Raw genomic sequence first — 47,057 nt, forward strand, 5'->3', positions numbered from 1 at the left:
ACCTTCGCCTTGAACTCCGCAGAATAGCGCTTTCGTTTCGTCATCTCAGGTCAGTCCTTCGTCAATCGCTAAAGCTTAGCAACTGGTCCGAATTCCTGCGACCACCTCTTTAGCAACTGATCCGAAATTTCGCGACCGCTTCTGGGTTTGATCGGGCAGCCTTTTAACAACTGCCCGATCACATTCAGTATTACCAGCTGTGGCTTAGCGTGGCCGTAAACTCGCGGCCTTCGTTATAGAAGTCGGAGCCGAAGCCGCCATAGGCGACGTATTTTTCGTCCAGCAGGTTGGTGACATTCAGCGCCAGCTTGGTCTGGTCGTTGATCTGATAGGAATAGGAGGCGTCGACCAGCGTATGGGCGCCCGTCGATTCCGTATTGGCATCGTCATAATAGTAGGACCCGATATAACGCAGACCCAGACCAACGGTCTGATCGCCACGGTTGCCCTCGCCCTCAAACAGGTAGTGCACCCATAGCGATGCAAGATGTTCGGGCACAAAGGACAGATTATTGCCCTCGGTGCTGTCATCGTCATCCTCGATGATCTTGCTGTCCATATAGGAATAGGCGGCGGTCAGGCTGACGTTCGGCGTCAATTCGGCCTTGGCTTCCAGATCCAGTCCGCGAACGCGGACTTCACCGATGGTCGATTCAACATAGGTGACCGGATCGGTCTGGGTGATGTTGTTCTTGGTCAGGTCATAGATGGCGGCGCTGAAGGTCGCACGCGATGCAAGTGGTGCGTATTTCACGCCCAGCTCGTATTGTTCGCCACGTTCAGGCTCCAACCCGACGCTGGCGGGCACCACCGATTGGGCATAGCTGCCATAGACCGAAAGCTCGTTCGTGGCTTTATAGGTCAGGCCTGCGCGCGCGGTGGTTTCGCTGATATCGGCGCGGCTGGTCGTCCCGTACAGATTGTCTACAACCTTCGTGTCCAGCCAGTCATGGCGCACACCAGCCGAGGCGACATATTTGCCCGCAAAGGTCAGTTCCTGTTCAGCATAGATGGCATGGCCGCGCTGTTCGGTCAGCGTATCCGAATAGGTGGCGACGCTGTCGGGCGCACCGGTATAGACGGGGTTTGTCCAGTCGATGCTGGTGGCGCTGTCAAAGCCAAGAACCTCGTCCGCGGTCGATTTGCTGTATTCGACACCGACAACCGAACGGCTGTCGATTTTGTCGAAATAGCCGTCATATTGCAGATGCGCGTCGCCGATGACGCTTTGACCCGAACTGTCCTGCGTAAAGGCCGAACGCCCCGCAATCGTGCCGGTCGTCGGCGTCGAGGACACATAGACGTAGCCGAAGGTCTGTTCGATATCGCTATAGCGCAGGCTGCTGTTCAGGCTTAGACCGCCGCCGAAATCATGATCCAGCATCACCGTGGTCGAGGTGCGGTCGGTGGTCAGATAATTGAAATCCGGTTCGCCAAAATATTCGCTGCGGTCGAAATCCCCACCTTCGGGGAAGCCGCCGCTGCCGGGGGTCGAGTCGATGTCAAGAACATCGACCACCACGCTGACACTGGTCGCGTCCGAGGGACGCCATGTCAGGCCGCCCATAAAGAATTTTTCGTCGTCGCGGGATTCGTCGTATTCCAGTTCGCCTTTGCTGACCTTGGCGGTGACGCGATAGGACAGCGTGTCATCTTTGGTCAGATTGTCGCCGAAATCGACGCCGACCTCGGCGCGATCAAACGAACCGGCGGTGACATAGCTTTCAGCAAAACGTTCGGATTTCGGCAGCTTGGTGCGGTAATTGACCGAACCGCCCGGATCGGACACGCCATAAGCAGTGGAATTGGCACCTTTCAGCACCTCGACCTGATCGAATGCATAGGTTTCTTCGCGGACGCCGCCGAAGGGCGTACCAAGCGACAGGCCGTCACGATAGGCATAGGCGTCAAAGCCGCGGATCATGTAATAATCATAACGGTTGTCCGCGCCGTATTGGTCGGTGAACACAGCCGCACTGTATTGCAGAACCTCTTCGACACTGGAGGCACCGCGTTCCTGGATTTCCGCCTCGGTGATCACGGAAACCGAAGCCGAGCTGTCAAGGAACGGCGTTTCCAGCCTGCCTGCACCGCCGGATTGCAGGGTGACAAACGAACCGTCAGCCGTGCCGTCGCCATCGCCTTGCAGGACAATGGTGTCCAGCACGATGACGTCATCATTGGTCGCCTGCGCCCTTGCGCCGGTCGCGCCGACCGTCACAATCGCACTGCATCCCAACAGCGCTGCGATCAGCGCCCTTCCCCGTACCCCTGCACGGTGTCCGTTATGTGTCATGATCGACATATCCCAATTCCGCAAATTGTGTTTTTTCTCTGGCTACCGGTTCGGGATTGGCAATAAACAGACCCGCCGGTTCGCTGCGGGGACGCTTCTACGCCGCAGGGCAGCAATCGTCTTGCCAATTCCGATGTTTTTTGTCAGAAACTGCACAACTGTCGCCAAAATGCGACGCCTGCGGTTTCGGTTCTGAAAATCGCTGTATTTAGATGTGATTTATCAGCGAGGTATCGCGAATGTCCACCAAAGCCGGTTTCTGTATGACATCGCTGGCCACCAGCGCGATGCTTGTCCTTACCCTGCCCGCCCGGGCACAGGATGCGGATTTCCCTGTTACCATCACCCATGCGCTTGGCACCACGACCATTCCTGTCAAACCCGAACGCGTGGCCACCGTGGCCTGGGCCAACCACGAAGTGCCGCTGGCGCTTGGTGTCATTCCCGTGGGCTTTCCGGGTGCCAGTTTCGGCGATGATGACGATGACCGGATATTGCCTTGGGTCACTGCGCGCATCGCCGAACTGGGCGCAACGCCGCCACCGCTGTTCGATGAAGGCGAAGGTATCGACTTCGAGGCCGTCGCAGCCTCGGCCCCTGATGTCATTCTGGCGGCCTATTCGGGGCTAAGCCAGTCCGATTACGACACGCTGTCGCTGATCGCCCCCGTCGTCGCCTACCCCGAGGCGGAATGGACGACAGGATGGCGCGACATGATCCGCTTTGACAGTGCAGGCATGGGGATGGCCGCCGAAGGCGATGCCCTGATTGCCCAGGCCGAGGATTTGATCGCCAAGGCAGTGGCCGAACACCCGCAAATTAAGGGCAAGACTGCCATGTTCGTAACCCATCTGGACCCGACAGACCTGAGCGTTGTGAACTTCTATACCGCCAATGACTCCCGCGTGCGGTTCTTCGAGGATCTTGGATTAACCTCCCCTGAAAGTGTTCTGCAGGCATCCCGGGCGGGGCAATTTTCGGGCTCGGTCAGTGCCGAGCGTATCGATATGTTCGATGACGTCGATATCATCGTGACCTATGGCGGGCAGAACCTGCTGGATCTGATGCGCTCCGATCCGCTGCTGTCGCGCATGCCTGCGGTGGCCAATGATGCGGTTGTTATGCTGGGCGATGGTCCGCAAGCTGCCGCCGCCAATCCGACGCCCTTGGCCATCCCCTATGTCCTGCCCGGTTACGTCGCACAACTGGCGGAAGCGGCGCAAAACGCAGAATGACAAGCCGTATGGTCTGGCTGGGCGCCATGCTTTTGGTGCTGGTGGTGCTTTGTGCCCTGTCGGTGGCCATCGGGACGCGTGATGTCGCATTGGCCGATATGATGGCCGCATTGCAGGGTCAAACCGACAACATCAGTCAGGCAGCCATCGCAGCGCGCATCCCGCGCACGGCGTTGGCGGTGCTGGCAGGGGGCGCGCTGGGGCTGGCAGGCGCAATCATGCAAGGCGTGACACGCAACCCGCTGGCTGATCCGGGCATTCTGGGCGTCAATATGGGGGCATCGCTGGCGGTGGTGATCGGCATCGCATGGTTCGGTATGTCCACCTTGGGCGCCTATGTCTGGACGGCAATTCTGGGTGCAGGCGTCGCGGCAGTGCTGGTCTATGCCGTCGGATCGCTTGGTCGGGGCGGTGCAACGCCATTGAAGCTGGCGCTGGCGGGGGCAGCAACATCTGTTGCCCTGTCATCCATGATCATTGCCATTGTCCTGCCCCGCAACGATATCGCTGGCGGTATCCGGTCGTGGCAAATCGGCGGCGTCGGCGGGGCGACATTTGCGGGGATTTCGCAGGTATTGCCCTTTCTGGTCATCGGATTTGTGCTGGCCATCCCGACAGCGCGCCGGCTGAACATGCTGGCCCTTGGCGATGATCTGGCACGCGGACTGGGCGAAAACACCGCCGTAGCCCGCGCGATGGCGGCGCTTTCGGCCATTTTGCTGTGCGGCGCAACGACAGCTATCTGCGGGCCAATCGGTTTTGTCGGCCTTGTCGTGCCACATCTTTGCCGGCTGTTGACGGGGGTGGACCACCGCTGGCTGCTGCCCTTGTCGGCGCTAAGCGGGGCATGTCTGCTGCTGATGGCCGATACGCTAGGACGCATCCTTGTCCGGCCCGCCGAATTGCAGGTAGGCATCGTCACCGCCCTGATCGGCGCACCCTTCTTTATCTGGATCGTTAGACGCCAGCGCATTCGGAGCCTGTGACCATGGACAGCACCATCGCCAAGCTGCGCCTGTCGCAGCAACGCCGCCAGATGCAATACCGGACCATCATCACGGCCCTTCTGGCCAGCCTGACAGTGGTCTTTGCCCTCAGCCTGATGCTGGGACAGTCGTTTACCCCGCCAATGGATGTCCTGCACGTCCTACTGGGCCATGAGGTGCCGGACGCATCCTTTACCGTCGGTCATCTGCGGCTGCCGCGCGCGGTGCTGGCGGTTCTTGCGGGCTTCAGCTTCGGGCTGGGCGGAGCGGCGTTTCAGATCATGCTACGCAACCCGCTGGCAAGCCCGGATATCATCGGCATCAATGCAGGTGCCAGCGCAGCGGCGGTCTTTGCCATTGTCGTGCTGTCCATGAACGGCCCCATGGTCGCGATCAGCGCGATTGTCGCCGGACTTGCGATTGCCGCGCTGATTTTCGGCCTGTCTTTCAGCAACGGCATCGCGGGGGCACGGCTGATCCTTGTCGGCATCGGTGTTTCATCCATGCTGGACAGCGCAATCGCCTATTTTCTGGCGCAGGCACCGGCGTGGGATCTGCAACAGGCCATGCGCTGGCTGACCGGCAGCCTGAATGGCGCAACGATGCAGCAAGCGACATGGCTGGCCATGGCGCTGGTTGTGTTCGGCGGCATCCTGATGACCCGCCTGCGCGATCTGGATATGTTGCGTTTGGGCGACGACACCGCCGCAGCGCTTGGCACCGATGTGGCGCGCACAAGACTGGTCGTGACCATGTCCGCTGTCGGGATCATCGCGGTGGCAACGGCTGTGACCGGCCCCATCGCTTTTGTGGCTTTTTTATCCGGCCCCATCGCGGCGCGCATTGTCGGCGCGCGCGGATCGGTGCTGATCCCCGCCGCGCTGGTTGGCGCGCTGCTGGTTCTGGCAGGCGATTACGCGGGTCAGTTCCTGCTGCCCGGCCGATACCCCGTTGGCGTTGTCACGGGCGCCATCGGCGCACCATATCTGATTTTCCTGATCATCCGCGCCAATAAGAACGGAGCGACCTGATGCCCCACCATACCCTTGCCGCCCACGACCTCTCGGCCGGTTATGGCGACCGCCTGATCATTAAGGGACTGGATCTGGCCATCCCACAAGGCCAGATTACGGCCATCGTTGGGGCAAATGCGTGCGGGAAATCGACCCTGCTGCGAACCATGTCACGCCTGCTGAAACCCGAGGCGGGACACGTCCTGCTGGACGGCAAATCCATTCACGCCATGCCGCCACGTTATCTGGCGCAAACCTTGGGCCTGTTGCCGCAAACACCGATCGCCCCCGAAGGCATCACAGTGGCCGATCTGGTGGGGCGCGGCCGTCATCCCCATCACGGCTTGATGTCGCGATGGACCAAGGCCGATGATCGCGCTGTGGCTTTGGCGCTGGAAACCACGGGCACGCAGGATCTGGCCGACCGCGCGGTGGACGAACTGTCGGGTGGTCAGCGCCAGCGTGTCTGGATCGCAATGGCGCTGGCACAGGAAACCGATCTACTACTGCTGGATGAACCCACGACCTATCTGGACATCTGCCACCAGATCGAGGTTCTGGACCTGCTGGTCGACCTGAACCGCGCCCGCGGCACCACAATTGTAATGGTTCTGCACGACCTGAACCTTGCCGCACGCTATGCCGATCAACTGGTCGCCATGTGCAAAGGCGCGATCCACGCCTTTGGCAGCCCCGATCAGGTGTTGACCCAAAGCATGGTTCGAACAGTCTTCGGGCTTGAATGTGTCGTGATGCCCGACACCGTGTCCGGACGACCCCTGATGTTGCCACTGGGCCGCCATGGGCTGTGCGACCGGACTGCGGCGAAATCTGCCTGACAGGTCTATCGGCAACAGCCTCTCAACCAGACTTTACTTGTATGGAAGTATACCATATAGTCGCGGCAGGAGAGTTCGATGCCGCATACAACGATGTTATCACGCCCCGCATCCACAGCCCAGCAGGTCCACGACTGGCTGTACCAGCGTATTATCCGCGGTGAATTACCGCCTGGCACGCGTATTTCCGAAACCGAAATCGGCGACCGCATCGGCCTGTCGCGCCAACCCGTCCGGGAAGCGTTTATCCGTCTGGCAGGCGAAGGTCTGGCCGAAATCCGGCCCCAGCGCGGAACCTATATCGGCAAAATCTCGGTCATGTCGGTCCTGTCAGCGCGCCTGATCCGCGAGGCTGTCGAGAGCGATCTGTGCCGTATGGTCGCCGGATTGCGCCCCGATCTGTCCCAGATGGAGGCCGAGCTGGTTATCCAGCAACAGGCCGATCAGGATAAGGACGTGGCCGAATTCATCGCCTCGGACGACCGTTTTCACCATGCGATCGCAACTGCTGCGGGACAACCGGCGGTCTGGCAGGATCTGGAACGGCTGAAATCCCAGATGAACCGCCTGCGTCATATGTCGATGCGGGTTTTCGACCGCAGCCAGACCATCGCCCAGCATCGCGCCATTCTTGAGGCTTTGCAGGCCGGAAATGCCGATGCCGCCGATGCGGGCATCAGGTTGCACCTGCGTCAGATGCTGACCGAACTGCCTGAAATGGCCGCAGCCCAGCCCGATTACTTTACCGAATAAGACGCTCCGCCCCATTTGCGGCCAACCCGCAATAGGGGCGGCCTTCTTTCTTGCACAAGGACACCGACCGATATGGCCCGTATCATTTCCATCGGAGAGGCGATGGTCGAACTTTCCGCCACTGAACAGCCCGATCTGTGGCGTCTTGGCGTGGCGGGCGACACCCTGAACACCGCATGGTATTTGCGCCGCCTGATGTCGCGCAACTGGCAGATCGACTATCTGACCCGCGTAGGAACGGGCGAGTTTTCCCAGAAAATGGTCGACTTCCTGACAGCCGAAGGGATCGGCACAGACCACATCCTGCGCGACCCCGAACGTGAAATCGGCCTTTATGCAATCAGCCTGAAAGACGGCGAACGCAGCTTTTCCTATTGGCGCAGTGCCTCGGCGGCGCGCAAGCTGGCCGATGATGCGGGTGCGCTGGATGCGGCTTTGCAAGATTGCAAACTGGCCTATCTGTCCGGCATCACGCTGGCCATTCTGTCACCCGAAGCCCGCGAGACCCTGATGGCCGCGCTGGATACTGCCCGCGCCGCTGGCACCACCGTGGTCTTCGACCCGAACCTGCGTCCGCGTTTATGGGATGATCAGGCCACCATGTGCCGCGTGATCGAGGAAGCCGCAGCCCACGCCGACCTGATGATGCCCAGTTACGATGACGAGGCTGTGCATTTCGGCGATACCGACGCGCAGGCCACCATCGCCCGCTATCTGAAGGCCGGTGCTGGTCATGTCGTTGTGAAAAACGGCGGTGGTCCGATGGCCTTTGACGGTGCGCTTGGCAAGGGCGACCTGCCTGACCTGCGGCCCGAAACGCCGGTCGATACGACTTCGGCGGGGGACAGCTTCAATGCAGGCTATCTGGCCGCTTGGCTGATGGGGGCTGATTGTCACGCTGCCATTATGGCCGGTCATGCCCTCAGCCGTCAGGTGATCATGCATCGCGGTGCCTTGGTTCCTGCTGCAATCCACGCCTTGGATTGATCTGTAAGGGTAAAGGGGCCCCTGCCCCTTTACCCTAGATCACCGCACCGATCTGCCACGGCAGGAATTCATTATCGCCAAGGCCCAAAGCCTCACTTTTACTGTGTTGACCTGATGCCACGGCCAGTATCATGTCTACGATCTGCCCTGCTTTTTCCGTCAGCGAGACGCCCGTCAGGACATCGCCACAGTTCAGATCCATATCGTCCCGCATTGCCGAAAAAAGTGCATCATTCGTGGCCAGTTTGATAGTTGGCGCAGGTTTGGAGCCGAATGCGGAACCGCGCCCTGTTGTAAAGACAATCAGCTGCGCGCCCCCCGCGATCTGGCCCGTCACCGAAACCGGATCATATCCGGGGGTATCCATAAAATTCAGCCCTGCGGCGGTGATCGTCTGGCCATATTCCAGCACGGCGTTCAGTGGGGTACCGCCTGCCTTCGCCACCGCCCCCAGCGATTTTTCCAGAATGGTCGTTAGCCCGCCCGCCTTGTTTCCCGGACTTGGATTGTTATCCAGCGACGCGCCATTGCGGGCCGCATAATCCTGCCACCAATCCAGTCTTTCCAGAAGCTTACCGGCAATATCGGGGGATGCGGCGCGGTCCAGCAACAAACGCTCGGCCCCGAAAATTTCAGGCGTTTCCGACAGGACGACCGATGCACCTTGGGCGGCCAGCATATCGCAAGCCACACCAAGCGCGGGGTTTGCCGTTATACCCGAAAACCCGTCCGAGCCACCGCATTGCAATCCGATCCTCAGATGGGCCACGCCGGCAGTTGCGCGACGTTCGGCATCAACTTGCGGCAACAATTGACGTACTCGGCCCTTGATGGCGTTAATGGTGCGACGGGTGCCGCCGTTTTCCTGAATGCTCAGCCCGTGGAACCGCGCTGCCTGACCCAGATCGCGCTTCATGCGGGAAATCTGCATCACCTCGCACCCCAGACCGACAAAAAGGGCGGCCCCGACATTGGGATGACCTGCATGGCCTGTCAGAACCCGCTGCAATGCATCCCAACCAGGACCGTGGTCCGCCATACCGCAACCGGACCCATGTGCGAATGCGACAACCCCATCCACGTTAGGGTAATCTGCTAACGCACCTTCGATACGCAATTCTTCAGCCGCGCGGCGGATAACTGTGGCCGAACAATTCACGGTCGAAACCAGCGCGATGAAATTACGCGTGCCGACCCGACCATCCGCCCTGTGATAGCCGTAGAATGTCATTTCAGGTGCTTCGTACCGCGCCAGCACGGCCTTAGCCGCGGCCAGCCCCGATCCTGACCGGTAATTGCGATCATGTTTGCCAAAAGCGCAGTTATGGCTGTGGACATGATCGCCCGCAGTGATATCAGCGGTCGCATAGCCGATAATCTGGCCGTATTTCAGGATCGCCTGCCCGAACGCAATATCCGCGCGGGCAATTTTATGTCCTGCCGGTGCAATCCCTTTTTTCGTCAGGATCGCAACGTTATCCGCAGGGTCCAGAACCAGCGGATCAGACATGTTCCACGGCTGCCGCCGCGCCCTGATCCATCAGTCCGGTAAGCGCCTTGGCCAGATCGTTGGCAAAACCTGCGTCCTGACGCAAAGCTGCCGGAAACACCTGCTGCAGCGCCAAAAAGCCCGCGACTGTTTCGGCCGGATCATCGCGCCATAAATCGGCCAGAGTGTCGGCCAATGGATCCTTCACCTCGATCATTTGTCCCGCCAGATCACGCCCCGAAACATAGCGCATCCACGCAGCCACAGCCAACGTCAGGCCGGACATCGCACGGCCCGCTGCTTGCCCTTCGGCGATGGTGCCAAGGATACGCTGCGGCAGTTTCTGGCTGCCGTCCATGGCAATCTGCCATGTGCGGTGCTGGATGGAAGGGTTGGCATAACGGTCGTGCAACGCATCGGCATAGGCAACCAGATCGACCCCTTCGGGCGGGGTCAGGGCTGGAATAATCTCGGACCGCCACAGATCTTTGACGAAAGCCGGAAATACAGGATCGGCCATGGTGGCGGCAATGGTGTCGTGTCCCGCCAGATACCCCAGATAGGCCAGCGTCGAATGGGTGCCATTCAGCATCCGCAGCTTCATATGTTCGAAGGGGGTCACATTCTGGACCAGTTGCACGCCAACTGCGCCCAGATCGGGGCGGTCGCCGTTGACAAAGTCATCCTCGACCACCCATTGGCGGAAGGGTTCATGCATCACAGGGGCTTCGTCGCGCACACCCGTCAGTTCGGCCACGCGGTCGATGTCCTGCGCGCTGGTCGCAGGCACGATGCGGTCCACCATGGTCGAGGGGAAGCGCACTTCCGACTTGATCCATGCGGCCAGATCGAGATCGATCAGTTCCGCCAGTTCCAGCACAACGCCGCGTAGCACGCGACCGTTTTCCGGCAGGTTATCACAGCACAGCACCGTAAAGGGCGCGGTGCCTGCTGCACGGCGGGCGGCCAGGGCGCGGACAATAAATCCGGGGGCAGATTGCGGCAGAAGGTTGGTCAGGTCATGGTCAATATCAGGGTGGTTCCGGTTCAGCCGACCGGTCGAAGGTTCGTGGCAATAGCCCTTTTCCGTCACTGTCAGGCTGACGATACGGATGGCAGGATCGGCCATCGCATCCAGCACCGCCTGCGGGTCTTCCGGTGCCACCAGCACATCACGCAGCACGGTGACCACCTGCGGGCGTTCGCCTGTCGGGGCCAGTTCCACCGCCGTATAGGCCCAGCCTTGCGGGCGCAGTTTGTCACGCGTTCCGGGTGATTTCAACGACACGCCGATCACGCCCCAATCCCCGCCCGAAGCTGCCATCGCCTCGGCCACGTAGATCGCGCCATGGGCGCGGAAAAAGGCACCAAGGCCAAGGTGCACGATGCCCGCGAGGGCATCGGACGGGGTGCGGTGCAGCTTATCTTGCAAGCCAGCCTCCATCGACGTTCAGGACAGTACCATTGATATAATCGGATGCGGGGGCTGCCAGAAATACCGCCGTCTGGCCAATATCATCCGCCTTGCCCCAGCGCCCTGCGGGGATACGCTCAAGGATGGCGCGGGACCGGTCGGGGTCGGCGCGCAATGCCTCGGTGTTGTTGGTTTCGATGTAACCCGGCGCGATAGCGTTGACGTTCAGCCCCTTGGCCGCCCATTCATTCGCCATCAGCTTGGTCAAGCCCGCTACGCCATGTTTGCTGGCGGTATAGGACGGCACACGGATACCACCCTGAAACGACAGCAGGCTGGCGATATTCACGATCTTGCCCGCGCCGCGCGGCAAGGCCGCACGTGCAAACGCCTGACAGGTGAAGAACAGCGCCTTGGCATTGACGTCCATGACATCATCCCAATCGGCCTCGGAAAAATCGACGGCATCATCGCGCCGGATAATGCCCGCGTTGTTCACAAGGATGTCGATGCGTTCACCGGCGAAAACATCGCGCGCGGCCATCGGATCGGCGAAATCCAGACGCATCTGGCGACCCGATCCCATCAGGGCCAAAGTCTCATCGCAATCCCGGCGACCACTGGCAATCACATCGGCACCGGCCTGCGCCATGGCAACGGCAATCGCCTGACCGATACCGGTATTCGCGCCGGTCACCAGCGCGGTGCGGCCTTCAAGGGAAAAGGGGTTCAACGCATATCCTCCGGCTGGACGAAATCCATATCGGTATAGTCGACGTTGTCGCCCGCCATTGCCCAGATGAAGGTGTAGCTGCCGATACCGGCCCCCGAATGGATCGACCACGGCGGCGACAGGACACCCTGTTCGTTGGCCACAAACAGATGGCGTGTTTCTTGCGGTTCCCCCATCAGATGCAGCACGCGCGATTCAGGGGCCATGCCGTGATACAGATAGGCCTCCATCCGGCGGTCATGGACATGGCTGGGAATGGTGTTCCAGACGGACCCTTCTTCCAGCGTCGTATAGCCCAGAACCAGCTGGCAGCTTTCCATGACCAGCGGGTGGATGAACTGGCGGATGGTGCGCTTATTGCTGGTTTCAGCCGCGCCCATCTGAACCTCGTTCGCCTGATCGACCGTGACCAGACGGCAAGGCAACGCGCGATGCGCCGGCGCCGAGGTGATATAGAACCGCCCCTGCCCCGCAAAACTGACCGGACCCGAGCCCATGCCCAGATAAAGCACATCGCCCTGTTTCATGTCCCACGACTGGTCGCCTGCCTTGACCGTGCCGTCACCGCCAATATTGACGATGCCCATTTCGCGGCGCTCCAGAAAATCGGCGGTCTTGGTTTCCGCGATCTTGTCCAGCACCAGCGTCTGGCCCGCAGGCACAGCGGCGCCCATGACGAAACGGTCATAATGGGTATAAACCAGATTGATCTGGCCGTCCTGAAACATCCCTTCGGCCAGAAAATTCCGGCGCAGGGTATCGGTATCCATCGCCTTGGCGTGGTCGGGATGGATGGCGTGGCGGGTCTCGACTTGGGTCATGGGTTCCTCCTCCGGAAAACGTCAGGTCGCTGGCGGGTGCGTCAAAGTTTATATGCGCGCTTGGCCAGCCCATAGGTCAGGTCATGGGCGACCTCGGCGGCCTCATCGCCGGCCAGACGGCCGGTGGCCACAAGGGTCGCCAGATAGGAACAATCGACCCGCCGCGCTACGTCATGGCGTGCGGGGATCGAACAGAAGGCCCGCGTGTCATCGTTGAACCCGACGGTGTTGTAAAAGCCCGCCGTTTCGGTGGTCGTTTCGCGGAAACGGCGCATGCCTTCGGCGCTGTCGTTGAACCACCATGCCGGACCAAGGCGCAGACAGGGCCAGACACCCGCCAAGGGGGCCAGTTCGCGGGCGTAGGCGGTTTCATCCAGCGTAAAGACGATCACCGTCAGATCGGGGTTCATCCCCACCGCATTCAGCAAGGGGCGCAGGGCGGTGACGTAATCGGTGCGGCCCGGAATATCGAAGCCCTTGTCGCGCCCGTAAACCGACATCACCTGATCGGAGTGGTTGCGGCGCGATCCGGGGTGGATCTGCATGACCAAACCGTCCTCAAGGCTCATTCTTGCCATTTCGGTCAGCATATGACCGCGGAAGGCGTCTGCCTCTTCGGCGGTGCAGGTGCCGGACAGGGCCTTGGCAAACAGGGCTGCGGCATCGGCTTGCGGCAGATCCTCGGTGCGGGCGCTGGCATGGCCATGATCGCTGGATGTGGCACCATGTTCGATAAAGAACGCCCGCCGTGCCCGATGTGCGTCCAGATAGCCACCCCATGTCGTGGTGTCGAAACCGGTCTGCTGCCCCATCAGGGCGACATTACCTGCAAAACCCTCGACCTCGGGATCGATGACGCCATCGGGGCGATAGGCGGTCAGCACCCGCCCCTGCCAGCCGCTGTCGCGGATCATCGCATGCCAACGCAGATCATCGGTGGCCGCTTCGGTGGTGGCAATCGCCTCGATATTGAAACGCTCGAACAGGGCGCGCGGGCGGAATTCGGGTTTGGCCAGACATTCGGCGATATGGTCGTAATACCAATCCGCCGTATCCGCCGACAGCCTGCGATCAATACCGAAGACATGCTGGAAACTGTGATCCAGCCACAGCCGCGACGGCGTGCCGCGCAGCAGGTGGTAATGGGATGCAAACAGGTTCCAGATCTTGCGGCCATCGGTTTCGGTCATCCCGCCATCGGCGCGCGGAACCCCCAGATCGGACAGCGGCACGCCCTGCGAACACAGCATCCGGAAGACGTAATGGTCGGGCGTCACAAACAGCTGTGCAGGGTCGGGAAACGGCTGGTTTTCCGCAAACCAGCGCGGGTCTGTATGCCCGTGCGGACTAAGGATCGGCAGCGACTTGACCTGATCATACAGATCGCGCGCCATATCGCGCAGATGCGGTTCGACGGGGAATAACCTGTCTTCGACCAGAAGCGCCACGTAATACTCCTTCAGGCTTGCTTGCCATTTTGTCGGCCAACTAATATGCTAGTTTACAACAAGCGTCAACCAAAGGCAGCAGCGTGTTACCCCAACAGCCAAACGACCTGCCGATACTGGACGACGCACGCGTCAAATCGGTGACCGACCAAATCTTTGACGTGCTTTATGAACGCGTTGTGAACCTGACATTACCCCCCGGCGAAAAACTGTCCGAGGCCGAGGTCGCAGCCCGCATGGGCGCGTCGCGCCAACCGGTGCGGGATGCCTTTTACCGGTTGTCACAGCTGGGTTTTATCCAGATCAGACCACAGCGGGCGACCACCGTCAGCCCCATCTCGACCGAGGCGGTGTTACAGGCCTATTTTATCCGCAGCGCGCTTGAGGAACAGACGATGCGCGTTGCGGCAACCACCCTGACACCGGACAACATCGCGGCCTTGGACGCCCTGATCGACAAACAGGAAGCGGCGATCAAATCAAGCAGCTATGCCGAATTCCACGCATTGGACGACCAGTTCCACCGCCAGATCTGTATAGACGCGGGGCTGGAATTTGTCTGGACGCTGGTCAAGGACAACAAGGGCCATATGGACCGCGCCCGTTACCTTAGCCTGTCTTTTGGCGCGACCAGCGCCTTTACGGAACATCGCGCCATCATGGACGCCCTGCGCGCCCGCGACCCTGAAGCTGCGGCGCAGGCACTTCGCGGGCATCTGGGTCATATCCGCCAGATCCTTGACCGCCTTGTCATCGACCGCCCCGAGGCGTTCGCCTAAGCAGTCTGCGAAAACCGATAGGCCATATGGTGGTGATAGGTGTCGTCGCGGCGCAGGATAACATCGGGAAAATCAGGCCGACCGACGGCACCGGGCCATGCCTGCGTTTCCAGCGCCAGCCCCGCACGCGGCCCATAGATGCGACCCCCTAGCCCGCGCAAACCGGAAAAATGTGCGCCATTGTAAACCTGCAATCCTACGGCATCGGTTTCGACCACCATTGACAACCCGTTTTCGCCATGTAAACGGGCGACCTGCCGGATGGTTTTCGCGTCCTGCAGACAGAAATTGTGATCCACCGCCAGATCCCCCAAAATGCGGGACTGGCGAAAATCGAAAGCCGTTTCCGACACCGTTGCAGGATGGCCAAGCGGGATCAGATCATCGTCTACAGGCAGATAGCGCGCCGCATTGACCTTTAACCGGTGGCGGCTGATATCGCCCTGCCCGTCCAGATCGAAATAGCCGTGATGGACAATATTACAGGGCGTCGCCCGATCCGTCGTGGCGCTGATATCAATAACCAAGCCGTCATCCTGCAACGCAATCCGTGCGCTTATGCTGATCTCTCCGGGAAAGCCCATATGACCGTCAGGCAATGTCAGGCCAAGGGTTACATGGTCAGTCTGACAATCCTGAACCTGCCAGATGTGCACAGCCGTTCCGTCATGCCCGCCATGCAATGTATGACGACCACGAAAATTGGCATCCAGATCGTGGCGTTGCCCATCCATACAAATACTTGCGCCAGCGATGCGATTGGCGCAGCGTCCCACCAGCGCGCCGATATACATTCCCTCATCCAGATAATTGCTGATGTCGGGGCAGCCCAGCACCAAAGGGTGATCGACACCCGTCATACGCAGATCCTGCACAATCGCGCCAAGTGTCAGCACACGGGCCGTCATCCGGCCATTGGCCAGATCGATGGCTTGGACATCCCGCCCGTCAGGTAACCGCATTGTCGTCATCATGCCCCCATCTTCGCACCTGCAGGTTGCCCCATAGCATGACGATGTAAAAGAGGCCGTTATTCTTGATCCAGCCGCTGCGCGACCTGCCGGATAATATCGGCCACCCCCCGCATCCGCGCGGCCATAGGCCGGTCCTTGCGCCATACCAGCCACAGCTGGTGATGACGCTGTCGGGCCAGTTTGGCGATACGCAGGCGGGCACGATCCGGATGCGCCTCGATCCCGCTGCGGGGCAGCAGGGTATAGCCGATCTGACGGGCCACAGGTGATGGTATCTGCCCGATCTGATTGACAAAAGCCCTGATATGCAAACCGTCAGAACCGATAAATTCATCCGGAAAATTCAGGGCAAACAGATCGTCGGCATAGGCGAAACCGTCTGGATGGGCGATGAACCCCGCCTTTTGCAGGTCGTCGAAAGATACCGTTTCAGGCCATGTATCGGGGACGACCAGACATAATTCCTCTTGCCCCAGATGTTCTGACGTCAGGCGCGGATGCGCGGGGTCGTGGCGCAGGATGCCCAGATCGAACTGCCCCTGTTTCAGCCCCTCAAGGACGGTAGCCTGCGGTGCAGCCTCCAGATGGATCAACAGCGATGGGGCGTGTTGCATCAAGGGCAGCAGCAGCGGCGATAACGGCAAGGCAAAACTGCCCGAGCAGGCAATCCGCACCTCGCCCCGATCCGGATCATCCACTTGCAGCGACTGGCGAAGCTGGCGTTCCTGTTCGCGGCGTTCATATCCCAGTTTCAATACAGCCTCGCCTTGGGCTGTCAGGGTAAACGACTTGCCCTGCTGGATAATCAGCGGGTGACCGATTTGCGCCTCTAGCTTGCGCAGATGTTGCGATACGCCGGGCTGGGTCATGCCCATCTGCTGCGCGGCACGGGTAAAATGGCCAACATCACAGAGGGTAATAAATGTTTCCAACCACCCTGCGTTCAACACAAATAATAACCTTTAATTATCAAAAATATTGCGGATGATAATTTCACAACAGGTGGGTGAATGTCTAGCTTGGTGTCAGTCAAGATTGAAAAGGACACAACATGACACCGACTCCACGCAGCTTTTCCCATATCGGACTTTCAGTTCCGGATCTGGAAGCGGCCGTCAAATTCTATTCTGAAGTGATGGGTTTTTATACCATCATGGGTCCGACCGAAGTGACGGAAGATGACAGCGACATCGGCCAGATGTGCACCGATGTGTTCGGCCCTGGCTGGAACAGCCTGCGTATCGCGCATCTGGCATCGGCTGATCGCATCGGGTTCGAGCTGTTCGAATTCGACGGCAATCAGGCACCAGAGAATAATCTGGACTTCCGCCGCCACGGCACTTTCCATTTTGCCATTCAGGACCCCGATCTGGAAGGCCTGCTGACCCGTATCGTCGAAGCCGGTGGCAAACAACGCATGCCCGTGCGTGAATATTTCCCCGACGAAAAGCCCTATCGCATGGTCTATGTCGAAGACCCCTTTGGCATCGTCTTCGAAATCTACAGCCACAGCTATGAACTGACCTATTCCGCCGGCGCCTATTCCTGATCCGCGCATAAGCAAAGGGCGGCCCTTTCGGACCGCCCTTCCAGAGAGACTCAGATACCCGAGGGTTGGGATCAGAAGCCGTAGACCACTGCCAGACCGAGCGAGTTGTCGGTGCGGATGGTGCGGTTTTCCTGGTATTCCGTGGTGTAGCTTGCACGGGTTGCCAGCTGCTCGGACAGGCGGAAGTTCACACCGAATTCGTTGGTGATCACGTCGTCAGCATCGCTCGAACCCAGATAGTCGGTGTCGTTCGTGATGAAGACGTTTTCGTTGAAGCGGTGGTACAGACGCGAGGACGCGATGTAACCGACTTCGGTGTCCGACGAGTCGGAAACGGTGTTGCCGTTTTCGTCAAAGCCAGCGTACTGGGCACCGGTCTGCGAGTAACGCACACCAACGCCAGCCTGAACGCGCCAGGTGGTTTCGGGGGTGTTCAGGATGCGGTAACCAGGACCAAAGCCCAAGAATGCATCGCGGCGCAGGTCGCTGAATTCAGCGTTGAAATCTTCGTCAGTCTGCGCGCTGCTGTCACGCACGCCGTCGACCAGACCGTTCTGGCTGATACGACCCAAAGCGAATGCATACAGGCTGTCGTTGAAGTAGTACTGCGCGTCATAGATCGCGTTGACATCTTCTTGGTCTTTGTCGCCGTTGTCGTTTTCGCCGAACTCAACCGACAGACCAACGCTTTGTGCGAACTGGCCCTGATTGTAGTTGACGCGGCCAGCAACAGCCAGATCTTGGGTATCGCTGTTACCAGTCGCACCCGAATAGCTCAGCGACATCGTACCGAACAGACCCTGACGACGGTCAGCAGGACCGAAACGGTCAGCGTCGACTGCGCGGTCAAAGCTATCGCTTACGTTATCTTCGATGTCGGTGATGCCGTCATCAATTGCCGAAACGCCGGATGCATCAGCACCGGTGGCGATTTGGGTCTGCGCGAATGCCGGAGCCGACAATGCGGTCAGGATAGCGGCGGTGCCGGTCAGCAACGTAACTTTTTTCATTTCATGTCCTCATGACCTAAGTGTAAGCGATCCGTCCCTGTTAAGGTCCGAAGCATCTCTGCTGGGATATCAAGTAACCAACTCCCCCCCTGGTTCACAGACCCGGAAATGTTTCCCGTCAGTCTCGGAAAAGTGAGAAATTGAGACCTCGACGTTTATCGGCAATAAATCGCCGAATAATCGCTGAAATATAAGGTGATGCAACCAAAGCGTGACTTATGCAAACCCCTGATGCGTTGAAGATTAACAAGGGTTAGGCAGTTAAATAGACTTACCTTACGTTACATTCGGATTGAAACATCTGTGTTACTGCCCGCAAAGTAAGCAGTATTAAAACCACTGTAGCCGATCACAATTGTTGCACAGATGACACGGACCCTACGTGATTTAACAGATATGTCACGACTTCAGCCAGTCACCATAGAATGCATTTCTGACATATTGGTCAATAAAAACGAGCATATTTTCACGAAAAAAGCCCGGACCATTCGGTCCGGGCTTTTTCTGATGCGGATTTCTATTGATTAGGATCCGAAGGAATCAGGCTGCAATTCGCGGGCCATGTGATCCAGAACCGCGTTTACAAACTTGGCTTCCTTACCTTCGGCAAAGAATGCCTGTGTAAGACGCACATATTCGGTAATGACGACTTTGAAAGGTGCGCGGTTCAGCACCAGCTCGGCACCGGCCGCGCGGAAGACTGCGCGCAGCACCGGATCGATCCGGTCAATTGGCCATTTGGCAACCAGACCGCGATCTGTTGCTTGGTCGATGCGCGACTGCCACATTACGGTGTGATCCACGATCCGTTCGAACAACTCCTCATCGGCTTCGGCGGTCGGGCCATCGCGGTCTTCGAAATCGATACGGTATTTGCGGAATTCATGCATCACGCGATCGGATGGCTGGCCTGCGGCCTCCATCTGGAACAGCGCCTGCACGGCATAAAGGCGTGCGGCACTGCTTAGCGTCCGGCGGTCGGGGCGTTTGGCGCCCTCGTGTTCGATATCGCTCATGCTTTGCCTTGCCCTTCCAACTCGCCCGCCAGGCGGATCACATCATGCGGGACGGCGGCGTCTTTGCGCGCGCCTGCCCATTTACGGGACAGCGCGATCAGATGCAGCGCCGCTGCGGCCGCGCCGCCCCCTTTGTTCTGTCCGTCCGGATCGGCACGAACCTGTGCCTGTTCGGGGTTTTCCACCGTCAGAATGCCATTCCCCACACAGACGCCCTGCAACCCCAGCAAGGTCAGCCCACGGGAACTGTCATTACAAACGGTATCGTAATGCGTCGTTTCCCCGCGAATGACACAGCCAAGCGCGACGAAGCCGTCGAAATGACCGCTGCGATGCGCCATGCCGACCGCAGTCGGAATTTCCAGCGCGCCAGGAACCTCGATCACGTCCAGCGTGGCACCGGCCTGCGCGGCAATCGCATGTGCGCCCGCCAGCATCCCGTCTGTGATGTCCTTATAATAGGGCGACACAACCGCCAGAAGGCGGACGGGCTTGTCAAAATGCGGCAGTGCCAATTCGTGGTGTTGCGTGTTCGAGGCCATTGCTTAATCCTTGGGGATAGGGCGGGTGGAATGGATGGAAAGGCCGTAGGCGTCAAGCCCAACCACCTTAACAGGTGCCGAATTGGTCAAAAGGATCAGCTGCGACAGCCCAAGTGCAGACAATATCTGCGCGCCAAGGCCGTATTGGCGCAGGGTATGGGGGCCAGCCTCGGTTGCATCGACGATTGCATGGGTCAGATCGCGGATCAGAACGACCGCGCCACGCCCCTCATCCGCAATGGCTTTCATTGCGGCAGATAATCCACCCGAACTTTCGCGCCCCACCCCAAGAACATCATGCAGCGGGTCCAGCGCATGCATCCGCACCAGCACCGGTTCGTCGCCCGTCACATCGCCCTTGGTCAGCACGATGTGTTCGGTGCCTTGGGTTTGATCTGCAAAAATCCGCATCATCCAGTCGCCGCCGAACGCCGAGGTCACGGCCCGTTGGCTGCGTTCCACAATCAGGTTGTCGTGGCGGCGGCGATAACGGATCAGGTCACTGATTGTGCCGATCTTCAGCCCGTGGCGTCTGGCAAAATCGACCAGATCGGGCAGACGCGCCATGCTGCCGTCATCATTCATAATCTCGCAGATGACGCCTGAAGGGTTCAGGCCTGCCAGACGCGAAATATCGACCGCCGCCTCGGTGTGACCCGCACGGACCAGCACACCGCCATCACGTGCGCGCAAAGGAAAGACATGGCCCGGGGTGGCAATGTCTGCCGCGGCCTTGGACGGGTCGATGGCAACGCTGACCGTGCGGGCGCGGTCATGGGCGCTGATGCCGGTGGTGACGCCTTCGCGTGCTTCAATCGAAGCCGTGAAAGCGGTTTCGTGACGGCTGGAGTTTTTGGGGCTCATCAATGTCAGACCCAAAGCGTCGATCCGTTCCGCGGTCAGGGACAAACAGATCAACCCGCGCCCGTGGGTGGCCATGAAGTTGATCGCATCGGGTGTCGCCATCTGCGCGGGGATGACCAGATCGCCCTCGTTCTCGCGTTCCTCATGGTCGACCAGAATGAACATGCGGCCATTGCGGGCCTCTTCAATGATCTCTTCTGTGGGGGCGATCACTGCCGACAGAGTGCTCTCTACCGGGCCGGGTTGTTCGAATTGCATCTGGCTGTCCTTTGATGACCCTGTTGTCGGGCTTGTGTTATCCGGCTTCGGCAAGACGCGCGACATAGCGGGCCAGCGTGTCGATTTCCAGATTCACGGCATCCCCTTCGGCGGCATGCCCCCAAGTGGTGACCTGCTGGGTGTGCGGGATCAGGTTGATGCCGAAACGGTTGCCGTTCACCTCGTTCACGGTCAGCGACGTGCCATTCAGCGCGACCGAGCCTTTGGGCGCCACGAAACGCGCCAGTTCGGGCGGTGCCTCGAATGTCAGGCGCAGGCTGTCGCCGTCATCCACCGCCGATACGATACGCGCCACGCCATCGACATGGCCGCTGACGATATGCCCGCCCAGTTCGTCACCGACACGCAGCGCGCGTTCAAGGTTCAGACGCTTGCCGACCTGCCAGCCATTGCTGCCGATATTGGTCTTAGACAAGGTCTCGGCCGAGATATCGACGTCATACCAGTCGTCGCCCTTGGCCACGACGGTCAGGCAGACCCCGTCCGACGCAATCGACGCACCCATTTCGACCCCCGCCATGTCATAGCTGCAGCCGATCCGCGCGCGCATGTCGCCGCGCATTTCGACCGTGCGGACGACACCGATATCCGTGATGATCCCCGTAAACATTGCCAATCCCTTTTCGTCTTTGAATTTGACCTAGGCCATCCCCCCTGCCCGATCAAGGACCAAGCAGGTGATGCGATACGGTTACCATTTGCATGATCCGCACAAAATCGCTGGATCGAAGGGCCGGTTCGTGGCATGCCCTATCGTAACGTGTCGGTGAAGATGCGCATATTTTGTAAGTTGCCTATGTATGATTTCGCACCAACCAGTCAGACGCACCCGCGACGGCCTGCAGAAGCCGGACTGGTGAAAGGCCGGACTGTCATGACAACAATGGAACCCGAACCCCGTGTTTTCCTGATGCTGCAGGGTCCACATGGTCCGTTCTTCGACCGCCTTGGCAGGCTGTTACGTTCTGCCGGGGCCGAGGTCTGGCGTTGCGGCTTCAATGCGGGCGATGAATTCTTCTGGAAAGACAAGGCACGCTTTATCCGCCACGAGGGTAATCTGACAGATTGGCCGGACCATCTGGCAGAGGTGATCCGGCAAAAAGGCGTGACCGATATTGTCCTTTACGGCGATGTTCGCGCCATCCACGACAATGCCAGATCCCAAGCCGTAAAATCAGGCATCCGTTTCCACGTGTTCGAAGAAGGCTATCTGCGCCCCTACTGGATCACCTATGAACGGCATGGATCCAACGGCAATTCGGCCCTTCTGGGGATATCACTGGACCAGATGCGCGCCGTTCTTCAGGACCAGATCAACGAGGTCAGGCGCCCCCCCGCCCATTGGGGCGATATGCGACAGCATAAGTTCTATGGTGCCTTCTATCATTTCCTGATTCTTGTCGCCAACAAACGCTATCGCGCCTATCACGGGCATCGTGCCATTTCGGTCGTTCAGGAATTCCGTCTGAACCTGCGGCGCTTTATCCTGACACCCGCCTATAATGTCCGGCGCACCCTGCAGTGGCGCAAGCTGCGCCTGTCGGGCTGGCCCTATACGCTGGTGCCGATGCAGCTGGAACATGATTCCAATTTTCTGGGTCATTCGCCGTTTACCAAAAATGCACAATTCATCCAGCAAGTTGTCGCTGCATTCGCAAGATCCGCCCCGCGCCATCACCATCTGGTTTTCAAGGCGCATCCGCTGGAAGACGGGCGGGCCGGCAATCGCACCGCAATCCATGCGGCTGCCGAAGCGGCGGGTATTCTGGATCGGGTGCATTACATCCGCGGGGGCAAGCTGGCTGAAATCCTGTCCCATGCCCGTGCGGTTGTGACAGTCAATTCGACCGCCGCGCAGCAGGCGCTGTGGCGCGGCATTCCGGTCAAGACCCTTGGCCGTGCCGTTTATGAAAAACCCGGCCTTGTGTCCGAACAGACACTGGACGACTTCCTGCAGGCACCCGATGCACCTGATCCGCAGGCCTATCGCATCTTTCGCGATTACCTTCTGCAAACCAGTCAGGTGCCGGGCGGTTTTTACGCCAGCAGGTCGCGTGCACACGCGCTGCGGCAGGTGGCGGACATGCTGCTGTCGCCCGAAGACCCCTATGAGGCTTTGGCTATGGGGCGGATTCTGCCCCGGCAACAGCTTGCCGACCGTGACGGCTAGTGCCCTAATGGTAAGATTTTGTGGCTTGCCGACCCCGGCAACGCTAGAATAGCGACAAACCGGCCGGTTAAGGCCGGAGCTGGATAACAGGAGTATACGAGGTGACAGGTTTGTTTCGGTTTACAGCACCGGTAAGGCTGCTGCTTATTGCATCCATAACCCTTGTTTCTGCCTGCGCCCTTCCGCGCACAGGTCCGAACAAGAACGAGATTTTCAACGGCGCCATCGAACGTGGCGGCAATACGCAGGTGATCTATGTCAATGATCACGTCACGCGCGCGGCCAATTTCGTGCCATCCTACGGTTTTTCGAACAATTTCCGGAATGCAGGTCAGGTCGGCGCCGATGATATCCGCGCAGGTGATGTTCTGGGCCTGTCAATCTGGGAAAACGTGGACGATGGTCTGTTGGCGTCCTTGGGCAGCAGTTCCACCACGCTGACCGAAATTCAGGTCGATAGCGAAGGCTATATCTTCGTTCCTTATGCCGGCCGTGTTCGCGCTGCGGGCAGCACGCCGGACCAGCTGCGCCAGACCATTACCCAGCGTCTGTCGGCCCAGACCCCCGACCCGCAGGTGACTGTCCAGCGCATGGCCGGTAACGGCGCCACCGTTTCGGTTGTCGGTCGTGTCAGTGCGCAAGGCGTTTACCCGATCGAACGTCCGACCCGCACCCTTTCGGCCATGCTGGCCCGCGCCGGTGGTGTGTCGGTCGACCCCGAGGTTGCAGTCGTCACTGTCAAACGCGGTGCGGACAGCGGCAAGGTCGCATTGACGGATCTTTATGCCAACCCGACGAATGACATCGCTGTCCGTCCGGGCGATCTGATCGTGGTCGAAGAAGACCAGCGCAACTTCACCGCCCTTGGCGCCCTTGGCGGCCAGACCCGCGTGCCTTTGGGCAACGAGGTGATCAACGCAGCCGAAGCCATTGCCATGGTTGGCGGTCTGAATTCCAGCCTTGCCGACCCTACGGGCGTTTTCGTTCTGCGGGACGAACCGGAATCTGTTGCCAGCCGTGTGTTGGGCAAGCCTGTCGTCGGTTCGCAGCGTTTTGCCTATGTGCTGGATCTGACGCGTCCGAACGGCCTGTTCCTTGCCCGCGATTTCGTCATCCGTGATGGCGACACGGTCTATGTGACCGAAGCACCCTATGTTCAGTGGCAAAAAGGCCTGTCCGCTATCACCGGAAGTGCAGCGACTGCGGATAGCCTGACATCGATTGGCGACTGATCCTTCGATGACATCGGATAACACTCAAGCCGCCGGATCACTCCGGCGGCTTTGCGTTTTCAACCTTGGTTTTTTCAACCGGCCCAGACTGTCGCGCATTCTGACGCTGACAGGGTGGCAGCCGACCATCGGACTGCCGCGTGACGGTGACGCCGTGGGTATCTGGGGGGCCAGCCCGACTGCATGGCGCGGCAAGGCGATGGCCCGCAGACGCGGCAACCCGCTGGTCACGGTCGAGGATGCCTTCTTGCGCTCGGTTCTGCCCGGTCGCAGCAAGGCAAAACTGGCGCGGCGCGGCCCCATCGGTTTATTGATCGACCCTGTTGGACTGCACTTCGATCCCTCGGCCCCGTCGCTGTTGGAAAGGTTGATAGAACAGCCGCAATCCGGTGATATGGCGGATCAGGCGCTGGCGCGGCTGCGGGCGTTGGACCTGTCGAAATATAATATGCACCACCCTGATCTGGCACCGCCTCCTGCGGGCTATGTTCTGGTAATCGACCAGACGCGCGGGGATGCGTCCTTGCAGGGTGCAGGTCGCGATCTGTTCCTGCAAATGCTGATGGCTGCGCGGGATGAACATCCCGGCAAGTGCATTGTGATCCGGACCCATCCTGAAACCGCCGCCGGCCTGCGCCAAGGCCATCTGGATGCCACCGACCTGCGCGATCAAGACATTCTTTGTGATGGGCCGCTATCCCCTTGGCGTTTGGTCGAAAATGCCGATGCCGTCTATGCCGTCAGTTCCCAGCTTGGGTATGAGGCATTGCTTGCAGGCCATCGTCCACGCCTGTTCGGCCAGCCCTTCTATGCCGGTTGGGGACTTAGCGATGACCAGACGCCCCTGCCGCAGGGTCGACGCGGCATGGCCACGCGCAATGCGCTGTTTGCGGCCAGCCATCTGCACGGCCCGACATGGTATGATCCCTGCCGCGACCGGCTGACCGATTTTCACGGGGCGTTGGACCAGTTAGAGGCTGAAACCCGTGCCTTCCGTCAGGACCGCCACGGCCATCTGGCCTTCGGGATGCGGCTGTGGAAACGCCGGTTCATGTCGCGGGAATTTAGTGACGCTGTGCCGCTGCGCTTTGCGGCCACCCCTTCGGATCAGGTGACAATGGCTTGGGCGGGGTCAGCGGCACAGGTTCCGCAGGCCATCAGGGTCGAGGACGGCTTCCTGCGGTCACGTGGCTTGGGTGCCGCCCTGACGCCGCCCTTGTCGATTGTGGGGGATGATCTGGGGATCTATTTCGATCCCAAAGCACCGTCGCGGCTGGAGGCGCTGATTGCCGCCGGTCCCCCGCCAGGCGGGCAAGAACGCGCGGAACGCCTGATCGACGCGCTGGTGGCAGCGCGTCTGTCGAAATACAATCTGGGCACCACGGGCAATTTGTTCCGCCCTGACGGCAGGCGGCGCATTCTGGTGCCGGGACAGGTGGAAAACGATGCCTCGATCCTGAAAGGCGGGGGGAATATCCGCACGAACCTTGCCCTGCTAGAATATGTGCGGGCCGAAAATTCCGATGCACAAATCATCTTCAAACCGCATCCCGATGTCGAAGCTGGCCTGCGACCGGGAAAGATCGACGCACACCTTGCCGACCATATCGCCACCGGCAGCGACCCCGTCACCCTGATCGAGGCCGTGGATGAGGTCTGGACCATCACCTCGACCATGGGATTCGAGGCGCTTTTGCGCGGCGTCCCCGTTACCACATTGGGTGCACCCTTCTATGCTGGATGGGGGCTGACGCGTGACTTGGGACCCATACCCGACCGCAGGCAAGCGCGCCCCGATCTGGCGGCATTGGTGCATGCCTGTCTGATCGCCTATCCGCGCTATCGCGATCCGGTCAGCCACCTGCCCTGCCCGCCCGAAGTTGCCTTGGACCGCCTGCGTAACGGGTTGACGGCCCAGCCTCCGTCATTGCGGCTGCTGGCTAAAATGCAGGGTGCCTTGGCGGGACATGCGTGGATCTGGCGGCGCTAGGCCGCACGCCACCGATGGAACAGATCCGGCCCGATGGTGCGTGTTTCCACCAAACGGAACCGCGGTGCATCGGCCAGATGTTCCCAACCGGTCGGTCCGACAAAAGGCTGCGCCTCGGCCCCCAACATGACGCCGGCGCTATATCCGATAAGCTGATCGACCAGCCCTGCACCCAGCAGACTGGCTGCCAGCCGCCCGCCGCCTTCGCAAAAGACCCGCGTAATGCCGCGCTGCGCCAGATCGGCCAATATCTGATCGCAGCTCCCCTCGACGCGCCATAAGGGCCCGTGGTCCGGCCCCTGCGGCGCAAGCGGCGGCAGTGCCTGTCCGGATACGACAATCCGCACCGGCTGCTGTGGTGTCTGGATGCCACGCACGTTCAGTTGCGGCAAATCTGTGCGCGCAGTCATCCCGCCGACCATGATCGCATCATGCTGGGCACGCAAAGCGTGAACATGGGCACGTGCGGCGGGCCCCGTGATCCACTGGCTTTCACCATTCGCCATCGCGATACGACCATCAAGACTGCTGGCCAGCTTCAGGGTCAGAAAGGGTCGCCCGCGCGTCAGACGGCTTAGAAAACCTGCCTGTAATTCGGCAGCCTGCGCGGCCAGAACACCTTGGGTCAGGGCGATGCCAGCATCCCGCAGCATCTGGTGCCCTTTGCCCGCTACGCGCGGATCAGGATCGGTTAACGCGGAAACAACGCGCGCCACGCCGGATTGCGCCAGGCCTTCGGCGCAAGGCGGGGTCCGTCCGTGATGGGCGCAAGGTTCCAGCGTCACATAGGCAGTCGCACCACGCGCCAACGGTCCTGCGGCATCCAGCGCCATCCGTTCGGCATGGGGGCGACCGCCCGGCTGCGTCCATCCGCGCCCCACCACGCGGCCATCATGGACCAATACGCACCCCACCGCAGGGTTCGGCCAGACATTGCCCAGCCCACGCTTTGCAAGGCGCAGCGCATGGGCCATGTGGACGGCATCCTGTTGCGGATCAGAGGTCAATCTTGGTCGCGCCGGGGCGTAATTCCGAGACGAACTTGTCAAAGTCATCCGCATCCTGAAAATTCTTGTAAACGCTGGCAAAGCGGACATAGCCGACATTATCGACGCGGGACAATGCCTCCATCACTATTTCCCCGATGGCTTTCGAGGGAATGTCGGTTTCGCCGGTGCTTTCCAGACGGCGGACGATGCCGCTGATCATCTGTTCGATCCGTTCGGGATCGACGGGGCGTTTCTGCATGGCGATGCGGATGGATCGGGCCATCTTGTCGCGATCGAAATCCTCGCGCTTGCCGCTGGATTTGACGACGACCAGATCGCGCAGCTGGACCCGTTCATAGGTGGTGAACCGCCCCCCGCAATTGGGGCAGAACCGGCGCCTGCGGATGGCCACATTGTCTTCGGCAGGACGTGAGTCCTTGACCTGAGTATCCACATTTCCGCAAAACGGGCAGCGCATTCCGTTGTCCCTTCGGTCCGGCAATCTACCGTCACTATAGGGGTCTTGGCAGGGCTTGGGTAGGGCTTTCAAAAGCGCACAAGATAGCGGTTCTGGAACCTGTGTCCGGAAAGCCGCGTTCTTTGGCAGCATTTCTTTGGAAATTCAAACGATTGGAAAGACGATGACCAAGACGCTTTTTATCACCGGCGCATCCTCGGGGATCGGCGCGGCCACGGCGCGCGCGGCTGTCACATCGGGCTGGAATGTCGCGCTATTTGCACGGTCCAAGGATAAACTGGCGGCCTTGGCACAGGAACTGGGCGATCGCGCGCTGGTGACTGTCGGCGATGCCACCGACATTGATGATCTGACCAAAGCGGTCAGCGAAACCGCCAGCCATTTTGGCGGCATTGACGCTGCATTTGCGAATGCCGGTCGTGGCATGTTCAAAGCGGGAACCGAAGCCGGTGATCCGGATGATATCAAAAGCATGATCGATCTGAACATCACCGGCCTAGTCATGACGGCGCGGGCGGTTCTGCCCGAATTGCGTAAAACCAAAGGCACGCTAGTTCTGACCGGATCGGGCGCGGGACGCAAACACATCAAGGGCTCGATCTATGGGGCAACGAAATGGTTCGTGCATGGTTACGCTGGCAATATGGCCGAGGAAATGCGCGAATGGGGCGGACGCTGTTCGGTCGTCGCACCGGGTATGGTCGACACGGCCTTCTTCGACAAAGCTGTGCCGGATAAGCTGCAAGGGCAGGATGTGGCCGATGCGGTGATGCATATGATCAACGCCCCTGCCCGTGCTGCAATCCGCGAAATCTATCTGATGCCGCAGAATTAATTGCCTTGGAACATCGCTGTGACCTGCCGACTGTGCGGCGCGCGGCGATGTTCCACCAGATAGATCCCCTGCCACCGCCCCAAAAGCATCTGCCCCCCTGCAACCGGTATCTGCAAGCTGACCGGCAGAACAGCGGCCTTCAGATGGGCGGGCATATCATCCGCACCTTCATACCGATGGGTGATCCAAGACATCGACGGGTGGTCGGCAGGCGGGGCGATCCGGTCCAGCCATGCCAGCAGATCGACCTGCACATCGGGATCGGCATTTTCCTGTATCAGCAGCGAACAGGACGTATGGCGCACCATCAGCGTGAGCAGACCATCCCCATGGTGTTTCAGCCATTTTGCAAGCGGCGCGGTGATTTCATGGCACGCGGGGCCATGGGTTTCGATGGTGAGTTCATGTCTCATTCTGCGGCCTCGGGTGGGGAAATCAGATCGTCGTCGTCATGGCGGTCGTGATCCAGTGATATCTGCTTCGAGGTTCTTGCGCCAAGACTGCGCAGCATCTCGACCTGCCGGATCACATTGCCAGAGCCACGTGACAGGCGGTCCATTGCCTGACCATGGGCGCGATTGGCCTGATCCAGCGCTTTGCCGACACCGTCCATCGCATCAACAAAGCCTGCGACCTTATCGTAAAGCTGCCCTGCCCTGCGGGCGATTTCCATCGCATTGCTTTCGCGCCGTTCAACCGCCCAGATGTGTTCAACCGTCCGCAGCGTCAGCATCAGCGTAGTTGCCGTCGTCAGCCCGACACCGCTTTCCATCGCGAAAGCGGCAAGGTCGGGGTCGGCGCGCAGGGCGTCGGAAAACGCCCCTTCGATCGGGATGAACATCAAGACATAATCAACCGAGCCGTCATCCATCCGGTGATAGCCTTTGGCCGACAGCGTATTGATATGTGTGCGGATCGCGGCAACATGGCGGCGCAGGGCGGCCCGCGCCTCGACCGGATCATCATGCGTGACCGAGGTTTCATAGTCATTCAGCGACACTTTGCTGTCGATCACCATGACCTTGCCCTGCGGCATTTTCACGACTACATCCGGACGCCACAGCTTGCCGTCATCATCGCGCCAGCTGGATTGCAGGTCGTAATGCGTGCCCGCCATCAAGCCCGAATCCTCGAGGATGCGTTCCAGCACCATTTCCCCCCATGCACCCTGTTTCTGCTTATCCCCCTTCAGCGCACGGGTCAGATTCACCGCCTCGCGCGAGATTTGTTCCGAGCGGTTGTGCAGTGACAGGATCTGTTCATGCAGACGTGCCGAATCCTCGTCCAGAATTTTGTTGCGGGCCTGCAATTCGGTCTGGAAACGGTTCACCTGATCGCGGAAAGGGTTCAGCAAGGCGTGCAGCTGTTCGTTTTGCGCCTGCTGCATCTGTCCGTGTTGCGTACGCAGGGTTTCCGCTGACAGCAGCTTGAACTGGCCTGTCATTTCGGCGCGCAGCTCTTTCAGGGTCTCGATCTCTTTGGCAGCCGCCTCGGCATCTTTTTCAGCCGAGAGGGTTTGACGCGCTAAGCGGGTTTCAAGAGTGCTGGCGTGCTGGTGGGCCTGATGCAACGCGTCGGTCAGCCCGTCGCCTTCTTCCTCAAGCTGCGACAGGCGGGCGGCCAGAACCTCGGACCGTGCTTCGTGCTGGGCAAGGGTGATATCACGTTCATGCAAGCGGGATCGAAGGGTGCGGGCCTCGGCTGCGGCATCACGCAGCCGACCGGACATCCGCATTAGGGTGGCTGCGAACCCGATTGCCAGAATACCCAACAACCACGCCAGCACTTCCCAATTCTGCCACCAAGGTGACATATTCAATCCCTGCATCCCGATCACTGCCCTTTGCGTTTTGGCCAGTGTTCACTTTTCGTGCCTGTCCTGCAAGGGCAGCTGTTAGATCGCGACAGACATCAGGAAAGCAACCACACCGCCTGCATAGTCACGCCGGTGAAAGGTCGAGTTTTCCGAACTGGCGAACCAATCCATCAGCGATGCGCGATCCTTGTCGGAAAAGCGCATGCGCCAATCCTGAAACCGGCGGTGATCCAGCGCACCTTGGTCAAGAATGCTGATCTCGCTGTGGCGGCTGTCTTGAAGGATGGTTTCGACAACGCTGATCAGCGGGTCTTTCGGGCCTTCAAGCCACTGAAAAAACATGCCGTCTTCGTAATGAAGACAGCCTGTCAATCCCAGCTCTTGGTTGTGGGTGCGTGCAGAACGAAGAATTTGCTGCAGTTCGCCCCCACCCAGATCCGGAAGGGCCGAGCTGCGGTACAGAAAATACCCCAGCCCGTCTATGTCCCTTAGCTCATTGATCAAGGAAGGACCGCAGCTTTCTGCTCCGCGATGGATGCTTCAGTTTGCGCAGAGCCTTGGCTTCGATCTGACGGATACGTTCGCGGGTCACGCTGAACTGCTGGCCGACTTCTTCCAACGTATGGTCGGTGTTCATGCCGATGCCGAAACGCATCCGCAGAACGCGTTCCTCACGCGGGGTCAGGCTTGCCAGAACGCGCGTGGTGGTTTCCTTCAGGTTTTCCTGAATGGCACTGTCCAGCGGCAGAACGGCGTTCTTATCTTCGATGAAGTCACCAAGCTGGCTGTCTTCCTCATCCCCGATCGGGGTTTCGAGGCTGATCGGTTCCTTGGCGATTTTCATCACCTTGCGAACCTTTTCCAGCGGCATCTGTAGCTTTTCGGCCAGCTCTTCCGGGGTCGGCTCGCGACCGATCTCGTGCAGCATCTGGCGACCGGTGCGGACCAGCTTGTTGATCGTTTCGATCATATGGACCGGAATACGGATCGTGCGGGCCTGATCCGCGATCGAACGCGTGATCGCCTGACGGATCCACCATGTCGCATAGGTGCTGAACTTGTAACCGCGGCGGTATTCGAACTTGTCCACGGCCTTCATCAGGCCGATGTTGCCTTCCTGAATAAGGTCAAGGAACTGCAAACCACGGTTCGTATATTTTTTGGCGATCGAGATCACCAAGCGCAGGTTCGCCTCGACCATTTCCTTCTTGGCCTGACGGGCTTCTTTTTCGCCGCGCTGGACCTGCGCCACGATACGGCGGAATTCCTCGATATCGACGCCGACATATTGACCGACTTCGGCCATATCGCTGCGCAGTTTTTCGACATGGTCGCGCGAACGATCAAACAGCGCCTGCCAGCCCCGACCGGCTTGGGCCGCCATGCGGTCCATCCATGTCGGGTCCAATTCGCTGCCGCGATAGGCTTCGATGAATTCGCGACGGTTGATACGGGCCGCATCTGCCAGTTTCACCATGCCGCTGTCGATGGTCACGATCCTGCGGTTGATGCCGTAAAGCTGGTCGACCAGCGCCTCGATCCGGCCATTGTTCAGGTGAAGCGAATTCACCAGCACAACGATTTCGCTGCGAAGCGTCTGATAGTCGGTTTCCGCAATCGCCGAGAAGCTGTCGTCTTCGTTCATCGTCGCGGACATGCGCAGATCCTGCATGTCGGACAAACGTTCGTAATACAGCGCAATGGATTCCAGCGTTTCCAGAACCCGGGGTTTCAGACTGGCTTCCATCGCGGACAGCGACAGGTTCGCGCCTTCATCCTCGTCATCGTCATCGTCGGACCGCAGAGGGTTACCGTCGGCGTCATATTCTTCGCGCTTGGGCGTTTCCGAGGTGGCTGTGCTATCCACGCCGCCGACCGGAACAACGTCATCCTCGCCCTCTTCGCCTTCCATATGCTGGCCGAAGGTAGTTTCCAGATCGATGACGTCGCGCAGAAGGATGTCTTCGTCCAACAGCTCGTCACGCCACAGCGTGATGGCTTTGAACGTCAGGGGGCTTTCGCACAGCCCTGCGATCATCGTGTTGCGGCCAGCCTCGATGCGCTTGGCAATCGCGATCTCGCCTTCGCGCGACAGCAGTTCGACACTGCCCATTTCACGCAAGTACATCCGGACCGGATCATCGGTGCGGTCAAGTTTTTCGGTTTCGGTGGTCGAAACGGCGATTTCGCGGTTTCCGTTATTAGTGGTGGCAAGCGCACCGCCTTCGGATTCCTCGTTGCCGTCTTCATCCTCGATGACATTGATGCCCATTTCGGACAGCATCGACATCACATCCTCGATCTGCTCACTGCTGACCTGCTCGGGTGGCAGGACAGCATTCAGCTGGTCGTAGGTAATATATCCACGTTCCCGCGCCTCAGCGATCATCTTTTTGACCGCAGACTGGCTCATATCCAACGTATGGGCGTTGTCGTCCTTGTCGGTCTTGTCGTGGTCGTCGTCCTTGGCGGCCATCCAGGGCTCCTTCTCGGCGCGGTCGTAGGCGATTCGCCGAATCTGGCGAATCGTCACAAAATTATATCGTTTCTAACGCGGATCACAGCCGAATCAAAGGCCATGCGCGTTGATGATTCGCAATCGCGGGAATTAGTGATTCGGCATCACCGTCCCGAAGGTTTCCGCCAGATCTCTCCACTTAGCCAACCCGAGAGTTGCGCGGACAGGGCACTGCGGTCTTCGTTCATATCGCCGCTGGTTTCCAGTTCGGGCCGTTCGGCAATATGGCGAGCGCGGGTGGTCTGGCTGATGCGCCATGTCAAACCCTCGTCCGCCTCGCCCTGAATTTCGTTTTCAGCGCGGGCCAGTTCGTGGCTTGTGGCGCGGGCCGCTTCCAACCGGTCCAGAAGATTATGCAGGATTGCAGCTGCGGCATCGTCCTCTTGTTGTTGGATCACGGTCGGGGTCAGTCCCAAATGGGCGTCACGGCGCAGGGTTTCAAGGCCGCGCCGCCCCGAGGGGCTGTTGCCCTGCGTCAGCAGGTCATGCAGCAAAGCCCCGCGGTCGGCATCACGCGGCACCAGACGTTCCAGCCGGTCTTCCGCAGAGGGGATCATCTTGGGACGCAACGCGCAGATCAGCAGCGCCGCCCCTTCCAGCAGATCCTCGCCATGTTCGGGCATATTCAGGTTCACCGGCGGCAAAGGCCCGCGCGGAATGGTCGAAACATTGCCCTGCCGCCCGCCACTGCGCCCGCGCTGCGGCTGCCAGTTGCTCTGCGGCTTTTTACGCGCACCACCGCCAAAGGTCGCCCATTGCTTGCGGCGGATTTCCTCTTTGTAGTGGTTGCGGGTCAGTTCATCGGGGATGCGGGCCACGGCGTCTTGCAGGCGGCGGTCCAATGCGGCCTTGCGTTCGGGACTGTCAAAGACCTGCCCTTCGATTTCACGCGCCCACAGCAGATCCAGCAGCGGCTTGGCGTTGTCCAGCAAGGCCCCCATCGCCCCCGGCCCCGAGGATTTGATCAGATCGTCAGGGTCCTGCCCCGCAGGCAGGATAACAAACCGCAGCGCCTGCCCCGGACCGGTCAGCGGCAGCGCCAGATCGATCAGCCGTTGCGCGGCACGCTGGCCCGCCGTATCGCCGTCCAGCGCGATAACCGGTTCGGGCGAAATGCGCCACATCAGCCGCAGTTGTTCTTCGGTAATCGCGGTCCCCAAAGGAGCCACAGCGCCTTCGAAACCGGCCCGCGCAAGGGCGATGACATCCATATAGCCTTCAGCGACGACAAGACGCTGGCCCTTGGCAACCGCGCTGCGCGCCGGTCCGACGTGATACAGGTTGCGGCCCTTGTCGAACAAAGGCGTTTCGGGGCTGTTCAGGTATTTCGCCCGCGCATTCGGGTCCATCGCACGGCCACCAAAGCCGATGCATTGCCCACGCCCGTCGCGGATCGGAAAGATGATCCGGTCGCGGAAACGGTCATAGATGGCGCTGCCGTTGTCGGGCTTGGCGGACATGCCAGCCTCGATGATCAATGCTTCGGGAAAGCCTTTTTCGCGCAATGCAGCGGTTAAGCCCTGCCGGCTGTCGGGGGCAAAGCCGATCTCGAACCGGTCCAGCGCCGCAGCGTCCAGCCCGCGGCGGGCCAGATAGTCACGGGCATCCGAGGCAACAGCCGTTTGCAGTTGCAGGCGGAACCAGCGGCAGGCAGCCTCGGTCACCTCCAGCAGCTTGCTGCGGTGGTCGGTGCGCTCGCGGGACCTTGGATCGGGTTCGGGCATCTGCAGGCCAGCCTCGGCGGCCAGCAGTTTGACGGCATCCATGAATTCCAGCCCGTCGGCTTCGCGCAGGAAGTTCAGTGCATCACCTTTGGCCTGACAGCCGAAGCAGTAATAAAAGCCCTTCTGGTCATCGCAATGAAAACTGGCAGATTTTTCCTGATGGAACGGGCATGGTGCCCACCAGTCACCGCGCGCCTGATTGGACTTGCGAAGGTCCCACACGACCTTCTTGCCGATCACGCGGCTGATCGGAACGCGATTGCGAATCTCGTCAAGGAAACCGGGGGGCAAGGACATAGGCTGATTATCTGCAATGATGCGCCCTGCTGCAAGCAGGACGGGATGGGTATTTGGCCAACGAAGGATGCATGATCAATGCGCCCCTACGGCCCCGCGCGCAAGTCCCCAGTAGATATCCGTGATCCGGTCACGATCAAGACGTCCGCCTTCACGATACCAGTTGGTCACGCCGGTCAGCATAGCGATCAGGGCCAGTGTCGCCACTTTTGCATCCTCGACCTGCATGGCACCGGTGGCGACACCGGCGCGGATGATGGCATCCAGCGATGCCTCGTATCTGCCGCGCAATTCCGCGATGCGGGCATGATTTTCGGGGCTGAGGTTCCGCAGTTCCATATATGACAGGAAAACCGCGTCGGGATGATCCAGACTGAACCCGATATGGAAGCGTACGAAGCGTTCAAGCCGTGCCAGCGGATCGGCATCAGGGGTATCGACCCATGCCGACAGCAAATCACGCATATGGCTTTCAAGCAGATCATGCAGCAATGCCTGCTTGTCGGGCGTATAGGCATAAAGCGCGCCCGCCTGAACGCCCACCGCCGCCGCAATCTGGCGCATTGACACAGCGGCATAGCCCTGCCGTGCAAACAGGCGGCGGGCCTCGTCCCGAAGCAGGGGACCGGTAATTTCAGCGCGGGAACCTTGGGTGCGGGCCATACCGGCCATCCTATCCAGCGCGATCGGTGGTGAAAAGGCATTTGCCGCTGGCAGGGGACCGGCGTAACCTGCGCCCATGACATATATTTCGCGCCTTGCCCTGCCCCTGATCCTGACTTTGGCCGCTTGCGGGGGCCAAGGCGATTATCCCGAATTGCTGCCCACCAGCGAATTGCTGGCCGAACCCGACGTGCCGGACCACGCCACCGTGGCCACATCGGACCCCGCCCCCGTCGAGGCCGCCACAAATGCCCGCGCCGAGGCGTTGCGCGCCCGTGCACAGGCGTTAAAGGTGCCGGTCGTCGATCCCTCGCTCTATGATGCCGCGAACCGGTGATTGCACGACGCGACAACCACTGGTAATAATTTCAGACCAGTTAAGGCGGAGGAAGACGGTGATATGGCGGTGATCACATCAATTGACGATCTGAAGGCGATGCATCGCGCACGCACGCCAAGGATGTTTTACGATTACGCAGAATCGGGCAGCTATACCGAACAGACCTTCCGCGAGAATACGACCGATTTTGCACGGCTAAAGCTGCGCCAGAAGGTGGCGGTCGATATGTCGAACCGCAAACTGGGCGGCGATATGGTGGGGCTGCCGGTCACCATGCCCGTGGGGCTGGCACCTGTCGGCCTGACCGGCATGCAGCATGCCGACGGTGAAATCCATGCCGCACGCGCCGCGGAAAAATTCGGCCTGCCCTATACGCTGTCGACCATGTCCATCTGCTCGATCGAGGATGTGGCCGCCCATACGACCCAGCCCTTTATGTTCCAGCTGTATGTGATGAAGGATCAGGATTTTCTGGCCGCCATCATCGAACGCGCCAAGGCGGCCAATTGCAGCGCGCTGGTTCTGACGCTGGATCTGCAAATTCTGGGCCAGCGGCACAAGGATCTGAAAAACGGCCTGTCCGCCCCGCCCAAGATGACCCTGCCGACCATTCTGGATCTGGCCACCCGCTGGCGTTGGGGCAAGGATATGTTGAAAACAAAGCACCGGTCCTTCGGCAATATCGTCGGCCATGCCAAGGGCGTCGGCAACACCAGTTCGCTGTCCAGTTGGACAGCCGAGCAATTCGACGAAAAACTGGATTGGGACAAGATTGCCCGTATCCGTGACATGTGGGGTGGCAAGCTGATCCTGAAAGGTATCCTCGATCCTGAAGACGCCCGCATTGCCGCTGATTTCGGCGCGGATGCGATCGTTGTGTCGAACCATGGCGGACGTCAGCTGGATGGCGCGTTATCGGCCATCCGAATGCTGCCACATATCGTCAAAGCCGTCGGTGATCGGGTCGAGGTGCATATGGACAGCGGCATCCGGTCGGGTCAGGACGTGCTGAAGGCGCTGGCGCTTGGGGCACATGCCACATGGATCGGGCGTGCCTATATCCACGGGCTTGGCGCCATGGGCGAGGCTGGCGTGACCGCGGCGCTGGATGTCATCCGCAAAGAGCTGGACACCAGCATGGCGCTATGCGGTGAACGTGACCTGCGAAATGTCGGGCCGCAGAACCTGCTTATCCCGCAGGGATTTCTGGACGAATACCCGATCTCTTGAATATCTGCGAATGACGCAGGCAGACCAGCATGAATGGCAGGGTGATCCCCGCGATCACCGCCACCAGCAGGTTGTCGATGCCGATCAGCGGCAATCCCTGCAAGACGATCACATGCATGACATAAATGCCCGCCGCCGCAGCCCCCAAGGGCAGTGCGGTTGCGGGCATCCTGATCCGCTGGACCATCAGGAACAGCGCCGGACACAGCAGGAAATGACCCAAAGGTATTTCCAGCAAGGGATCATCGCCCAGACGGGAGATCCAGAAGATATTCTCGGCCACGGTCAGGGCCAAGCCCGCGATTGCTGCAAGCAAGGTGAACCGCATACGGACGCCATCCGCGATCAGCCAGCCCATTGCCATAAACGGATAAAGATACATCGGACCATTGCGGTAATGTTCGATCGGCACATTCGACAGGCCCGACATTCCCGCATATTGCAGCCCTAACCCCAGCCCTGCAAAGACCAGCGCCGACACAATGACGCCCCCCCGCCCGAAGCTGCGGAAGGCACCCAGCATGATGCCTGCAATCGCGGCCCCCTGCAGAAACCACAGATGCATAAAGCCCAGAACTAGCTCGCGCAGCGTATCGCCCAAGGGACGTGCGCTAAAATAGGGCCAGAGAAACAGCAGATAGATCCCCGACCACAGCGCATACATCCACAGCAACTGCCCCACCCAAGGCGACAGCCGCCCCTTACGCAGGGTCGAGGCCAGAAAATACCCCGCAATGATGGTGAACAAAGGCACGGCAACACGCAGGATGCTGTTGCCCAACGCCAGCCCGGTCATGCCGATGCTGTCGCGCGCAAAGCCCGAATGGCCCAGAACGACGAAACAGGCCAATAAAACTCGCAGATAATCGACCGAGATATTTCTGTCCCGCACCATGCCCCCGCAACATCCAACCGCCCTGCCCGATATAGGGCACGGACCGGATCATACCATTACAGCTTGTGATTGGGTTGGAACAGATGGACTAGCGTCATTTTCAACCTTCACAAACAGACCTGATTGCGTTAATGGCACCGCTTGGTCGCCGTGCACCCTTGGAGGACGGCGTCATCACATATGTTTAAGGATTAAAAACATGGCCAAAGAGATTCCAGATCTAGTGGCCGAGGCACGCGCGGGGACAGGCAAGGGGGCCGCCCGCCAGACCCGCCGCGATGGCATGGTGCCCGGTATCGTTTATGGCGACGGCAAAGAGCCCGTTTCGCTTGCATTCGACTTTAACAAGCTGCTGACGCAGCTGCGTAAAGGTCGCTTCATGTCCACGCTGTGGAACCTGAAGGTCGAAGGCCAGGACGACGTTCGCGTCATCTGCCGCGGCGTTCAGCGCGACGTTGTCAAGGATCTGCCGATCCACATCGACTTCATGCGCCTGCGTCGTACGTCGAAGGTCAACCTGTTCATCCCCGTTGAATTCATCAACGAGGACAAGTGCCCCGGCCTGCGTAAAGGCGGCACGCTGGTGACCGTTCGTAACGAAGTCGAAATGATCGTGACCGCGGGCGATATCCCCGATCACATCACTGTCGATCTGGACGGCGTCGATATCGGCAGCTCGATCCACATCAGCAGCGTCACGCTGCCGAACGGTGCGAAGACCACCATCGACCGCGACTTCGTCGTTGCCAACATCGCAGCACCCTCGGCGCTGCGTTCGGAAGAAGATTCCGCTGAAGGCGAAGAAGCCGAAGCTGCTGCGGAAGCTTGATCCCGCGCGCTTGGGTCGCATGACCTATGGGGCGGTGCCATTGGCGCCGCCCCTTTCCTTTTTGGGGCCGCTTTGTTAGCCCCGCCCCGCACGCCTTGCAGGAGAGCCGCATGGAACCCGTCCACATCATAGGTGCCGGCCTTGCCGGTTCAGAAGCCGCCTGGCAGATTTCGCGCGCAGGTGTTCCTGTCGTCTTGCATGAAATGCGCCCGACGGTTGAAACCTTCGCCCATAAATCCGGCGATTACGCCGAAATGGTCTGTTCCAACAGCTTTAGGTCCGATGATGACGTGATGAACGCCGTCGGCCAGCTGCATTGGGAAATGCGCGCGGCGGGCGGTCTGATCATGGCCATGGCCGACAAGCACAAACTGCCCGCAGGCGGTGCGCTGGCCGTCGACCGAGAGGCGTTTTCAGCATCCGTTACAGCCACCCTACAGGCCGAACCGCTGATCACCATTGTGCCGGGTGAAGTTACCGAATTGCCGACGACCGGCAACTGGATCGTGGCAACCGGCCCTTTGACCTCGGATTCGATGGCGGCGGCCATCCGGGGCATCACCGGCGCAGAGGCGCTGGCATTTTTCGATGCCATCGCCCCCATCGTGCACGCCGATACCATCGATATGTCGGTGGCTTGGGAACAAAGCCGTTACGACAAGGGCGAAACGCTGGAAGAACAGCGGGCCTATATCAACTGCCCGATGACCAAAGACCAATACGAGGGCTTCATCGACGCCCTTCTGGCTGCTGATAAGACCGAATTCCACGAAGGCGAAACCGCCGGTTATTTCGACGGCTGCCTGCCGATCGAGGTCATGGCAGAACGCGGCCGCGAAACCTTGCGCTTTGGTCCGATGAAACCGGTCGGTCTGACCAATGCCCATAAGCCTGATGAAAAAGCCTATGCGGTGGTTCAGCTTCGCCGCGATAACGCTCTGGGAACGCTGTATAATATCGTCGGCTTCCAGACCAAGATGAAATACGGCGCCCAGACCGAAGTGTTCCGCATGATCCCCGGCTTGCAAGACGCCAGCTTTGCGCGTCTGGGCGGCATTCACCGTAACAGTTTCCTGAACTCACCCACCCTGCTGGATGACCGGATGCGGATGAAGCTGCAACCGAACCTGCGCTTTGCCGGTCAGGTGACTGGCGTCGAAGGCTATGTCGAAAGCGCCGCGATGGGTCTGCTGGCCGGTCGCATGGCGGCCGCGCAGGCCAAGGGGCAGGATCTGGCACCACCGCCCTTCACCACATCCATGGGCGCGCTGGTCAACCACATCACCGGCGGCGCCGAGGCCAAGACCTTCCAGCCGATGAATGTGAACTTCGGTCTTTATCCACCGGTCGAGGAAGGTCGCAGCGGTCGCCGTGGCCGCAAGGACCGCTATCCCGCCTATACGCAGCGCGCCAAGGATGATTACAACGCATGGCTGGCCGCCCAGTAACCCGTTTTGCACCATCGCCCACGGGGCTTTTGCACCTTGGGCATGCGTTTTCCGCGCTGACAGCGGCGCAGGCCGGACGCTTTTTGCTGCGGATCGAGGATATCGACCGCGACCGCTGCAAGCCGGAATATGAACAGGCGATCTTTGATGATCTGGCGTGGCTGGGGCTGGATTGGCCCCTGCCCGTCATGCGCCAGTCCGACCGGATGCAGGCCTATCAGGATGCGCTGACGCAATTGGCGCATCTGACCTATCCCTGCCGCTGCCGTCGCGGCGATATCCGCGCCGCCATGTCCGCCCCGCAAGAAGGCGTTCTGCCTGCAGGTCCGGATGGTTTGATCTATCCCGGCACCTGCCGTGACCGCCCGATGGCCGATGCAGCTTCGGACGATGTAATCCGGTTAGATACCCGCCGCGCATTCGAGGCCTTGGGAATTGACCGGATCAGCTTTGTTGATGACGGCACTACTTATGAAATGACCCGCGACCAGTTTATGGCGGATATCGGCGATGTCATCCTGTCGCGCCGCGGAATGGGAACCTCATATCATCTGGCCGTAGTGGTCGATGACGCAGCGCAGGACATCACGCTGGTCACGCGCGGCAAGGATCTGTTCGCATCCACATGGATCCACATCCTGCTGCAACGCCTGCTAGACCTGCCGACGCCGATCTATCACCACCATCTCCTGATACGCGATGATGACGGCAAGCGGCTTGCCAAACGCGACGATGCCCGCGCCATCCGCCACTATCGTGACGAAGGCGCAAGCCCGTCGGACATCCGCGCGATGTTGGGGCTTCAGGACATAGGCTGAAGAATCTCGACCTCATCGCCGTCACGGATGGCGGTGTAAAAACAACTGCGGCGGTTGGTGTGGCAGGCGGCACCTGTCTGGTGCACCAGAACCAGCAGGCAATCGCTGTCGCAATCCACCCGCATTTCGACCAGTTCCTGCGTATGACCCGAGGTTTCGCCCTTGATCCAGAAGGACTGGCGCGACCGCGACCAATAGGTCACCCGCCCCGTTTCCAAAGTTTTGGCGACAGCTTCGGCGTTCATCCATGCCATCATCAGAACCTCGGACGAGGTTGCATCCTGCGCGATGGCAGGGATCAAGCCATTGGCATCATATTTAAGGCTAAGCGGATCGAACATCGGGTTTCCTTTCGCGGGGCGCGTACCTATCTAACCCTGAAGACTGGTGCCGAAAAGACCGCAGGAAAGATAGATGGCCGACAGCGACCTTATGCAGCTTTATTCGCGCCGTATTCTGGCGCTGACGACCGCAATCCCCCATCAGGGCAAGCTGGAGGGGGCGCAGGCGACTGTTCTGAAACGATCACCGCAATGCGGATCATCGGTCACTGTGCATCTGTCTGTGGCCGATGGTGCCATATCCAATTTCGCGCAAGAGGTGCGGGCCTGTGCGCTTGGGCAAGCCTCGGCCTCGGTTCTGGGGCAGGCTGTTATCGGGCAGAATCGCGACGACCTGATCAAGATCCGCGACCAGTTGCGCGCCATGCTGAAAGAGGAAGGCCAGCCCCCCGCCGCCCCCTTTGCCGATCTTGAGGCTTTGGTTCCGGCGCGCGCCTATCCCAATCGTCATGCCTCGATCATGCTGGCATGGGATGCCACGATCGAAGCGATCGAAAAAGCTGCGGCCTGATCTGCGGATAAAAAAAGACCGGCCCCTGCCAGGGCCGGTCCAGTTGCGCGTGCAGGACAATGGCGGCGCACAGGCGTGGCGCCGCGTTTGCAACGCGGGGCAGACGAAACAATCTTAGGCTTGCAGGATCGCAGGCAGCCAAAGCGTTACAACGGTGGTCGTGGCCAAAGCGGTGACGCCAATCAGATCACAGATGAATTCACGGGTCATGGGCAGCAACTCCTTCTCTGTTGCTGCTTTGTTCCCACATGAGATCGATTCTGTAAAGAACATTTTAAGAACATTTTGCTGGTCAGCCGACCTGTATCAGTCGAATCGCCTGATCCTGTTGCATGAACCACATCAAAAGCCGCAGGGCTTTGCCGCGCGGACTGTCCAGACCGGGGTCGCGTTCCAGAAGGGCGCGGGCATCATTGCGTGCAACGGCCATCAGCCCGGATTGATGTTCCAGATCGGCAATACGGAACCGTGGCAGGCCCGATTGCGCCGTTCCGATGACATCCCCCGCCCCGCGCATTTCCAGATCGACCTGTGCGATGCGAAAGCCGTCTTCGGTATCGCGCAGCGTGGTCAACCGGCGGGCACCGGTTTCGCCAAGGGGTTGGTGATACATCAGCAAACAGGTCGAGGCACCGGTCCCCCGCCCCACCCTGCCCCGCAGCTGGTGCAACTGCGACAGGCCAAAACTCTCGGCGCGCTCGATTACCATGATGGTGGCTTCCGGGACATCGACCCCTACCTCGATCACGGTTGTTGCAACAAGGATTTGCGCGACACCCGAAGCGAAATCGGCCATTGCGGCATCGCGCTGATCCGACGGCATCTGACCGTGCACCAGCCGGACCAGATCCCCGAACTGCGCGCGCAGGGTGGTGAACCGCGCCTCGGCGGCGGTCAGATCGCTCACCTCGCTTTCATCGACCAGCGGACAGACCCAATAGGCACGCGCGCCCTGCGCCATTGCAGCCTTCAGGCGGTCGGTGACCTGATCCAGCCGCTGGTCGCTGATCATCACCGTTGTGATCGGCTGGCGACCGGGCGGCTTTTCATCCAGGATCGAGACATCCAGATCGCCATATTGAGACAGCGCCAAGGACCGCGGGATCGGCGTGGCCGTCATGATCAGCATATCGGGCGGCACGATGCCCTTGGCTGACAGCTCAAGCCGTTGTCCCACGCCAAAACGGTGCTGTTCGTCGATGATGGCCAGCCGGAGGTCTTGGAAATGCACATCTTTCTGGAAAACCGCATGGGTGCCGACCAGAATATCGATGGTGCCATCTGCCAGATCGGTCAGGATCTGCTGACGGGTCGCCGTTTTGTCGCGCCCCGTCAGTGCCGCCAGCCGGACCCCTGCCGCGCGGGCTAAGGGTTCAAGGGCGCGGGCATGCTGGCGGGCCAGAATTTCCGTTGGGGCCATCAGGACGGCTTGCCCCACTGCCTCGACCGCGACCAATGCCGACAGCATGGCCACCAATGTTTTGCCCGCACCGACATCACCTTGCAGCAGGCGGTTCATGCGACGGTCGCTGGCCATATCTTCGGCAATTTCGCGAACGGCGCGCGTTTGCGCCCCCGTGGGGGGCCACGGCAGATGGTCCAAAACCGCCCGACGTAACTGCCCGTCGCCAGAGGTCGCGCGGCCCTTCAAACGGCGCTTTTCACGTCGCACCAATGCCAGCGTCATCTGATGTGCCAAAAATTCATCATAGGCCAAGCGCGCCCGTGCCGGACTGTCGGGCGACATATCGGCAGGGCTGCGCGGCGCATGGGCCTGCGCCAAGGCATCCGTCAAAGAGGGCCAGCCCCTTTGCGCCACCAACTGCGGGTCGATCCATTCATCAACCTGCGGCAGCAGCTGCAATGATGCCTCGACCGCTTTGGTCATGCTGCGTTGGGTCAGGCCGGCCGAAAGGGGATAGACCGGTTCGAACTCCGGCGGCAGCGGATCACTGTCCGACAGGATATGGTCGGGATGGACGATCTGGGCATGGCCGTCGAACAGTTCCAACTTGCCGCTGATGATGCGGCGTTCACCAACGGGCAGCTGGCTTTCGATCCAGTTTTCACGCGGTCGGAAAAACACCAAAGTCAGATCCGTCGTGCCATCGGTGCAATGCACACGCCACGGCCTGCCCCGCGTCTGCGGTGCGTGGTGGCGCACAACAGTCAGGGCAATCGTCACAATCTCGGGGGCGCGGGCGTCGGTTACATTGTCGATGCGACGGCGGGTGATGCCGTTGTTGGGCAAGGTCAGGACCAGATCACGCGGCTTGTCGATATGCATCTGTTCCAGCGCCGCCCGACCTTTCGGACCGATGCCGGGCAAGGTGTCGATACCTGCGAACAGCGGGAATAAGACCGGTGGACGGCCCTTGGGTTGCGTCATGTCGCACCCGCGATGCGAAGCCATTCGTCTTCATCGATAACTTTCACACCCAAATCGGCGGCTTTGGTCGCCTTGGACCCCGCCCCCGGTCCCGCAATCAACAAATCTGTTTTCGCACTGACCGAGCCTGCAACCTTCGCGCCCATGGCCTCGGCCCGCGCCTTGGCTTCGGCGCGCGACATGCGTTCCAATGTGCCAGTGAAGACCAGTGTTTTGCCCGACACCTCGGTTTCGACACTGGCTGCGCTTTGCATTTCCTGTGGAGACAGCTGAACCAGCAACCGGTCAATGCCGTCACGTTCGGCAGGCTGGCTGAAGGTCGTGACCAACGAGTTTACCAGAACAGCGCCGATGCCGTCGATGCCGGTCAGTTCCGCCCAATTCGGGCTGTCGGGCAATGCCATGCGGCGGGCCTTGTCATCGACCGCCTTGAAGGCAGGTTCATTCGCGGCAGCATCAATTGCGGCGATCAGGGCGTCCCAAGTGCCGAAATGACGGGCCAAGGTGGTGGCCGCCACCTCGCCCACATGGCGGATACCAAGCGCGAAAATCAGCCGCGGCAAGGGGATGTCCCGCTTGTCATCAATTGCCGCGAACAGTTTTTCGACCGAGCGTTCACCAAAACCGTCGCGATTTTTCAACCGCGCCAGTTGCCCTTTGTCGCGTTCCGCCAAGGTGAAGATATCAGCCGGTTCGCGGATCGGAAGCGAGGGGTCGGCAAAGAACATCTCGATCTGCTTTGCACCAAGACCGTCGACATCAAAGGCCGCGCGGCTGACAAAATGTTTCAGTTTTTCGACCGCCTGCGCCGGGCAGATCATTCCGCCCGTGCAACGGCGGATGGAATCGCCCGGTTCGCGGATCGCCTCGGAGCCGCATTCGGGGCATAGGGTGGGAAAGATGAAGGGCGCACTGTTATCTTGACGGCGCGACAGGTCGACATCGGCGATCTTGGGAATAACATCACCGGCACGATAGATTTTGACCCAATCGCCTTCGCGGATGTCACGGCCTTCACGAATGGCCGCACCACTGTTGTCACGGCCCGCGATGTAATCCTCGTTATGGAGGGTCGCATTGGAAACCACCACGCCGCCGACTGTTACGGGCTCCAGACGCGCGACGGGCGACAACGCCCCCGTACGTCCGACCTGAATTTCGATGCGGTCCAGCCGGGTCCATGCAGTTTCAGCGGGAAACTTATGCGCGATTGCCCAACGCGGGGTGGTGGCGCGAAAACCCAAACGGCCCTGATAGGCAAGGTCGTTCACCTTATAGACGACGCCGTCAATATCGTAACCCAAGGTCGCGCGCTGCTGTTCAATACTGGACCACACGTCGATCAACTGGTCTGCAGTGTCGCAAAGACGGGTCAGCGGATTGGTCTGGAAGCCCAGCGCTTGCAACCGTTCCACTGCCTGCATCTGGGTGGGTGCCAAGGGCTGTGAAACTTCGCCCCAGCTATAGGCAAAAAACCGCAGCGGGCGGCTGGCGGTCACCGCGGAGTCGTTCTGGCGCAGCGATCCTGCTGCCGCATTGCGCGGGTTGGCAAAGACGCGGCCACCGTCCGTGTTGTTCAGCTTTTCGAAGTCGGCGTGGGTCATATAAACCTCGCCCCGAACCTCCAGAATATCGGGCACATCACCGGTCAGCTTTTGCGGGATATCGGTGATGGTGCAGGCATTGGCGGTGACGTTTTCACCGACAGCGCCATCGCCGCGCGTTGCGGCCTGAACCAGACGCCCTTTTTCATAGCGCAAAGACAGGGACAGCCCGTCGATCTTGGGTTCCGCAGTTACCTGCAAGGGGGCATCCACACCAAGCCCCAGAAAGCTGCGGATGCGGCCAAGGAAATCATGCACATCTTCGGGCGAAAACGCATTTCCCAGCGACATCATCCGTTGGGAATGGGCAATCTTGCCAAAGCCTTCGGACGGGGCGGCGCCGACCTGCATGGTCGGGCTGTCAGGACGTGCCAGCGCAGGAAAGGCGTCTTCTAATTGGGCCAATCGGGCCTTTGCGGCGTCATATTCAGCGTCCGGAATAACCGGCGCATCCTGACCGTGATATGCCGTATTGGCATCGGCAACCTGTGCGGACAGATCTGCGATTTCTGCAGCTGCCTGTTCCTGGTCCAGATCCGCTACGGGCGGCCGCCCTGCCACATTCTGCGCCATGATATCCCCTCTGCACCGATATGGCCGGAGCGGGTCCGGCCATCCATCCTTGTCAGATCAGGGTATCGCCCAAGGCGCAGCAATCGTCCAGCATTGGTGGCAATCAGGCGCTGATTGCCACAGGCTGAGCTGATGCGGCAGGTTCGCGCAATACATAGCCACGTCCCCAGACTGTCTCGATATGGCTTTCACCGCCCAAAGCCTCGGACAGCTTCTTGCGCAATTTGCAGATAGAGGTGGTCGCAGGAATTCGGACCAGTTGCTAAGCTTTAGCGATTGACGAAGGACTGACCTGAGATGACGAAACGAAAGCGCTATTCTGCGGAGTTCAAGGCGAAGG

At 59.9% G+C, this 47,057-nt stretch carries 43 protein-coding genes and 1 pseudogene; 18 read left to right on the forward strand and 26 right to left on the reverse strand.

Features of this window, described 5'->3' with window-relative positions; all coding sequences use genetic code 11:
* Positions 1-190: 190 nt before the first annotated feature.
* Positions 191-2,305, reverse strand: a complete 2,115-nt coding sequence (locus tag DWB67_RS14235; protein WP_119808225.1) for a TonB-dependent siderophore receptor — start codon at positions 2,303-2,305, stop codon at positions 191-193.
* A gap of 230 nt (positions 2,306-2,535) precedes the next feature.
* Between DWB67_RS14235 and DWB67_RS14240 the strand changes: the two genes are divergently transcribed.
* From DWB67_RS14240 to DWB67_RS14265, 6 genes are all read left to right on the forward strand, one after another.
* Positions 2,536-3,531: an iron-siderophore ABC transporter substrate-binding protein gene (locus DWB67_RS14240; RefSeq protein ID WP_119808227.1), complete on the forward strand. Its 996-nt coding sequence runs from the start codon at positions 2,536-2,538 to the stop codon at positions 3,529-3,531.
* On the forward strand, positions 3,528-4,517 hold the full coding sequence (locus tag DWB67_RS14245; protein WP_119808229.1) for an iron ABC transporter permease: 990 nt from the start codon (positions 3,528-3,530) through the stop codon (positions 4,515-4,517). Before DWB67_RS14240 ends, DWB67_RS14245 begins: the two co-directional genes overlap by 4 nt.
* A 2-nt stretch (positions 4,518-4,519) precedes the next feature.
* Positions 4,520-5,548 carry an iron chelate uptake ABC transporter family permease subunit gene (locus DWB67_RS14250; RefSeq protein WP_119808231.1) on the forward strand — a complete coding sequence of 343 codons (1,029 nt, stop codon included), beginning with the start codon at positions 4,520-4,522 and terminating at the stop codon, positions 5,546-5,548.
* On the forward strand, positions 5,548-6,369 hold the full coding sequence (locus DWB67_RS14255) for an ABC transporter ATP-binding protein (protein ID WP_119808233.1): 822 nt from the start codon (positions 5,548-5,550) through the stop codon (positions 6,367-6,369). The genes DWB67_RS14250 and DWB67_RS14255 overlap by 1 nt, the downstream gene beginning before the upstream one ends.
* A 78-nt stretch (positions 6,370-6,447) precedes the next feature.
* Complete coding sequence (locus DWB67_RS14260; RefSeq protein WP_119808234.1) at positions 6,448-7,122, forward strand: GntR family transcriptional regulator; 675 nt, start codon at positions 6,448-6,450, stop codon at positions 7,120-7,122.
* 72 nt (positions 7,123-7,194) lie between these two features.
* Positions 7,195-8,109 carry a sugar kinase gene (locus DWB67_RS14265; RefSeq protein WP_119808236.1) on the forward strand — a complete coding sequence of 305 codons (915 nt, stop codon included), beginning with the start codon at positions 7,195-7,197 and terminating at the stop codon, positions 8,107-8,109.
* 34 nt (positions 8,110-8,143) lie between these two features.
* Here DWB67_RS14265 and DWB67_RS14270 read toward each other — a convergent pair whose 3' ends face one another.
* From DWB67_RS14270 to uxaC, 5 genes are read right to left on the reverse strand one after another with little or no spacing between them, the layout of a single operon-like run.
* Positions 8,144-9,619, reverse strand: a complete 1,476-nt coding sequence (locus DWB67_RS14270; RefSeq protein ID WP_119808238.1) for a UxaA family hydrolase — start codon at positions 9,617-9,619, stop codon at positions 8,144-8,146.
* Positions 9,612-11,018, reverse strand: coding sequence for a mannitol dehydrogenase family protein (locus tag DWB67_RS14275; protein WP_370453598.1), 1,407 nt, complete (start codon positions 11,016-11,018; stop codon positions 9,612-9,614). The genes DWB67_RS14270 and DWB67_RS14275 overlap by 8 nt, the downstream gene beginning before the upstream one ends.
* 1 nt (position 11,019) lies before the next feature.
* A complete protein-coding gene (gene kduD, locus DWB67_RS14280; protein ID WP_119808242.1) occupies positions 11,020-11,745 on the reverse strand; it encodes a 2-dehydro-3-deoxy-D-gluconate 5-dehydrogenase KduD in 726 nt (241 codons plus the stop codon).
* Positions 11,742-12,566 (reverse strand): 5-dehydro-4-deoxy-D-glucuronate isomerase, encoded by an 825-nt coding sequence (kduI, locus tag DWB67_RS14285; RefSeq protein WP_119808244.1) that lies wholly within the window; start codon positions 12,564-12,566, stop codon positions 11,742-11,744. The genes kduD and kduI overlap by 4 nt, the downstream gene beginning before the upstream one ends.
* 41 nt (positions 12,567-12,607) lie before the next feature.
* A complete protein-coding gene (gene uxaC, locus DWB67_RS14290; RefSeq protein WP_119808246.1) occupies positions 12,608-14,014 on the reverse strand; it encodes a glucuronate isomerase in 1,407 nt (468 codons plus the stop codon).
* An 83-nt stretch (positions 14,015-14,097) separates the two neighbouring features.
* On the opposite strand from uxaC, the gene DWB67_RS14295 reads away from it, so the two are divergent.
* Positions 14,098-14,793 carry a GntR family transcriptional regulator gene (locus DWB67_RS14295; RefSeq protein WP_255418686.1) on the forward strand — a complete coding sequence of 232 codons (696 nt, stop codon included), beginning with the start codon at positions 14,098-14,100 and terminating at the stop codon, positions 14,791-14,793.
* Here the strand turns inward: DWB67_RS14295 and DWB67_RS14300 are convergent.
* Entirely contained in the window at positions 14,790-15,767 is a 978-nt protein-coding gene (locus DWB67_RS14300; protein WP_119808248.1) for an aldose epimerase family protein, read from the reverse strand. The two genes, DWB67_RS14295 and DWB67_RS14300, sit on opposite strands and share 4 nt — an antisense overlap.
* A 56-nt stretch (positions 15,768-15,823) precedes the next feature.
* Positions 15,824-16,717 carry a LysR family transcriptional regulator gene (locus tag DWB67_RS14305; RefSeq protein ID WP_119808250.1) on the reverse strand — a complete coding sequence of 298 codons (894 nt, stop codon included), beginning with the start codon at positions 16,715-16,717 and terminating at the stop codon, positions 15,824-15,826.
* 101 nt (positions 16,718-16,818) lie between these two features.
* Here DWB67_RS14305 and DWB67_RS14310 point away from each other — a divergent pair, with 101 nt between their 5' ends.
* The gene (locus DWB67_RS14310; protein WP_119808252.1) at positions 16,819-17,316 is read left to right on the forward strand and encodes a lactoylglutathione lyase family protein; all 498 of its coding nucleotides are present in this window, start codon (positions 16,819-16,821) and stop codon (positions 17,314-17,316) included.
* 71 nt (positions 17,317-17,387) lie between these two features.
* Here the strand turns inward: DWB67_RS14310 and DWB67_RS14315 are convergent, their stop codons facing one another.
* The 5 genes from DWB67_RS14315 to DWB67_RS14335 form a co-directional block, all read right to left on the reverse strand.
* Positions 17,388-18,311, reverse strand: coding sequence for a YdiY family protein (locus tag DWB67_RS14315; protein ID WP_255418687.1), 924 nt, complete (start codon positions 18,309-18,311; stop codon positions 17,388-17,390).
* Positions 18,312-18,850: 539 nt separating this feature from the next.
* Positions 18,851-19,342: a transcription antitermination factor NusB gene (gene nusB / locus DWB67_RS14320; RefSeq protein WP_119808256.1), complete on the reverse strand. Its 492-nt coding sequence runs from the start codon at positions 19,340-19,342 to the stop codon at positions 18,851-18,853.
* Complete coding sequence (locus DWB67_RS14325) at positions 19,339-19,884, reverse strand: 6,7-dimethyl-8-ribityllumazine synthase (RefSeq protein WP_119808258.1); 546 nt, start codon at positions 19,882-19,884, stop codon at positions 19,339-19,341. Before DWB67_RS14325 ends, nusB begins: the two co-directional genes overlap by 4 nt.
* Before the next feature lie 3 nt (positions 19,885-19,887).
* The gene (gene ribB / locus DWB67_RS14330) at positions 19,888-21,006 is read right to left on the reverse strand and encodes a 3,4-dihydroxy-2-butanone-4-phosphate synthase (RefSeq protein ID WP_119808259.1); all 1,119 of its coding nucleotides are present in this window, start codon (positions 21,004-21,006) and stop codon (positions 19,888-19,890) included.
* A 37-nt stretch (positions 21,007-21,043) separates the two neighbouring features.
* Positions 21,044-21,637, reverse strand: a complete 594-nt coding sequence (locus DWB67_RS14335) for a riboflavin synthase (RefSeq protein WP_119808261.1) — start codon at positions 21,635-21,637, stop codon at positions 21,044-21,046.
* Between the two features lie 264 nt (positions 21,638-21,901).
* Here DWB67_RS14335 and DWB67_RS14340 point away from each other — a divergent pair, with 264 nt between their 5' ends.
* From DWB67_RS14340 to DWB67_RS14350, 3 genes are all read left to right on the forward strand, one after another.
* Positions 21,902-23,197 (forward strand): capsule biosynthesis protein, encoded by a 1,296-nt coding sequence (locus DWB67_RS14340; RefSeq protein ID WP_119808263.1) that lies wholly within the window; start codon positions 21,902-21,904, stop codon positions 23,195-23,197.
* A 101-nt stretch (positions 23,198-23,298) separates the two neighbouring features.
* Positions 23,299-24,429, forward strand: a complete 1,131-nt coding sequence (locus DWB67_RS14345; protein WP_370453597.1) for a polysaccharide biosynthesis/export family protein — start codon at positions 23,299-23,301, stop codon at positions 24,427-24,429.
* Positions 24,430-24,436: 7 nt separating this feature from the next.
* On the forward strand, positions 24,437-26,419 hold the full coding sequence (locus tag DWB67_RS14350) for a capsular polysaccharide biosynthesis protein (RefSeq protein WP_119808265.1): 1,983 nt from the start codon (positions 24,437-24,439) through the stop codon (positions 26,417-26,419).
* Here the strand turns inward: DWB67_RS14350 and ribD are convergent.
* Both ribD and nrdR read right to left on the reverse strand, forming a co-directional pair.
* Positions 26,416-27,474 carry a bifunctional diaminohydroxyphosphoribosylaminopyrimidine deaminase/5-amino-6-(5-phosphoribosylamino)uracil reductase RibD gene (gene ribD, locus DWB67_RS14355; protein WP_370453599.1) on the reverse strand — a complete coding sequence of 353 codons (1,059 nt, stop codon included), beginning with the start codon at positions 27,472-27,474 and terminating at the stop codon, positions 26,416-26,418. The genes DWB67_RS14350 and ribD overlap by 4 nt on opposite strands.
* Positions 27,416-27,886: a transcriptional regulator NrdR gene (gene nrdR / locus DWB67_RS14360; protein ID WP_119808268.1), complete on the reverse strand. Its 471-nt coding sequence runs from the start codon at positions 27,884-27,886 to the stop codon at positions 27,416-27,418. The genes ribD and nrdR overlap by 59 nt, the downstream gene beginning before the upstream one ends.
* Positions 27,887-28,049: 163 nt before the next feature.
* Between nrdR and DWB67_RS14365 the strand changes: the two genes are divergently transcribed.
* Entirely contained in the window at positions 28,050-28,721 is a 672-nt protein-coding gene (locus tag DWB67_RS14365) for an SDR family oxidoreductase (RefSeq protein WP_119808269.1), read from the forward strand.
* On the opposite strand, the gene DWB67_RS14370 is transcribed toward DWB67_RS14365, so the two are convergent.
* From DWB67_RS14370 to DWB67_RS14395, 6 genes are all read right to left on the reverse strand, one after another.
* Positions 28,718-29,134 (reverse strand): secondary thiamine-phosphate synthase enzyme YjbQ, encoded by a 417-nt coding sequence (locus DWB67_RS14370; RefSeq protein WP_119808271.1) that lies wholly within the window; start codon positions 29,132-29,134, stop codon positions 28,718-28,720. The two genes, DWB67_RS14365 and DWB67_RS14370, sit on opposite strands and share 4 nt — an antisense overlap.
* The gene (gene rmuC / locus DWB67_RS14375; protein ID WP_119808273.1) at positions 29,131-30,549 is read right to left on the reverse strand and encodes a DNA recombination protein RmuC; all 1,419 of its coding nucleotides are present in this window, start codon (positions 30,547-30,549) and stop codon (positions 29,131-29,133) included. The genes DWB67_RS14370 and rmuC overlap by 4 nt, the downstream gene beginning before the upstream one ends.
* Positions 30,550-30,615: 66 nt before the next feature.
* The gene (locus DWB67_RS14380) at positions 30,616-31,041 is read right to left on the reverse strand and encodes a BLUF domain-containing protein (protein WP_182911595.1); all 426 of its coding nucleotides are present in this window, start codon (positions 31,039-31,041) and stop codon (positions 30,616-30,618) included.
* Positions 31,031-33,013 (reverse strand): RNA polymerase sigma factor RpoD, encoded by a 1,983-nt coding sequence (gene rpoD / locus DWB67_RS14385; RefSeq protein ID WP_119808276.1) that lies wholly within the window; start codon positions 33,011-33,013, stop codon positions 31,031-31,033. Before rpoD ends, DWB67_RS14380 begins: the two co-directional genes overlap by 11 nt.
* A 146-nt stretch (positions 33,014-33,159) precedes the next feature.
* Complete coding sequence (gene dnaG / locus DWB67_RS14390) at positions 33,160-35,076, reverse strand: DNA primase (RefSeq protein ID WP_119808278.1); 1,917 nt, start codon at positions 35,074-35,076, stop codon at positions 33,160-33,162.
* Between the two features lie 75 nt (positions 35,077-35,151).
* On the reverse strand, positions 35,152-35,739 hold the full coding sequence (locus DWB67_RS14395; protein ID WP_119808302.1) for a TetR/AcrR family transcriptional regulator: 588 nt from the start codon (positions 35,737-35,739) through the stop codon (positions 35,152-35,154).
* 76 nt (positions 35,740-35,815) lie between these two features.
* Between DWB67_RS14395 and DWB67_RS14400 the strand changes: the two genes are divergently transcribed.
* Positions 35,816-36,076, forward strand: a complete 261-nt coding sequence (locus DWB67_RS14400; protein ID WP_119808280.1) for a hypothetical protein — start codon at positions 35,816-35,818, stop codon at positions 36,074-36,076.
* Positions 36,077-36,139: 63 nt separating this feature from the next.
* Complete coding sequence (locus DWB67_RS14405) at positions 36,140-37,309, forward strand: alpha-hydroxy acid oxidase (protein WP_119808282.1); 1,170 nt, start codon at positions 36,140-36,142, stop codon at positions 37,307-37,309.
* On the opposite strand, the gene DWB67_RS14410 is transcribed toward DWB67_RS14405, so the two are convergent.
* Entirely contained in the window at positions 37,269-38,201 is a 933-nt protein-coding gene (locus DWB67_RS14410) for an acyltransferase family protein (RefSeq protein ID WP_182911596.1), read from the reverse strand. The two genes, DWB67_RS14405 and DWB67_RS14410, sit on opposite strands and share 41 nt — an antisense overlap.
* Positions 38,202-38,403: 202 nt before the next feature.
* Here DWB67_RS14410 and DWB67_RS14415 point away from each other — a divergent pair, with 202 nt between their 5' ends.
* The 3 genes from DWB67_RS14415 (at position 38,404) to gluQRS (ending at position 41,299) form a co-directional block, all read left to right on the forward strand.
* Positions 38,404-39,033 carry a 50S ribosomal protein L25/general stress protein Ctc gene (locus DWB67_RS14415; RefSeq protein ID WP_119808285.1) on the forward strand — a complete coding sequence of 210 codons (630 nt, stop codon included), beginning with the start codon at positions 38,404-38,406 and terminating at the stop codon, positions 39,031-39,033.
* Positions 39,034-39,143: 110 nt separating this feature from the next.
* Complete coding sequence (gene trmFO / locus DWB67_RS14420) at positions 39,144-40,481, forward strand: methylenetetrahydrofolate--tRNA-(uracil(54)-C(5))-methyltransferase (FADH(2)-oxidizing) TrmFO (protein ID WP_119808287.1); 1,338 nt, start codon at positions 39,144-39,146, stop codon at positions 40,479-40,481.
* Complete coding sequence (gene gluQRS / locus DWB67_RS14425; RefSeq protein ID WP_119808289.1) at positions 40,463-41,299, forward strand: tRNA glutamyl-Q(34) synthetase GluQRS; 837 nt, start codon at positions 40,463-40,465, stop codon at positions 41,297-41,299. Before trmFO ends, gluQRS begins: the two co-directional genes overlap by 19 nt.
* Here gluQRS and hisI read toward each other — a convergent pair.
* Positions 41,284-41,640: a phosphoribosyl-AMP cyclohydrolase gene (gene hisI / locus DWB67_RS14430; RefSeq protein WP_119808290.1), complete on the reverse strand. Its 357-nt coding sequence runs from the start codon at positions 41,638-41,640 to the stop codon at positions 41,284-41,286. The two genes, gluQRS and hisI, sit on opposite strands and share 16 nt — an antisense overlap.
* Before the next feature lie 73 nt (positions 41,641-41,713).
* Here hisI and DWB67_RS14435 point away from each other — a divergent pair, with 73 nt between their 5' ends.
* A complete protein-coding gene (locus DWB67_RS14435; protein ID WP_119808292.1) occupies positions 41,714-42,151 on the forward strand; it encodes an iron-sulfur cluster assembly scaffold protein in 438 nt (145 codons plus the stop codon).
* Positions 42,152-42,443: 292 nt separating this feature from the next.
* On the opposite strand, the gene recG is transcribed toward DWB67_RS14435, so the two are convergent.
* From recG to DWB67_RS14450, 3 genes and pseudogenes are all read right to left on the reverse strand, one after another.
* Complete coding sequence (gene recG / locus DWB67_RS14440; RefSeq protein ID WP_119808293.1) at positions 42,444-44,540, reverse strand: ATP-dependent DNA helicase RecG; 2,097 nt, start codon at positions 44,538-44,540, stop codon at positions 42,444-42,446.
* A complete protein-coding gene (ligA, locus tag DWB67_RS14445) occupies positions 44,537-46,717 on the reverse strand; it encodes an NAD-dependent DNA ligase LigA (RefSeq protein ID WP_119808295.1) in 2,181 nt (726 codons plus the stop codon). The genes recG and ligA overlap by 4 nt, the downstream gene beginning before the upstream one ends.
* Before the next feature lie 103 nt (positions 46,718-46,820).
* A pseudogene (locus DWB67_RS14450) lies at positions 46,821-46,949 on the reverse strand (DNA-binding response regulator); the annotation flags it as partial.
* Positions 46,950-47,057 lie beyond the last annotated feature (108 nt).

The sequence above is a fragment of the Paracoccus sp. JM45 genome, from assembly GCF_003590715.1.
GTDB lineage: Bacteria > Pseudomonadota > Alphaproteobacteria > Rhodobacterales > Rhodobacteraceae > Paracoccus.

Bases quoted from the DNA above. Each gene is read 5' to 3' on its own strand.
- DWB67_RS14235 (WP_119808225.1), bottom strand. From the start codon at position 2,305: ATGTCGATCATGACACATAACGGACACCGTGCAGGGGTACGGGGAAGG.
- DWB67_RS14240 (WP_119808227.1), top strand. From the start codon at position 2,536: ATGTCCACCAAAGCCGGTTTCTGTATGACATCGCTGGCCACCAGCGCG.
- DWB67_RS14245 (WP_119808229.1), top strand. From the start codon at position 3,528: ATGACAAGCCGTATGGTCTGGCTGGGCGCCATGCTTTTGGTGCTGGTG.
- DWB67_RS14250 (WP_119808231.1), top strand. From the start codon at position 4,520: ATGGACAGCACCATCGCCAAGCTGCGCCTGTCGCAGCAACGCCGCCAG.
- DWB67_RS14255 (WP_119808233.1), top strand. From the start codon at position 5,548: ATGCCCCACCATACCCTTGCCGCCCACGACCTCTCGGCCGGTTATGGC.
- DWB67_RS14260 (WP_119808234.1), top strand. From the start codon at position 6,448: ATGCCGCATACAACGATGTTATCACGCCCCGCATCCACAGCCCAGCAG.
- DWB67_RS14265 (WP_119808236.1), top strand. From the start codon at position 7,195: ATGGCCCGTATCATTTCCATCGGAGAGGCGATGGTCGAACTTTCCGCC.
- DWB67_RS14270 (WP_119808238.1), bottom strand. From the start codon at position 9,619: ATGTCTGATCCGCTGGTTCTGGACCCTGCGGATAACGTTGCGATCCTG.
- kduI (WP_119808244.1), bottom strand. From the start codon at position 12,566: ATGACCCAAGTCGAGACCCGCCACGCCATCCATCCCGACCACGCCAAG.
- DWB67_RS14300 (WP_119808248.1), bottom strand. From the start codon at position 15,767: ATGATGACGACAATGCGGTTACCTGACGGGCGGGATGTCCAAGCCATC.
- DWB67_RS14310 (WP_119808252.1), top strand. From the start codon at position 16,819: ATGACACCGACTCCACGCAGCTTTTCCCATATCGGACTTTCAGTTCCG.
- nusB (WP_119808256.1), bottom strand. From the start codon at position 19,342: ATGAGCGATATCGAACACGAGGGCGCCAAACGCCCCGACCGCCGGACG.
- DWB67_RS14325 (WP_119808258.1), bottom strand. From the start codon at position 19,884: ATGGCCTCGAACACGCAACACCACGAATTGGCACTGCCGCATTTTGAC.
- ribB (WP_119808259.1), bottom strand. From the start codon at position 21,006: ATGCAATTCGAACAACCCGGCCCGGTAGAGAGCACTCTGTCGGCAGTG.
- DWB67_RS14335 (WP_119808261.1), bottom strand. From the start codon at position 21,637: ATGTTTACGGGGATCATCACGGATATCGGTGTCGTCCGCACGGTCGAA.
- DWB67_RS14340 (WP_119808263.1), top strand. From the start codon at position 21,902: ATGACAACAATGGAACCCGAACCCCGTGTTTTCCTGATGCTGCAGGGT.
- DWB67_RS14350 (WP_119808265.1), top strand. From the start codon at position 24,437: ATGACATCGGATAACACTCAAGCCGCCGGATCACTCCGGCGGCTTTGC.
- ribD (WP_370453599.1), bottom strand. From the start codon at position 27,474: ATGACTTTGACAAGTTCGTCTCGGAATTACGCCCCGGCGCGACCAAGA.
- nrdR (WP_119808268.1), bottom strand. From the start codon at position 27,886: ATGCGCTGCCCGTTTTGCGGAAATGTGGATACTCAGGTCAAGGACTCA.
- DWB67_RS14365 (WP_119808269.1), top strand. From the start codon at position 28,050: ATGACCAAGACGCTTTTTATCACCGGCGCATCCTCGGGGATCGGCGCG.
- DWB67_RS14370 (WP_119808271.1), bottom strand. From the start codon at position 29,134: ATGAGACATGAACTCACCATCGAAACCCATGGCCCCGCGTGCCATGAA.
- rmuC (WP_119808273.1), bottom strand. From the start codon at position 30,549: ATGCAGGGATTGAATATGTCACCTTGGTGGCAGAATTGGGAAGTGCTG.
- rpoD (WP_119808276.1), bottom strand. From the start codon at position 33,013: ATGGCCGCCAAGGACGACGACCACGACAAGACCGACAAGGACGACAAC.
- dnaG (WP_119808278.1), bottom strand. From the start codon at position 35,076: ATGTCCTTGCCCCCCGGTTTCCTTGACGAGATTCGCAATCGCGTTCCG.
- DWB67_RS14395 (WP_119808302.1), bottom strand. From the start codon at position 35,739: ATGGCCCGCACCCAAGGTTCCCGCGCTGAAATTACCGGTCCCCTGCTT.
- DWB67_RS14400 (WP_119808280.1), top strand. From the start codon at position 35,816: ATGACATATATTTCGCGCCTTGCCCTGCCCCTGATCCTGACTTTGGCC.
- DWB67_RS14405 (WP_119808282.1), top strand. From the start codon at position 36,140: ATGGCGGTGATCACATCAATTGACGATCTGAAGGCGATGCATCGCGCA.
- DWB67_RS14415 (WP_119808285.1), top strand. From the start codon at position 38,404: ATGGCCAAAGAGATTCCAGATCTAGTGGCCGAGGCACGCGCGGGGACA.
- trmFO (WP_119808287.1), top strand. From the start codon at position 39,144: ATGGAACCCGTCCACATCATAGGTGCCGGCCTTGCCGGTTCAGAAGCC.
- gluQRS (WP_119808289.1), top strand. From the start codon at position 40,463: ATGGCTGGCCGCCCAGTAACCCGTTTTGCACCATCGCCCACGGGGCTT.
- hisI (WP_119808290.1), bottom strand. From the start codon at position 41,640: ATGTTCGATCCGCTTAGCCTTAAATATGATGCCAATGGCTTGATCCCT.
- DWB67_RS14435 (WP_119808292.1), top strand. From the start codon at position 41,714: ATGGCCGACAGCGACCTTATGCAGCTTTATTCGCGCCGTATTCTGGCG.
- recG (WP_119808293.1), bottom strand. From the start codon at position 44,540: ATGACGCAACCCAAGGGCCGTCCACCGGTCTTATTCCCGCTGTTCGCA.
- ligA (WP_119808295.1), bottom strand. From the start codon at position 46,717: ATGGCGCAGAATGTGGCAGGGCGGCCGCCCGTAGCGGATCTGGACCAG.